This window comes from Saccharothrix luteola (assembly GCF_020859565.1).
Lineage (GTDB): Bacteria > Actinomycetota > Actinomycetes > Mycobacteriales > Pseudonocardiaceae > Actinosynnema > Actinosynnema luteola.
Genome location: NZ_JAJHUO010000027.1, coordinates 1 through 57,671, shown reverse-complemented (window position 1 = coordinate 57,671; position 57,671 = coordinate 1). Strand labels below are relative to the sequence as shown.

Below are 57,671 nucleotides of genomic sequence, written 5' to 3'. Positions count from 1 at the left end.
TCCGGCGGTAGCCCCAGCCGGTGTTCTCCCGCGCCATGCGCTCGATCAGCGCCACGATGGTGTCGTCGACCGGCGGGTGGCCGGTGCGACTGGGATAGGTCCACTTCCTCGCGACCAGGCGCCGGTGCCATCGCAGGATGGTTCCCGGTGTCACCAACCGGTGCTCACGCAACAGCCAGGGGAGTCGGTGAACCAGCGCGGCGAGTACCGCACGGTCGGCCCACTCCAGACGCGGACCTGGGTTGGTTCGTCGCAGCACGGCGACCTCATGCCGCAGTACCAGCAGTTCGACGTCCTTGGCCGCGGAGGACCGGCCGAGCAGAACCAGCCAGTTACCGAGTCGGACGAAGATCAGGTAGAGCAGTCGTAACGCCACACCTCACGATCATGCCTTGGAGGTCCAGCGTGCGCGATCGCCGCAGCTCAACATGCCAGTGCAGCGTTCTGGCACCCCACACCGTAACCATCGAAGGTGCGTCGGAGCCGATCTTGAAACGGTCCCGAAACCGGTCACCGCCGCATCGGAGAGGTGGTTGGTCGCATACCACCGGTCGATCCGACGCGGCGGATGCCTGTCCGTGGAAAACTTGCCGCCTGGGCGAGCGCGACGATGTGGTGGAACAGGTCGGGACGGGCCGCTGCGCGCAGGGCCGCGAGCAAGTTCTCGCGCTCGGTCTTCAGCCAGGTGGCCGCGTCGATGTCCGTGGCGATTGGCGTCGGGTGCTGCGGTTGTGCAGAGCGGTGTGGCAGCCGAACGTATCCTGGGTATAGCAGCATGTCGCATGTGTCGGCGGTGTGGGCGTACCAGCTCAAAAGACGGTCCAGTGCCCGGTCGCGCTCGTCGGGAGCGTCTTGCAGCAGGGCGAGTCCGGCGGCATAGGCGCGGAGCAGGTCGTGAAACCGGAAGCGCCGTACGTCGACGGCGCTGAGCATGTGCGCATCGGCCAGTTCGCCGAGCAACTGTCGAGCACGGCGGGGCTCGAGGTCGGCCACTGCCGCCGCGGCCGGGACGCTGATCTCCGGGCCGGGGTGCAGCCCAAGTCGTCGGAACAGATGGCTCTGGTCCGGGGTGAGTCGGTGGTATGAGTAGTCGAACACCCCCCGTAAGGCAGTGCGTTCGTCATCGCCCCGACTGAGCTCGTCGATCCGGGTGTGCTCGTCGGCCAGGTCTGCGGCGACATCGGCGACCGTGATGTGCGGGGAGGCGGCGATGCGGGTGGCGGCGATCCGCAGCGCCAGTGGCAGCCGAGCGCACAACCGCACCAGGTCGGCGACCGCGGCCGGTTCGGCGGTGGCCCTGTCGGCACCGAGAATGCCGACGACCAGATTGTGCGCCTCAGTCTCTGCGAGCAGGTCGAGGGCGATCCGTTGCGCGCCGTCGGTGATGACCAGGCCGGTGAGCCTGTCGCGGCTGGTCACCACGACGACACAGCCCGGTGTGCCGGGTAGCAGGGGCCGGATCTGGTCGGGATGGTTGGCGTTGTCCAACACGATCAGCACACGTCGGCCGGCCAACCGGGATCGGTACATCGAGGCCCTGGCGTCCGGCTCGGCCGGGACGGCATCGGCGGGGGCTCCGAGCGCCTGAAGAAACCCGTCAAGGGCTTGCTTGGGGGTGACCGGATCACCGGGTCCGTAGCCGCGGAGGTTGACGTGGAGGGTGCCGTCTGGGAAGTGGTGCTGCACACGGTGTGCCCAGTACACGGCCAGGGTGCTCTTCCCGATCCCGCCGATGCCGTCGATCACGGAGATCACCACTGCGTTCGGCGCTCCCGTCGGCTCGGAGTTGACGGGGATCAGGGCGTCGAGGGCAGCCAGCTGCTCGGTCCGGCCAGCGAAGTCCCGTACCGCTCCAGGCAACTGGCGTGGCAACTCCACCTCACTCGCTCGAGTCGAACCGGTCAGGATGACCTGCTGAATGCTCCCCGCCTGTACCACCGGACCGCGTGCACCTGCTGTCTTGTTGCGCACTTCCATGTTCCCCATGCCGACCAGCATGTCCTGTGGTGCTCGAAAGTCATCGCTGATGGTCAGGCGGGAGCGTTGATGGTGCTCTCTGAAATGGGCTCTGGCGCACATTTGATGACGCTGCCGGGTCGGGTCACGTCCGGGCCTGGGGGGTGCCAGAAGTCGGCCCTATGGTCTGGCCTGCGGTTATGCTGCTGTGGGTTCGTACTCGTTGATCAGGCCGCCGAGGACTGGTCGGCGGCGTATCGAGGTGTAGCTGGCTCTGCGGTTGGGTGGTCTGGTCGTGGTGGTGTGAGTTGTAGGGCTTGGTGTGGTCTGCGGTGGTTGTAGTGGGTCGTGTAGCGGTTCAGCACGGTCCGCAGGTGGTGTTGGTTGATGGTGAGCAGTCGGTCGGTCGGTGTCGCGCTGGGGTGCGGGTGGGACTCGCAGGCGCTGGAGCACGCGGCGAACCGTTGAGGCGGCTACCCGGTAGCCGAGCTTGAGCAGCTCACCCTGGATCCGGCGGTAAACCCACGCGGCGTTCTCCCGCGCCATCCGCTCGATCAGCGCCACGGTGGTGTCGCCGATCGGCCGTCGCCCGGTGCGGTTCGGGTAGGTCTACTTCTCCGCGACCAGGCGCCGGTGCCATCGCAGGATGGTTCCCGGTGTCACCAACCGGTGCTCACCCAGCCGACGGGGGAGTCGGCGAACCAGCGCGGCGAGCACAGCTCGATCGGCCCACTCCAACCGTGGGCGGGGGTTGGTCAGGCGCAGCACGGCGACGTCGTGCCGTAGTACCAGCAACTCCACGTCCTTGGCCGCGGAGGCCCGGCCGAGCAGAACCAGCCAGTCACCGAGTCGGACGAAGATCAGGTACACCAGTCGTAGCGCCACGCGTCACGATCATGCTCCTACAGCACATCGTGCGCGATCGCCGCAGCTCAGCGCCTCAGTGCAGAGTTCTGAAACCCCACAGGGCACCCGATTGCGTGACCGGCCGCAGTGGTCTCTGCGGAGGCGCTCGGACAATTGCGCTTGCCGGGTTCAGCGAGAGATGAGTGGTCAGTCAGGACCGTCCCCGCGAGCCGCGCCGTCCGGCGCAACAGGTCCGCCTTGCGTGGTCGCGGCGCGGTCAGTGGTGATCATGGTGTGTCCACCTTCCGAGGGTGCGTCGATCGGTGGTGGTGATGTGGGAGTGGCAGCACGCACAGAGGCTTCGGCCTCTGCTGAGGGCGCCGTGGCCGCTTCACCTCGCCGGGGGCACGGTTGGGGAGCCGTGTGGTGGGCGAGGCTGTTGATTCGGCGGTGGTGGACTGTCCAGCGACCGCCGTTCAGGTGGCCTTCCTGATTGCTCAAGGGTCACTGTAGGTGTGTCCACTGTGCTGTTCGGGTGGTGGACGGTTCAGTCGTTGGGATTGCGCCGTTCGGTCCTATGTGGGCAGTTTGGTGTTGGTTAGCGTCCCTGTTCGCGTACGTGGGGTAGCGAATCGATCACCGGGGGGTGACAGCGCTCGGCGGCGAATCAGGGGGGTTCGTGCGGTCTCCGCGTGGCTTCAGCCTGCTCTCACGATTGTTGATCTTGTCTGTGGTGACCGCGTTGGCGGTCGTCGGTCTGCCTGCCGGCCCGCCGGTGAGCGGGCCGGGTCAGTTGCCTGACCTGGGTCTTTCGGGTTTGTGGAGATCGGTGGCGGGGTGGTTCGCGCCGGGTGCTGCGCAGGCCGCGCCTGCCGATCCGCCGCCGAATGGCACGGCGGTGAAGTCGCCGAAGCGGGTGCGGGAGTTGGTGGATCGGCGGACGTCGTCGATGCAGGTGTTCCAGCTGTCGAACGGTGACGTGGAGGCGGTGGTGTCGGCGCGGCCGGAGTACTTCCGGGACGCGCAGGGCCGTTGGCAGCGGATCGACCTGGCGGTGCGTGAGGTGGCGCGTGACGGATACCGGTTCGGCAATGACAGCAACGTGTTCGGCACGTCGTTCGGTGATCGCACGGACAAGTTGATGCGGTTCCAGGCCGGTGATCGGCACTTGGCGTTGGGTGTGGACGCCGAGGCGCGGACTGTGGAGCCGAGGGTCGAGGGCAGCCGGGTGACCTATCCCGGTGTGTTCGACGGTGCCGATCTGCGTTATGTGGTGACGGGGGAGGCGCTGAAGGAGGAGATCGTCCTCCACAAGGCACCGGCGGACGCGACGTACCGGTTCACGTTGCAGGTCGGCGGTGTGACGGCGAAGGCCTTGGACGACGGAGCGATCGGGTTCTTCCCGGTTGGTGAGGGTGTGGCGGATGGGCCGCCGTTGTTCACGATGCCGAAGCCGTTCATGTTCGACGGTGCGGAGGACCGCAAGTCGCCGCACGGGCGGGCGTGGAGTGACAAGGTCACGCAGACCGTCGAGCAGCAGGGTTCGAAGATCACGGTCACGGTGAAGGCCGACCAGGCGTGGTTGGCCGAGGCCGGCCGGAAGTTCCCGGTGACGATCGACCCGACGGTGAAGTTGCAGCCGACGCCGACGACGGGTCAGGACGTGCAGATCTGGTCGGACACGCCGGATCGCAACGACGGGTCGAGCTACCAGTTGTCGGTGGGCACGGACCCGTGGGGCAGGGCGCGCAGCCTGGTGAAGTTCGACACCTCGGTGGTGCCGGCGGGTACGAGTCTGACCTCGGCGAAGCTGCGCCTGTACTACGACTCCGAGTTGGAGACCGGCGCGAACAACAACGTGCACGAGGTGCGTCGGGTCACGGCGGGGTGGTCGGAGGACACGGCGACGTGGAACCGGATCAACGCGGCGTTCGCCGAGGCGGGGTTGTCCACGGCGACCAAGCAGGCAGGCGTGTCCAGCGTCTGGCACGAGTGGGACGTGCGCAACATCGCGCAGGCGTGGGTGTCGGGTTCGGCGGTCAACCACGGGTTGATGGTGAAGTCGACGGACGAGACGTTGAACCGTGGTGGGGCGATCTACCAGGCGGCGGAGTTCGCCTACAACGGTGAGATCGAGAACAACCCGAAGCTGGTGTTGACCTATGGTCGGCCGAGTGCGGACCTGAAGTACCCGACGAAGATCTACGCGACCGGTGCGGAGTTGAACTGGGGTCCGTACGTGGATCCGGATCCGGGCAACCCTGCGGACGACGTGGTGGAGTACCAGGTGCACCGCACGGTGTTCCAGGCGTTCACGCCGTCGTCCTCGACGTTGATCGCGCCGCTGGCACCGACCACGACGTCGTTCACCGACACCACCGCGCGGCCGACGCCGGCGGACTCGGCGGATCCTTTCGGCAACGCCTACTACTACATGGTCGCGGTGAAGACCCGTGACGGGCAGGTGATCCCCGGGCCGACGCAGGTGGCGCGGTTGCCGAAGGCCGGGTTCATCACGCAGGTGTTGCACGGTGGGGCGAGTGACACGACGTTGTCGTCGAACCGGCCGGACACCAACCTGGACTCCATCGGTGGCCAGCCGTGGTTGATGGTGGGCAACAACTCCTCCACCTACGGCCGCACGCGTGCGGTGGTGAAGTGGAACGACCTGTCGTCGATCCCGGCCGGTGCGCGGATCGTGGACGCGGACCTGATGCTGTGGGGGTTCTTCAGCGACGGCACGGGTGCGACGTTCGACGGGCATCCGCTGACCAAGGGGTTCACCGAGAACCAGGCGACGTGGAACCGGGCGTCGACGGCGACCGCGTGGGCCACTCCCGGTGGTGACCTCGGCGCCTACGCCGATCACGTGCTGGGGATCCCGAACGACCCGAACTGGCATATCTGGGAGAACGCCGGTCTGGTGCAGGGCTGGGTGGACAACCCGGCCTCCAACCACGGGTTCGAGGTGAAGCTGCGCGACGAGGCGGGTCCGCAGCAGCGGGTGTTGTTCCTGTCCGACGAGGCACAGGAGCCACAGCTGCGCCCGAACCTGGTCGTCACCTACACGCAGCCGACCGCGGAGATGACCTATTACGCGCCGGACACGCCGTCGCTGCGGATGATCCCCGGTGACGAGTACACGGTCCCGGTCAGCGTCACGAACTCGACCACGTCGACGTGGCGTGCGGCGGATCAGGTGCTGTCCTACCGGTGGAACCTGCCCGACGGCACCGACGCCACCACGGGCGGCAACCGGTTGGAGACGGCGCTGCCCGCGGATGTCCCGCCTGGCGGGACGGTGACGGTGCAGGCGCGGGTGAAGACGCCGATCCAGAGCGACGCGGGCAACAAGCGCGAGCAGTTCGTCCTGAACTGGGACCTGCGCAACAAGACCACGGGCACCTGGTTGTCCGCGACCGGTGGTGTTCCGGCGCTGGCGCAGAACGTCACGGTCGAGGACCCGACGTCGGACCAGCTCGGTCTGGAGAAGTTCTACTCCTACGCGGGCAAGGCCACCGGCAGCGGTTCGAACGTGCTGGTCAACCAGTTCGCGGGCAACGCGGTGTGGTCCTACGACGCGTTCACCAACCCGGGTCGGGGTCTGAACTCGTTCGTGCGGATGACGTACAACAGCATGGACACCTCGGCCACGTCACTGGGTCAGGGCTGGTCACTCGCTGCGAGCGGGCTCACCCGGCTGGGCACTTACCTGGAGTTGCACCCCAAGGGTCAGGACTACCCGAGCAGGATCACGTTGCCGGACGGCGACGGCACCTCCCACACGTTCGAGCTGAACAAGAACGGCAGCACCGACCCAGCGCGGTGGACCTACGACAAGCCCGCCGGTGTGCACTACTTCGTCCAGCGTGATGGCGGCACGGACGCGTCACGTCGGTGGAAGCTGATCCGCCCGGACCGCAGCGAGTTCGTGTTCGACACCGAGGGTTGGCTGACTGCGGTCAAGGACCGAAACGGCAACGAGCAGCGGTTTACCTACACCGAGCGCAAGTCGAACAACCAACCGCGCAAGTTCTTGGCCTACGTCAACGATCCGCACGGCCGCGAAGTGCTGACCCTGGACTACTGGGTGAAGGGTGAGACGAGCAACCCGAAGATCATCGACAACGTCCAGTCGATCAAGGACATCTCGGGTCGCACGATCACCTTCACCTACGACGACAAGGGCTTGCTGACGCAGTTCGTCGACGGCGCGGGCACCCCGCAGGCCAAGACGTTCGGGTTCACCTACGACGCCACGCAGGGGAACAAGAACGTCAAGCTGGTCAAGATCACCGACCCGCGCCAGAACGCCACCAACCTCGCGTACTACACCGCGCCGGTGGACCCGAAGGACAAGTGGAAGCTCCAGACCATCACCGACCGGCTCGGCTTCGCCACCGGGTTCGCCTACAGCGACCCCGACGGCAGCGCCGGGTCGGAGGTGGAGTCGAAGGTCACCGACGCGGAGAACCGCACTATTACCTTCCGCACGGATGGCTACGGCCGTCCGATCCGCACCACGAACGCGAAGAACCAGAGCACCACGCTGGACTGGGACGCCGACAACAACGTCGTCACGCTGACTGAGGACAACGGCGCCGTCGCGACTTGGACCTACGACCCGAAGACCGGCTACCCGACCTCGATCCGTGACGCCGAGGCGGTGGCGAACAACTGGCCCGCCACCCAGCTGGGCTACCAGACCGGCCTGGACGGCTACACGGCTGAACTGACGTCCAAGATCAGCCCCGAAGGCAGGCGCTGGGAATTCGCCTATGACGCCAAGGGAAACCTGACGTCCGTCACGGATCCCAAGGGCACCGCGACGTCGACGCCGGACGACTACAGGTCGACCTATACCTATGACGAGTTCGGGCAGCTCAAGACCGCAACCGATGCCAACGAGAACACCACGTCGTTCGGGGAGTACGACCCCACGGGCTTCCCGAAGAAGACCACCGATCCGTACAACCACAGCACCACTGCGTTGTACGACGTGCGTGGCAACACGACATCGGTCACCGACGCGCTGAACAAGACCACGTCGGTGACCTACGACGTGTTCAATCGGCCGCTGGAGAGCAGAACTCCCAAGAACGAGGCGGCGGGGGAGTTCATCGTTACGCCACCGCCGGTGTACGACACGAATGACAACGTGACGAAGGCGATCGCTCCCAATGGAGCCGAGGCCACCGCGGTGTACGACAGGGCTGACCAAGTGGTCGAGACGTTCTCGCCGAAGGACACGCCGACCGGGCCCGAGCGCAGGACGACGTTCAGCTACGACAAGGTCGGCAACCTGCTGACCGAGACCCAGCCACTGGGCAACCTCACGCCCACGAACCCGAACGACTACGTCACGCGGTACGGCTACGACGAGATCTACCAGCTCGCCACGATCACCAACGCCGACAACAAGACCATCACCTACACCTACGACCGCGTCGGCAACCTGGTCACGGTGGTCGACCCGCGCAAGAACGCCACGGCCGACACGGCCGACTTCACCACGAAGATCACCTACGACCGCAACCACCGCCAGGTCACCACGACCGACGCCGAGGGCAAGGTCACGCGGGTCGGCTACGACAAGGACGGCAACACCACCACCAGCACCGACCAGCTCAACACCACCACGACCTACCGCTACGACGAACGCTCCGCGCTGATCCAGGTGACGACCCCGCACAAGGCGGGCGTCGACCGGGTCACGAAGTTCGAGTACGACGAGGCCGGCAACCAGACCCGCGTCATCACGCCGCGCGGCGTGGAGACGACGAACGACCCGGACGACTTCGTCGCGCAGACCGTCTACGACAAGCTCAACCGGCCGATCGAGAAGCTCGCACCGTTCGACCGCGACGACGTGCGTTACACGACGCCGGACAAGACCACCTACACCTATGACCGGGTGGGTCGGATCAGTGAGGTCAGCGCACCGCCGTCGGCCGGGCAGACCGTCCGCAACACCACCAGGTACACCTACTTCGACAACACCTGGGTGCGTACCTCGACCGACCCGTGGGACATCGTCACCGCCTACGACTACACCGAACTCGGCCAGCAGAAGACCCGCACCGTCGCCGGCGCCGGCGGCTCGTCCGACCGCACGATGACGTGGGACTACTACCCGGACGGCAAGCTCAAGTCCCGCTCCGACAACGGCGTCCCGGTCGGCGCCTACGTCGCCCTGGTCGACAACTCCGACATCGGCAACATCGAACTCGCCGGGAACTGGACCACCACGCAGGGTGGTTCGCAGGGTTACGACTACCGCAGTACCGCCCGCGGCACCGGCGGCACGACGTTCACCTGGCGCCCGGTCATCGGCCAGGACGGCGACTACGAGGTCTTCACCAAGTACCCGTCCGGAGTCACCGGTGCGGCGACGAACACGCCGTTCAAGGTCGACACCGGCACCACCTCCACCACCGTGGCGGTCAACCAGACGCAGCGCGGGGGCGAGTGGGTCAGCCTGGGCAGCTTCGCACTCAAGGCCGGAAACACGGCCAAGGTCACCGTCTCGGACAACGCCGACGGCACCGTGCTGGCCGACGCGGTGAAGCTGGTCCGCAAGCCGACCGAGGTCGACAACGAGAAGAAGACCTTCTCGCACTCCTACGACGCCAACGGCAACCTCACCTCGCTGACCGACAGCTCGCCCGGGACCAAGGTCGACGCCTACGCGATGGCCTACAACGGCCTCAACCAGCTGACCAAGGTCGAGGAGAAGCTGGCCGCCGTGGTCAAGGGCACCACAACGTTCACCTACAACGAGAACGGCGCCCCGCTCACCCGCGGCCACGACAAGCAGTCGTCGGTGTTCCGCTACAACCCGCGTGACCTGGTCGACCAGGTCACCAACACCGAGACCGGCGGCCAGCCCAAGATCACCGCCTACAGCTACACCGACCGCGGCCAAGTCGCGCAGGAGACCAAGCCCAACGGCAACAAGGTCGTCTACGGCTACCACCTCGACGGCGCACTCGCCTCCCAGGTCGAACGCAAATCCAACAACATCCTGGTCGCCGAGCACCAGATCGACTACAACGCCAACGGCCACCGGATCCGTGACGCGTCCAAGATCCAGAACGCGGACAACACGACCGCCTACCTGGACGAGGTGCGGGAGTACGACTTCGACCCGCTGGACCGGATCCGGAAGCTGACCAAGAAGTCCGCGGCAGGGGCGGTGCTTGAGACCGAGGACTACGTCCACGACGCCAACAGCAACGTGGTGACACAAACCCTCGAAGGCAAGACCACCACCTTCAACTACGACCGCAACCGCCTGCTCACCGCCTCCACCGCAGGTGTCACCGCCGCCTACAACTACGACCCCTTCGGCCGCCTCGACACCGTCACCAGCGGCGGGCGCATCACCGAGTCGTACAAGTACGACGGCTTCGACCGCACCACCCAACACGGCAAACTCGACGACGCCGGTGCGCTGAAGACCACCGCCTACACCTACGACCCCCTGGACCGCACCACGTCGAAAACCGCGGACGGCAAGACCACGGATTTCGGTTACCTGGGCCTGACTGACCAGGTCGTGGCCGAGGAGGTAGCGGGCCAACTCCAGCGCAGCTACCAGTACGACGCCTTCGGCCGTCGGCTGGCGCAGGTCAAGAAGGACACCGACGGCGCCGGACCTGAGGTGACCGAAGATTCCTACTACAGCTACAACCCTCACACCGACGTCGAGACCCTGACCAAGGAGAACGGCGACACCCGTGCCACGTACGGCTACACCGCTTACGGCAAGGACGACACCGAGTCCTTCACCGGTATCGACAAGCCTGACGCGCAACAGCCGGGCAAGGAGCCGTACAACTTCTACCGCTACAACGGCAAGCGCTGGGACCCCAACTCCGGCAGCTACGACATGGGCTTCCGCGACTACAACCCCGGCCTCAACCGGTTCCTGACCCGTGACAACTACAACGGGGCGCTCGCCGACCTCAACCTCGGCACGGACCCGTTCACCGGCAATCGCTACGCGTTCACCGGCGGAAACCCCATCAGCCGGATCGAGCTTGACGGCCACGTCAACTGCGGGCCGGACAACGTGGGCTGCGGTGGGATCACCGGTGATCCAGAGCCGACCGCCGAGCAGAAGAGGGCCTGGTGGGACGGCCAGTGGCAGGCGGCTGCGCAGGAGAGGGCCAGGGACGAAGAGAAGCGGGCCGTTGTCGGCGAGTGGCTGTTCGGCCAGTGTGGTTCGTCGTCGCCGGTCTGCCCGACCGGCGACAACGGTCAGGTCAACCCCAACGCGTTGGCGATCCAAGTGGCACAGGCCTGCCAGGAGGTGCAGACCTGCCGTACGCGCGAGGACCTGGACGCGGCACTCGAGATCCTGTTCGACCAGCACCTGAACAAGGCGCGCGAGGGCTTCGACAGCATCCTGGAGATCGCGAGCGTCCTCGGTGCGCTCACCGGCGGTCTGGCGGCGCGGGCTGCTGTAGGCGGGGTCGCGGGGGTTGGCGGCACCACCGCGTCGGCCACCTCGGGTATGCGAGCAGGCGCTGCCGACGCACTGCGGCAGCTGATCGCCAAGAAGGCCGGCTTCTCCGGGAAGGGGCAGAGGCTGATTGTGGACGAGAACATGTCTCCCTCAATCGCCGGATTCCTCCGGGACCGCGGCTATGATGCGCGCAGCGTGTCCGAAATGGGACTCAAGGGCACCAAGGACGACAAGTTGATGCAGCTGGCCGAGCAATTGGGCGCCAAGGTGGTGACCCGGGACAGGGGAAGGCAGATGGATGGCGGTTTTGGCTCGCTTGCGATCCAGATCGATCGACGGGTGAGCTCTCCCGAAGAGATCCTGCGGATCATCACCTCGGCCAAGTGATGGATGAATTCGACCACGTGACCCGCAGTGAAGCGGAACTCGACTCCATTCATGACCGGTGGATCCGTGACCGCAACCGAGGGCGGGACGACCAGGAGGACCAGGAGTCCTGGGTTGAGGAACAGTGCGGCGGTTGTCGGTTCTGGATCCCGCTGGCGGGCCGGGTGGGCAACGACTACGGCGCTTGCTCGAACGCCCGGTCACCGTTCGACGGGCGTGTGCGGTTCGAACACGACGGCTGTGACGTATTCGTCGATGCGGGTCAATGGGTGACTCCCGAAGACATCGCCTGAACCGGCTCGACTGGAGTCAGCTGAGGGGCTGTGCCGTCAGGCACGGCCCCTCAGCGCGTGCCAACACAAGATCATGGCCGCAGCAGAGTTCTGGAACCCCACAGCTGATCGCCGCCGGGGTCGGCGTGGTCGCGGCGATCCTGCCCGCGATCCGCGCCGCCCGGCTGAACGTGCTGGGGGCGATCTCCCACGAGTGAGCCGGACGCGCCCGGTCGGTCCGCTCAGGACCGGCCGGGCGTCGCGCGCACCGCCGCGGGCAGGGTGAACCGGATCGTCTCCCGCGCCGTCTCGCGCACCTGGACGTCCCACGCGCCCAGCGCCTCGACGACCTCGTCCACCAGCCTCGGCGGCGCGGACGCGCCCGCGCTCACCCCGACCACCCGCGTGCCGTCCAGCCAGTCCTCCCGGATGCCGGAGACGTCGTCGATCAGGTGCGCGGGCGTGCCCATCCGGCGGGCGGTCTCCACCAGCCGCACCGAGTTCGACGAGTTCGGCGAACCCACCACGAGCACCACGTCGGCCTCCCGCGCGATCTCGCGCACCGCGTCCTGCCGGTTGGTGCTGGCGTAGCAGATGTCCACCGACGACGGACCGCGCAGCGCCGGGAACTTCTCCCGCAGCGCGGCCAGCACCTCGGCCGTGTCGTCCATCGCCAGCGTCGTCTGGGTCAGGTAGGAGACCCTGGTCGGGTCCGCCACCTCCAGCTCTTCCACGTCCGCGACCGTCTCCACCAGCACGGTCCGCGAGGGTGCCTCGCCGAGCGTGCCCTCGACCTCCTCGTGCCCGGCGTGCCCGATCAGCACCACCGTGTCGCCGCGCGCGGCATACCGCTTCGCCTCCGCGTGCACCTTGGTCACCAGCGGGCACGTCGCGTCGATCACGTCCAACCCGCGGCGCGCGGCCTCCTCGCGCACCGCGGGCGACACCCCGTGCGCGGAGAACACCACAGTCGCGCCGTCGGGCACCGCGTCCAGCTCGTCGACGAACACCGCGCCACGCGCCTCCAGGTCGGTCACCACGTGGGAGTTGTGCACGATCTGCTTCCGCACGTGGATGGGCCCACCGCGTTGGTCCAGGAGCCGGTCGACGATGTCGATCGCCCGTTCCACCCCCGCGCAGAACGACCGTGGCGACGCCAGCAGCACGACGGGGAAAGCCATGAGCGCTCCTCGGTAGGCGGGGTGTCAGCGGTCGCGTCGGGTGGCGAGGCGGGCCACCGCGTCCAGCTCGCGCGCGGCGCGCTCGGACGGTCCGGCGGCGCGCAGGTGCTCCCGCGCCCGGGCCAGCAGGTCGTCCGCCCGGCCCTGGCTCCACGCCCGCGCGCCCGAGGTCTCGATCAGCTCCGCCGCACGCGCGAGCTGGACCTGGTCGAGCGGCTGCTCGGAGTGGTACAGCGCGTCCAGCTCGCGGGCGGCGGGCGTGCCCGACGTCAGCGCCGCCACCACCGGCAGCGACTTCTTGCGGTTGCGCAGGTCCGAGTACACCGGCTTGCCGGTCACCGCCGGGTCGCCCCAGATGCCGAGCAGGTCGTCCACGAACTGGAACGCGAGCCCCACCTTCTCGCCGAACGACCGCAGGTGCTCGAGCTGGTCCGCCCGCCCGCCGCCGAACAGCGCGCCCAGCGCGCAGGCCGCGCCGAGCAGCGCGCCGGTCTTGCACTCGGCCATCCGCACGCACTCCGCCAACCGCACGTCGTCGCGTTCCTCGAAGGCCAGGTCGGCGCTCTGCCCGTCCAGCAGCCGCTGCACCGCGGCCGACAGCACCCGGATCGCCTGCTGCGCCTTCGGGTGACCGCTGCCCGCCAGCACGTCCAGCGCCAGCGTCAGCAACGCGTCACCGGCCAGGATCGCTGGGTTCACGCCGAACACGTGCCACGCCGTCGGCCGGTGCCGCCGGGTCTTGTCGCCGTCCATCACGTCGTCGTGCAGCAACGAGAAGTTGTGCGTCAACTCCACCGCCACCGCGGCCGGCAGCGCCGCGTGCGCCGCGCCGCCCACCGCCTGCGCGCCCAGCAGCACGAGCGCGGGCCGGATCGCCTTGCCCGCGTCCGCGCCCGTCGGCCTGCCGTGCTCGTCCCACCAGCCGAAGTGGTACCCCGCGATCGCCCGCATCGAGTCCGGCAACCGGTCGACCGCCGTGCGCATCGCGGGGTCGAGCCCGGCACGGCTCCACTCCAGCACCTCGCGCGCGGTCCGGTGATCGCGGCTCACGTCCAGGTCGGTCATCGCCACAACTCCTGTTCGGGGGGATGCGCCCGGCTGGCGGAGCAGGCTCGGGCGGGGAGGAGGGCAGCCGGGCCTGGCGGCCCGGCTGCCGTGCACGACGCTGTGGTCAGGACCGGCCGAGCTCCACGTGCTCCAGCACCCCAAGCGCGTCGGGCACCAGCACGGCCACCGAGTAGTAGGCGCTGACGAGGTAGGACACGATCGCCTTCTCGTTGATGCCCATGAACCGCGCGTTCAGGCTGGGCTGCACCTCGTCGGGGATGCCCGGCTGGTGCAGCCCGATCACGCCGTTGTCCTTCTCGCCGATCCGCATGGCGAGGATCGAGGTCGTGCCCTGCGGCGTGATCGGGATCTTGTTCGACGGCAGCAGCGGGATGCCGCGCCAGGTGACGACCTGCGTGCCGTCCACGTTGGCGGTGCCGGGGTACAGGCCGCGCTTGCTGGCCTCGCGGCCGAACGCGGCGATCGCGCGCGGGTGGGCCAGCATGAACGCCGTCTTGCGCCGCCGGGACACCAGCTCGTCGAGGTCGTCCGGGGTGGGCGGGCCGGAGCGGGTGTGGATGCGCTGCCTGAGGTCGGCGTTGTGCAGCAGCCCGATCCGGCGGTTGTTGAGCATCTCGTGCTCCTGGCGCTCGCGCAGGGCCTCGATGGTCAACCGCAACTGCTGCTCGGTCTGGTTCATCGGGTGGTTGTAGAGGTCGGCGACGCGGCTGTGCACCCGCAGCACGGTCTGCGCCACTTCCAGCTCGTACTCGCGCGGCGTCAGCTCGTAGTCCACGTAGGTCGCCGGCAGGTCCGGCTCGCCCTCGTGGCCGGAGGCGATCTCGATCGCCGCCTCGCCGTGCTTGTTCTGCGGCTTGCCCGCGTTGGCGGCGAACGCGTCGATGTGCGCCCGCAGGGCGTCGGCCTGCCCGTTGAGCTCCTGCACCGCCCGCCACGGCAGCGCCAGCACGATCACCGGGGTGACCGCCTTGATGGTGAAGTCCCACTCCACCTCGCCGCCGTACATCACCTCGTCGCCGAAGTGGTCGCCGTCGGCCAGGGTGTCGAGCACGGTCGCGTCGCCGTACTTGCCCTGCCCGATCTTGTTCACCTTGCCGTGCGCGATGAGGTAGACCTCGTCGGCCCGGTCGCCCGACGACACCAGCACGTCGCCCGGCTGGAACTCCCGCTGCCGGAACCGGTCGGCCAACGCGACCAGCACGTCGTCGTCCGGGAAGTCGCGCAGCACGGGCAGCTCCCGCAGCTCCTGCGGGATGACGCGGATGTCGGCGCCGGTGCTGCTGAAGCTCACCCGCCCGTCGCCGAGCGCGTAGGTGAGGCGGCGGTTGACCCGGTACGTGCCTGCCTGGGTGGTCACCCACGGCAGCTTGCGCAGCAGCCACCGCGGTGAGATGCCCTGCATCTGGGGGGTGGACTTGGTGGTGCTCGCCAGGTTCCGCGCGCTCGCGGTGCTCAGGCTCTGCCGCTGCTGCTCGGCCTCTTCCGGTACGAGGCCGGGGTCTGTCACGGTCACTTGGGCTGCCCAATCTGGTCGGGGGGACTGGCTCAGTCTTCGCGGCCGAGTTCCACGTGCTCCAGCACACCGATCGCGTCCGGCACGAGGATCGCGGTGGAGTAGTAGGCGCTGACGAGGTAGGAGATGATCGCCTTCTCGTTGATGCCCATGAACCGCACCGAGAGGCCGGGCTGGTACTCGTCGGGCAGGCCCGTCTGGTGCAGGCCGATGACGCCCTGGTTGTGCTCGCCGGCGCGCAGCAGCATCACCGAGCTGGTGCGGGTCTTGGTGATCGGGATCTTGTTGCACGGCAGCACGGGCACGCCGCGCCACGCGGGCACGTGGTGGCCGTTGAGGTCGACGGTCGACGGGTAGATGCCGCGCTTGCTGCACTCGCGGCCGAACGCGGCGATCACCTTCGGGTGCGCCAGGAACGCCGTCGGCTCCTTCCACACGGTGGCCAGCAGGTCGTCCATGTCGTCGGGGGTCGGCGGTCCGGTGCGGGTGTGGATGCGCTGCTTGAGGTCGGCGCTGTTGAGCAGGCCGAAGTCGCGGTTGTTGACCATCTCGTGCTCCTGGCGCTCGCGCAGCGCCTCGATGGTCAACCGCAACTGCTGCTCGACCTGGTCCATCGGCTGGTTGTAGAGGTCCGCGACGCGGCTGTGCACGCGCAGCACGGTCTGCGCGACGCTCAGCTCGAGCTCGCGCGGGGCGACCTCGTAGTCGACGAACGTGCCGGGCAGGTCGGGCTCGCCCTCGTGGCCGGACGCGATGTCGATCTCGGCCTCGCCGTAGGCGTTGGCCCGGCCACCGGCCGCGGACATCCGCTGGATGTGCGCGCGCAGGCCGCCCGCTTCGCCGTTGAGCTGCTCGAACACCTCCCACGGCAGCACCAGGATGATCACCGGCGTGACCGCCTTGATGGTGAACTCCCACTCGCCCTGCGGCCCGGCGAGGACCTCGCCGCCGAAGTACTCGCCGTCGGCCATCGAGCCGAGCACCGTCTGGTCGCCGTACTCGCCGCGGCCGATCTTGTTCACCTTGCCGTGCGCGATCAGGTGCACCGCGTCCCGCGGCCGGCCCTCCTCGACGATCACCGAGCCGGGCTCGTACTCGTGCTGGGTGAACCGGTCGGCCAGCGCGCTCAGCGCCTCGACGTCCTCGTAGCCGCGCAGCAGTGCCAGCTCGGTCAACTCCTGCGGGATGACCCGCACGTCCGCACCGATGTTGGTGAACGTCAGCCGCCCGTCGCCGATCTCGTAGCTGAGCCTGCGGTTGACCCGGAAGGCACCGCCCTTCGCCTCCACCCAGGGCAGGACTTTCAGCAGCCACCGCGAGGTGATGCCCTGCATTTGGGGAACGGACTTGGTCGTGGTCGCCAGGTTCCGCGCTGCCGCCGTGCCGAGGCTCAAGCGTGGTCGCTCGGTCTCCAAGTCCGAATCGGTCACAGTCACCGCTCACACCGCCAATCGGGTTCACTCGATGGTCCGGATCGACCGTAGTGAGCCTGAATGCCTTACGGGAAGCGGCCGATGTGACGACATCCCTGAGGGTCAATCGGGCCTGTTGTGCGTACTCACTGTGGATCTCGTCCACCTCGCAAGTAATTAACGGGTGATCTTGGCGCGCATTGGTGAACTTTCGTGGTGGAACGGAATAACTACATCGTTTGTCGTAATAATGTTCACCGGAAAGTGTCGTTGACGATGGCTCGTGCGACGTGCGGTCGTCAGTCCGCGGATGTGCGGGCACGAAGTTCAGTCGTCAGTGGGACACGAAAAACGCGGTGCCGACGTGATGTCGACACCGCGTGGTCGATCTGTGGAACGGACGTGGGGGGGGGGGGGGGGGCCCGCGCCCCCCCCCCCCCCCCCCCCCCCCCCCCCCCCCACGCCCGGGCCTGCGACCGGTCGGTCAGACCGAGTGCGGACAGGTGTCCCGGTAGTCCGAGATGAGCGAGCTGTTGGCCGGGGACGGGCACAGGAACTGCTCGTAGCGGGTGTCGTTGTCGATGAACCGCTTGAGCCACGCGATGCTGTACTTCGCGATCGTCGTGTTCGAGCTGTTGGGCGCGAAGTGGCTGGCGCCGTTGAGCTCCAGGTACGCCTTGTCCAGGGTGGACGGCAGCGAGGTGTAGAACGGGATCGAGTGCGACGACACCGGCGCGACCGAGTCGTCCTCGGCGCCGACCACCAGGGTCGGCACCCGGTTGTTGCCCCACGACTTGTCGGTGTGCCACCCGGTCAGCGGGATCGCCGCCTGCAGGGACGGCCGCTGCTCGGCGGCGCGCATCGTGCCGCCACCGCCCATCGAGTGGCCCATCAGGCCCAGCCGGGACGCGTCGATCCGGGTGCGCACCGTGCTGCGCTGGGTCAGGTAGTCCAGCGCGGCCAGCAGCTGGCTCGCCCGGCTGTCGGGCTGGTCCAGGGTGCTGTTGGTGTCGATGGTGAACACCACGAAGCCCTGCGACGCGATGCGCGGGCCCAGCCACGAGATCGTCGACTGCGTCCCGGTGAAGCCGGGCGAGATGGCGATCGCGCCGAAGGTGCCCTCGGCGGTGCTCGTCGGGTAGTAGATCGTGCCGCCGCCGAAGCCGGAGACGGACAAGGAGGACACCGTGGTGGACGCCGTGGCGAACGGGCCGCGGGACGCCTCGATGCTGGAGTTGGTCGGCGCGGGACCGCGCCGGAACTCCTCCTCGACGGCGTTGGCCGGCGTCACGCCGACCAAGGACAGGGCCAGCGCGGGGATCAGCGCGGGGATCAGTTTGCGGAGTTGCACGTCGGTGTACACCTCGCTTGGCAGGGAACTACGGACAGCGATGACCTTGCGCCACTACGTGAGCGCTCCGCATCGGTGCAACCACCGGTCCCGGCGCGAAAACTAACACTGGTAGATAATTTCTGCCGCACCTCTTCCGCCGGACGTCGACCTCCCGCCAAACTGGCCACATGCTGCGCGGACGTGACCGGCAGCGCGTCGCCGTCGACGCGTTGCTCGCCCGCGCCCGTGCCGGTCACGGCGGGGCGCTGGTCCTGCGCGGCGGTCCGGGCGCGGGCAAGACGGCGATGCTGGCCGCCGTGCGGGAGTCGGCCGTGACGACCGACCGCCAGGTGCTGCTCTGCGTGGACGACGCCCACCTCCTGGAGGACACCGACTGGCTCGTGGAGCTGGCCGCCGAGGCCGCCGACGAGCCGGTGGCCGTGCTGATCGCCACGGAGGGCGAGCCGCTCGGGCTGCCGTGGGTGCGGCTGGACCCGCTCGACCACGCCGACAGCCTGCGCGTGCTGCGCGACCTGCGGCCCGGCCTCGCGCCCGGGCTCGCCGACGACGTCGCCGACCTGGCCAGGGGCAACCCGCTCGCGCTCACCGAACTGGCCCGCGCGCTGACCTCCGAGCAGCTCGGCGGCACCGCGCCCGCGCCCGACGAGCTGCCCGAGGACAGCTCGCTGCGGGCCCGGTTCAGCGCCCGCTTCCACGCGCTCTCGCCGCAGGCGCGGCTGGCGGCGGCGTTGAGCGTGGTGGACGACGAGGTGGACGCCGACGCGCTGGCCCGGATGCCCGACCTCGACCTGGCCGCGGTGGAGGAGGCGAACTCCCTGCTCGACGGCGGCCCGCTGGTCCGCTCCACGCTGCGCACCGCGATACCGCTGGCCCTGCGCTACGCCGCGCACGCCGCGCTGGCCGAGAACCTGCCGCCCGGACCGCGCCGAACCTGGCACGAGGCGGCCCGCGTGCCCGGCGTGCGCGACGCGTTCGCCGAACGGCTGGAAGCCTCCGCGAGCCGCGCCCGCCGCTGCGGCGACTACCCGGCCGCCGCCCGCGACCACGACCGCGCCGCCGCGCTCGCCGCCGACCCGGACGCCAGGGCACGCCACCTGATCGCCGCCGCCACCGACCACTGGGCGTCCGGCGCGCCCCGCCGGGCCCGCGTCGCGCTGCGCACCGCGGCCCGGCTGACCGACAGCGGCGAGCTGCGGGCGCGCACCGAGCTGCTGCGCGGTGGCATCGACCTGGGCAACGGCCTGCCGGACGTCGCGGTGCGCCGGCTGCTGCACGCGGCGGGCGAGCTCGTCGGCACGCACCGCACGCTGGCCATCACCGCGCTGGGCTTCGCGGGCGAGGCGGCCAGCATCGCGGGCGACCACGCCCGGTACGCCGAGACCGCCGCGTTCGCCGCGAGCCTGCGCCGTCCCGACGAGCCCGACGAGACCCGGATCACCCTGGACCACCTCGCGGGCATGGCCGCCACGTTCGCCGCCCGGCACGAGGAGGCCCTGCCCGTGCTGCGCTCGGTGGTCGAGCTCGCCGAACGGGTGCCGCACCCGCAGGCCAAGATCTGGGGCGGCCAGGCGGCCTACACCCTCGGCGACGCGTCCAGGGCGCACGAGCTGGCGACCAGCGCGGTCACCGCGGCGCACGAGCACGGCCTGACCGCGCTGGTGCCGTGGGCACTGGTCTACCGCGCGTTGTCGGCGCTGCTGCTGGACCAGCACTCGGTGGCGTTGTCGGCCGCGTTCGAGGGCGTGCACGCGGCCACCTCCGTCGGCCAGCACAACGCCGTGGTCGACCACCTCACGATCCTCGCGCTGGTCGCCGCCCTGCGCGGGGACACCGACACCGCGGTGCACCGCATCGACGCCGCCGCCGAGCAGATCGCCGAACGCGGGCTCGGCCGCTCCGGCACGTTCGGCGCGTGGGCGTTCGCCTGCGTGGACCTCGCGCTGGACCGGCCGGCCGACGCGCTGGACCGGCTGCGGCTGATGGCCGCCGGGTCGGGCGGCGTGCACACCGGCATCAAGGTGATGGCCGCGCCGCACGTGGTGGAGGCCGCCGTCGGCTGCGGCCGGCCGTCCACCGCGGACCGGGCGCTGCGCCGGTACGAGAAGTGGGCGGGCACCACGGGCAGCGCGGCCCGGCTCGCGCTGTCGCACCGCTGCCGCGGCCTGCTCGCCGACGGCCTGCGGGCCGAGGACCACTTCCGCGAGGCGATCCGGCTGCACCGGGCCAGCGGCACCGCCATGGAACTGGCCAAGACCGAGCTGTTCTACGGCCACCGGCTGCGGCGCGACCGCAAACCGCGCGCCGCGCGCGACCTGCTGCGCGACGCGGTGAAGATCTTCCAGCGCTACGACGCCGACCGCTGGGTCGCCCGCGCCCGCGCCGAGCTGCGCGCGGCGGGTGAGGCGGTCGGGCCGACCCAGGCCGACCGGACCGCCGACCGCGCCGCCAACCGGGCCGCGGGCCGCTCCGACGTCGACCCGACCGCGGGCCTGACCCCGCAACAGGCGCAGATCGCCCGCCTGGTCGCCGAGGGCGCGACCAACCGCGAGGTCGCCGCGCGGCTGTTCCTGAGCCACCGCACCGTCGAGCACCACCTGCGCAACATCTTCGCCAGGCTCGAGGTGCGGTCCCGGGTCGAGCTGACCCGGATGCTCGACTGACTCAGGAGGAGGTTAGGTGCGCGAGCAGTACCGGCACTGGCAGCGGATACCGACCAGGTGGCACGACAACGACGTGTACGGGCACGTGAACAACGTCGTGCACTACGCCTTCATGGACACCGTGATCAACACGTGGCTGATCGCGGAGGGCGGGTTGGACATCCACCACGGGCAGGCGATCGGGTTGTGCGTGGAATCCCACTGCAACTACCGCGCGTCGATCGCGTTCCCGGAGGCCGTGGACGCGGGTCTGCGGATCGGGCACCTCGGGCGCTCCAGCGTCCGCTACGAGGTCGGCTTCTACCCGGAGGGCAAGGACGACGTGGTCGCCGAAGGGCACTTCGTGCACGTGTTCACCGACCGCGGCACCCGCAAGCCGGTGGCGATCCCGGACGGCCTGCGCGCCGCGATGGAAGGGCTGGTGGTCGCGTGAAGACCAGGGGCGCGGTGCTGACCGGGGTCGGCGGACCGCTTCAGGTGCTCGACCTCGACCTCGACCCGCCGGGCGCGGGCGAGCTGCTGGTCAAGGTGGGCGCCACCGGGCTGTGCCACTCCGACCTGTCGGTGATCGACGGCTCCCGCGTCCGGCCGCTGCCGATGCTGCTGGGACACGAGGCCGCGGGCGAGGTGGTCGAGACCGGGCCCGGCGCGTCCGACTTCGCCGTCGGCGACCGGGTGGTGCTGTCGTTCGTGCCGGCCTGCGGTTCGTGCCGCCGGTGCGTGTCCGGGCGGCAGGCGCTGTGCGAACCGGGCGCGGCGGCCAACCGCGAGGGCACGCTGCTGAGCGGCGAACGGCGGCTGCGGCTGCCCGACGGCACGCGCCCGCACCACCACCTCGGCGTGTCCGGGTTCGCCGAGTACGCCGTGGTGTCGGAGAAGTCGGCCACGCTGGTGCCCGCCGACCTGCCGTTCGAGATCGCCGCCCTGTTCGGCTGCGCGGTGCTCACCGGCGCGGGCGCGGCGTTCTACAGCGCGGCCGTCACGCCGGGGGACCGGGTCGCGGTGTTCGGGCTCGGCGGCGTCGGGCTGGCCGCGCTGCTCGCCGCACGGGCGGCCGGCGCGTCGCAGATCATCGCGGTGGACGTGGTGGCGCACAAGCGAGAGCTGGCGCGCGGGCTCGGCGCGACGCACGACGTGGCCGGTGGTCCCGACGCGGTGGAGGAGGTGCGCTCGCTGACCGGCGGCGGCGCGGACAAGGTCATCGACACCACCGGCGTCGCGGCCGTGCTGGAGCAGGCGTACCTGGCCACCGGCGCGGGCGGCACCACGGTGACCGTCGGCCTGCCGCACCCCGACCGCACGATCACGCTGCCGGCGTTGAGCCTGGTCGCCGAGGAGCGGACGTTGAAGGGCAGCTACCTCGGGTCGTGCGTGCCGCGACGGGACGTGCCCCGGTTCGTCGACCTCTACCGGGCCGGGCAGCTGCCCGTGCACGAACTGCTGTCGGGACGCCTCGCGCTGGACGACATCAACACCGGGTTCACCCGTTTGGCCTCCGGAGAAGCCGTCCGCCAGGTCATCCTCCTGTGATCACCCAGCCGGTACCGTTACCCGGATCGGGTGACGGCTAGGCAGAGGAGTGGTCGGCGGTGCGGAGACGCTCGATGCTCGCGGGTGTGGCGACAGCGGTGGGCGGCATGTTCGCGGGCGGTGGTGCGGCGGGCGCTTCGGGTCGTTCGGGCCGACTCGGCCTGGCCGACTACCGGTTGGTCAACCTGGCCCACGTCAACGACCCGGACCGGACCAACGTCTACCCCGGCGACCCGGCGTTCACCCTCACCACCGTGACCACGGTGCCGGAGCACGGGTTCTACCTGCAGTACGTGCAGCAGGGCGAGCACACCGGCACCCACTGGGGCGCGCCCTCGCACTTCAACGACGACCAGCCGCACGCCGACGAGCTCGACGCCGAGGACCTGTTCCTGCCCGCGGTCAAGATCGACGTGCGGGAACAGGCCGCGCGCGACGCCGATTTCGAGGTGAGCGTCGCCGACCTGCTGCGGTGGGAGAAGCGGCACGGCCGAATCCCGAACGAGGCCGCGGTCGTGCTGTGGACCGGGTGGGAGGAGCGCTGGGGCACCCCGGCGTTCTTCAACTTCGACGCCGACGGGCTGATGCACCAGCCGGGGTTCTCGCTGGAGGCCGTGCGGTGGCTGGTGGACACCGGTCGCCTCGGCCGGCGCGGCGCGCTGGGCACGGACACGTTCAGCCCCGAGTCCGCGCTCGACTCCGAGTACCGGGTCTCCAAGCTGCTCTACCGCGAGCACCGGATCAGCCTGGAGGTCCTGGCGAACCTGGCCGAGCTGCCCGAGCAGGGCGCGCACGTCCTGGTCGGCGGCACGGTCAACCGCCGCGGTTCCGGCTCGCCCGCCAGCATCTACGCCTTCGTGCCCAAGCGGTAGCGGGCTAACCGCCGGACGGGTGGTCGCCGGGCGTCAGCCGCAGCCGGCCGGCGAGCAGACCGGCTGTGGCACTCGGAGTTCCTCGCGCCGGCCAAGCACGCCGGGCTGCTGGTCACCGATTCCGGCGCGGTGCAGGAGGAGGCGACAGCCCTGAAGCGGCCGGTGCTCCTCGTGCGGCGGTCGACCGAACAGCCGGAGGTGCTGCGGGACTTCGGCCGGCTCGTCGGGCCGCACGACGACCCCACCGCGCTCGCCCTGGACTGGCTGGTGGACGGGGACGCCCGCCGTGCCGCGCCGGCGGAGGTCCGGTCGCCGTTCGGTGACGCGCGCAGCGGCGAGCGCATCGCGGCGGCGGTCCGCGAGGTGGTCGCTCAGGTGCCGCAGAACGTCTGGTACGCGGCGGCGAAGTGCTCCGGCGCCGGTTCGGCGTAGCGGTCCAGGCCGGGGCGCTCGTCGAACGGGGACGTCACCGCGTCGAGCAGCCGTTCCAGCGGGACCCGGTCGCCCTCCGTCGCGGCGGCGAGCGCCTCCTCCACCAGGTGGTTGCGGGGGACGTAGACCGGGTTGACCCGGCGCATGGCGTCGGCGTCGGGTCCGAGGGCGCGCCAGCGGGCCAGCCAGGCGTCGATCCCGGCGAGGTCGAGGAACAGCTCGCGCACGGGCTCGGTGTCGCCGCCGGCCGCCGCGCCCAGGCGGCGGTGGAACGAGGTGTGGTCGACGTGGTTGTCCCGCAGCAGGGTGAGCAGGTCGTCCACCAGCGGCGCGGGCGCGGTGCCGGCGAGGCCGAGCTTCGCGGCCATGCCGGCCGACCAGGCGTCGTCGTACTGCCCGCGGAACGCGCCGAGCGACTCGACGGCCACCTCGACCGCCCGCTCCTCGTCCTCGGCGAACAGCGGCAGCAGGGCTTCGGCGAGCCGGGCCAGGTTCCACTCGGCCACGCGCGGCTGGTTGCCGTAGGCGTACCGCCCGGCGTGGTCGATCGAGCTGTACACGGTGGCCGGGTCGAACGCGTCCATGAACGCGCAGGGCCCGTAGTCGATGGTCTCGCCGGAGATCGTCATGTTGTCGGTGTTCATGACACCGTGGATGAAACCGACGAGCATCCACCGCGCCACCAGCGACGCCTGCGCCGAGACCACCGCCTCGAACAGGGCGAGGTGGCGGTTGTCGGCCTCCGCGGCCCCGGGGTGGTGACGGGCGATCGCGTGGTCGGCCAGCCGGCGCAGCAGGTCGACGTCCCCGGTGGCGCGGGCGTACTGGAAGCTGCCGACGCGCAGGTGGCTGCTCGCCACGCGGGCGAGCACCGCTCCCGGCAGCACGGTCTCGCGGCGCACCGCCCGCCCGGTCGCCACCACGGCCAGCGAACGGGTCGTCGGGATCCCGAGGGCGTGCATCGCCTCGCTCACGACGTGCTCGCGCAGCATCGGGCCCACCACGGCCAGGCCGTCGCCGCCACGGGCGAACGGCGTGCGCCCGGAGCCCTTGAGGTGCAGGTCGCGCGTGCCGCCGTCGGGGTGGACGACTTCGCCGAGGAGCAGCGCGCGACCGTCGCCGAGCCGCGGTGCGTAGTGCCCGAACTGGTGCCCGGCGTAGGCCTGCGCCACGGGCGTGACGCCGTCGGGGACGTGCTCGCCGACGAGCAGTCGCAGGCCCTCCGGGCTGCGCAGCCAGTCGGCGTCCAGGCCCAGCTCGGCGGCCAGCCGCTCGTTGAGCACGAGCAGGTTCGGCGAGGGGGCGTGCTCGGCCCGCCACGCGAGGGCCAGCTCCGGGAGCGTGCGGGCGAACTGGTCGCTCAGGGTGACGGTTGCCGGTGCGATGCTCACCCGGTCCACGGTACGTCGTCCGCGTCACGGGTCCTGATCGGTCACGAGTCCTGGTCGAAGGGCTCGAATCCCTGGTCCTTGGCCGCCAGGTCCCAGCCGAGGACGTTGCGCTCGCTCCGGCTGGTCGCCAGTTCGAGCGTCACCGCGGCCATCGACCGCTTCGTCCTCGGTCAGTGGTTGCTCCGGCTCAGGCGCACCACGTGCCACCGGTCGGGGGTCGGAGGTCCACGGCAGCCGGCACAGCGACCCGCCCGCGACGTCACCGGCGAACGGGATCACACCGCGTGGCTCCCGGAACGGCGCGCAGGTGTCGTCGTACTCCCGCAACTCCTCCACCACGGTCAACGTCCGGTCGAGGTCCTGGGGAACCGGGTCATGAACTCCCGGTAGTCGGTGGGAAAGCGGAAGCCCACACGGCTCTCGACCGCGTCCCGGTCGAGCTCGGGGGGAACCCGGCCCCACCACTCGAGCGCCGCCGGCCCGGCCGGGGTCCGCGATCGCGCGACCCCGGCCGGGGCAACCTCAGCGGTACAGGCGGACGTCGGCGACGCTCCACCAGTTGCCGGCCGACGCGGTGGTGCCGACGCGCAGGTAACGGGCCCGCGTGCGCGGCACGTCGACCGTGGTCAACTGGCCGACGCCCGCGCCGGACGCCAGGGTCCGCCAGTCGGTGCCGTCGTCGCTGACCGACAACCGCCAGCCGCGGGCGTAGTCGCCGAGGTTGCCGCCGCTGTCGATCGCCACCCGCCGGAACTTCGTCTCGCGGCCGAGGTCGACCTGGAGGTACTGGCCCGGCTCTTGCCCCTGGCCGCTGCTCCACCGGGTCGACGCGTCACCGTCCACGGCCGCGGCCGCGTTCTCCCCGTTCGGCGCGGTGGTGGCGGTGGCGCCGGCCAGGGAGACCGGCTCGAGCCCGCCGTCCAACGCCCTGGCCCGCGGCCAGGTGAACGTGGCCAGCGCGCCGCCGGGCAGCGTGTACTCGAAGATCCGCTCGCCGACCTGGACCGCGAACGGGCGCGGGTCGTCGTTCTGGTTGTGCACGACCAACGCCGTGGAACCGTCCGGGTTGCGGAACGCGACGTCCATGATCTGGCCGTTCCAGCCCGTCGTGCCGAACGACGTGCTGGCGACGCGCTTCGCGCCGGGCTTCACGAACTTCGCCAGGTGACCGATCGTGTAGTACTCGGCGTCGGTGGACACGGTCCCGTCCGGGTGGGCCGTGACGAGGCCGGTGCACGTGCCGCAGCCGCCGTTGTGCGGCCCGCCCTCGCTGTCCAGCGCGATGTTCCAGTTCACCGCGGACTTCGCCCAGTTGCGGGTGGTGCCGATGACGACGTTGCGGGCGTGCCACTTGAGCGTGTCGCGGAAGACCTGCGCCGGCGGGTCCTGCGGGCCGTGCGAGCCGGAGCACTCGGTGAACCAGATGCCCTTGTCCGGGAACGCGTCGTGCAGCGCGGTCTGCGCCGCCGGGTCGCCGGAGTAGCAGTGGTACGCGGTGCCCGCGACCCACCGCGCGGCCGGGCTCGCCAGGATGCGGTGCGGGTAGTCGGTCTCCGGGTCCTCGCCGGGCGGCGTGGCGGCGACGTCGTTCGGGTGGGTGCTCCAGTTGTGGTCGTAGGCGAGGATCTTCGTGCGCGGGCTCGCCTTGCGCAGCAGCGGTCCCAGCGCCTCGATGACCTTGATCTGCTGCGCCACCGGCATGTCGGTGCCCGGGTAGGCGTCGGGCGTCCGGTTCTGCGGCTCGTTCTGCAACGACAGGAAGTCCACCGGCACGCCGGAGGCGGCGTACGCCTGGACGAACTTCACCAGGTAGCGCGCGTAGGCGTCGTAGATCGCCGGGTCGTCCTTCAACCGACCGCCGACCAGCGAGTCCGTGGTCTTCATCCACGCCGGCGGGCTCCACGGCGTGCCCATGACCTGCAACGCCGGGTTGAGCTGCTTCGCCCGGCGCAGCAGGGGCAGGATCTCGGCCTGGTCGTGGGCGATGCTGAAGTGGTGCAGCCCGAAGTCGGTCCGGCCGGGCGGGACGTCGTCGTAGGTGTAGTGCTCGGCCTCGGCGGTGAAGTCCGACGAGCCGATCGGCTGCCGCAGGAAGCTCACGCCGATGCCGCGCACCGGGTCGAACAGCTTGCGCATCGTCTCCTCGCGCGCCGCCGGCGTGAGCCGGTGCAGCACGGCGGCCGACGAGTCGGTGATCGACGCGCCGAAGCCGTCGACCTCCTGGTAGGTCACGTCGGGGTCGACCACGATGGTCTGGTGCGGCGACGCGCCGGTCCGGAACGCCACGGCGGGGCGTTCGGCGAGCAACTCGCCGCGGTCCACCGTCGTGACCCACACCCGGGCCGAGGTCGTGCCGCGGTCGGCCGCCTGCACCGCGCCGCCGGTCAGGCCGACCGAGAGCGCCGCGGCGGCGGTCAGGGCGATCGTCCGGGATCTCTTCATCGCTCTCCTTCGAGCAATGTAACAAGCTCGGAAAATGTGTTTCGTGATGGAACACGTGACGTGCCGGGCAAGTCAAGGCGCAAGACGCGGTTAAGCTGCCGAGGTGACCAGGCGTGCGCGGGTGCGCGACATCGCCGCGGAGGCGGGCGTCTCGATCGCCACCGTCTCCCGGGTGCTCAACGACCACGTCAACGTGGCGCCGCGCACGCGCGAACTCGTGCTCCAGGCGATGGCGCGCAGCCGGACCGACGCGCCCCGGGGCCGCCGCACCGTGCACGTCCGGTGCCCGTACGTGCTGACCGACTACTTCGGCCTGATCGTGTCCTCGATCGCCGAGACGCTGCGCCTGCACAACGTGCGGATGGTCCTCGACGCCGGTGTCTCCTCGCAGCGGTCCGACGTGCTGACCACGCTGCCCGACGAGCCCGACGTGGACGCCGCGATCCTGATCCTGCCGCCGGAGGACGGCGACCGGCTCGTCGCGCTGGCCCGTCGCGGCTTCCCGTTCGTCGTGGTCGACCCGCGCACCGCGCCGCCGCCGGACGTCGCCTCGGTGTCGGCGGCCCACCTCGCGGGCGCCCGCGCGCTCACCGCGCACCTGGTGGAGCTGGGCCACCGCGACATCGGCGTCATCGCCGGACCCCTGGACTGGCTGGCGGGCGACGCGCGCACGGCGGGCCACCACGCCGCGCTGGCCCAGGCGGGCGTCCTGCCCGCCCCCCACCGCGTCCACCACGTGGAGCCCACCGCGGCCGAGGGGGTGCGCGCCGCCGCCGACCTGCTGGACGAGCCGGACCGGCCGACCGCGATCGTCTGCTTCAACGACAAGCTCGCGGTCGGCGCGCTCCGAGCCGCCCACGACCGCGGGCTGCGGGTGCCCGAGGACCTCTCCGTCGCCGGTTTCGACGACATCGACCTCAGCCGCGCGACCCGCCCCGCGTTGACCACGGTCCGCCAGCCCTTGCAGGAGATGGGGCGCATCGCGGTCACCCAGCTCATGCGCGTCCTCGACGGGCACCGGCCCGAAGCCCTGCACCTGGAGCTGTCCACGACGCTGGTCGTGCGCGACTCCACCGGTCCCGCGCCGGCCTGAGCGTCCGCGTTACAGATCCTGTTTCATTTGTTCCACGAGCAGGGCGGCCACTTCGGCGTGCCCCGGGCTGTCGCCCTCCGAGAGCCGGCACCACTCCAGCGGCGTGCGGAGGTGCCGGGGGTCGCGCAGCGCCGGGTCCGCGCCGTGGTCGAGCATCCGCCGGACGCCGGCGGGCTTGCCGTTGGCCGCCGCGACGTGCAGCGGCATCCGCTGCCACTCGGCGTCGGCCTCGTCGACGGGGGTGCCGGCGGCGACGAGCCGGTCGATGACCTCCAGCCGCTGGTGGTCGGCGGCGAACACCAGGCACCGCAGTCGGCACTGGAGGCTCAGCCGTCGCGGCGGCCAGGCGGTCAGGTCTCCCGCGGCGGCGGCCATCTCCGGGCTGTCGACCCGGGCTCCGGCGGCGACCAGGAGGTCGAGGACGTCGGTCATCCCGAACACCGCCGCGTGCTCGACCGCCGTGCCGCCGGGCACGCCGCCGGAGTCCGGCGCGGCCACCGCGTCGAGGTCGGCGCCGGCCTCGATCAGCACCTTCGCGACGTCGACGTCACCACAGCTCGCGGCGGTGATCAGCGGCGTCTCCTGGTCGCCGGGGTGGCCGTCGACCGGCGCGCCGGCGTCGATCAGCGCCCTGGCCGCCACGTCCGAGCCGGGCAGGTCGCGCGGCAGGCCGAGGCGCCGGTGGTCGAGCCGCAGCATCGCCAGGTAGCCGAGCACGTCGGCGCCCTTGCGGTGGTCGGACCAGCCTTCCATCCGGGTGGTGGCCGTTTCGGGGTGCCGGGCCAGCAGGTCCGCCAGCCGGGAGACGTCCCGCTGGTTGAGGACGTCGCGGCGCTCGACCTCCAGCTTGAGCTTGGCCCAGCTCGCGAACCCGTGCTCCCGGGCGATCGCGAGCTGCGCCGAGGCGAGGACGAGCCGATCGGACACCGCCCTGATGCGGGCGAGGGCGTCGACGCCGCCGCGGCGGGCGTCACGCAGCAGGTCCCGGGCCTGGTGCCGCAACTGGTCGAGGTTCGGCCGCGCGGGGAGGTCGGGCATGACGTCTCCTTCGTCACCCGTGGTCCGCGTCCGGGTCGAAAGAGATCGTCACGAGAGGCGACTCGCTCCGGTGGTGGAGGTGGACTCAGTCCTGCCCGCGGACCCGGCGGCGCCCTCCGACGCCGAGCCGAGGATACCGATCAACGCCGGCAGGTCGCGCACGCCGACCGCGCTCGACACGTCGGGGCCGCGGTAAACGGGAGCGGAGGGGGCGTGCGGGATGCGAGGATTGGGCGTGGCTTTCGGCATGGGCGTGGACCGGGCAGTCCCGTTCGGCTACAAGTGCTGGTGGCTCGCCGTCACCGCGCCCGACGCGACGACCGCGGCCGACGTGCTCGGTCTGATCCGGCGCAAGCGGGTGACCTGGGCGCACGGCGTCGACCTGGCCTACGACGGCGCGGTGTTCGTCGCCCCGCCGATCGGTCCCTGGGTGCTGGTGCCGGGTCGCGGCCTGCCCGACGCGTCCAGCCCGGGTTTCCTGGACTGGGTCGCCGGGTTGAGCGAGCGGCTCGGGCACGTGCAGTTCTTCCAGACCTACCGCGTCACCGGCACGTGCGCCTGGGCGCTGGCCGCGGGCGGGAAGGTGCGCCGGGCCTACTACTTCGACGGCGGCGGCGTGCCGCTGTCCGAGGGCGAGGTGACCGTGGACGAGACCGCGCTCGGCATCGGCACCCGGCCCGAGTCGCCGGACGACGACACCTGGTGGGAGAGGATCCCGGGCGAGCACGACGTCATGGCGCTGGCCCACCGGTGGAGCGTCGACCCGACCAGGATCGAGGGCGTGGCGACCGACGGCCGCGGCATCACGGGCCGGCTGCGCCACTGACGGCTGTCCCGCGCGTTCGGGTCGCCGCGCCCACCGGTCACCGCCGCATCCTCGGATCGTGCGAGGGGTCGGCGTACAGGGGCGGGCAGCCGTTGGCGACGGCTTCCGGGCGCAGTTCGTAGTGCCAGGGTTCGTTGCGGTAGACCTGGCACAACCCGTAGGCGGCGCCGTGCCGGGACAGCCACGCCCTGGCCGCGGCCGGTCCGATGTCGACCGCGTCCCCCGACACGTGGGCGGAGGTGTCGGCGGTGGCCACCCAGCGGGCCGCGGCCATTTCCGAGCCGTGCTCGGAGACCGCCTCGTCGAATAGCCGCTCCTGGTATTCCGGGGAACGCCAACCGCCATTCACCGAGAACTCGATCCCGTCGGCCGCGGCATCGGTCGCGGCGCGGCGCAGCGCGTCGAGCAGATCGGGATCGAGGTTGGCCACCGCCGGAATCCCCTCGTCGAAGACCGTCACGGGGTCGGGGACGGCGCCGTGTGCGCGCAGGTCGGCCGGGGACGCGGGCATTCGGTTCGTGGTGCTTGCCGATTCGCGGGAGCGCATGCCTCCAATGAAGGCGACGCGGTGTTGCGAGCACGTTCGAGTTTTTCGATATGCCCGCGATATGGGCCGGACCGTAGCATCGGGGCATGCGCGTATTGGTCGTCGAGGACGAGCCCTATCTGGCCGAGGCCATCCGCGACGGGCTTCGGCTGGAAGCGATCGCCGCCGACATCGCCGGTGACGGCGACACCGCGCTGGAGCTGTTGGGCGTCAACTCCTACGACATCGCCGTGCTCGACCGCGACATCCCCGGGCCGTCCGGTGACGAGGTCGCGGAGAGCATCGTCGCCTCCGGCAGCGGCATGCCGATCCTGATGCTCACCGCCGCCGACCGGCTCGACGACAAGGCCTCCGGGTTCGAGCTCGGCGCGGACGACTACCTCACCAAGCCGTTCGAGCTGAAGGAGCTCGTGCTCAGGCTCCGGGCACTCGACCGACGGCGCGCGCACAGCAGGCCGCCCGTGCGGGAGATCGCGGGCCTGCGGCTGGACCCGTTCCGCCGCGAGGTCTACCGGGACGGCCGGTACGTCGCGCTGACCAGGAAGCAGTTCGCCGTGCTCGAAGTCCTCGTCGGCGCCGAAGGCGGTGTCGTCAGCGCCGAAGCGCTGCTGGAACGGGCGTGGGACGAGAACGCCGACCCCTTCACCAACGCCGTGCGCATCACGGTCTCCGCCCTGCGCAAGCGCCTCGGCGAGCCGTGGGTCATCGCCACCGTGCCCGGCGTCGGCTACCGCATCGACGCGGCGTCCGACGCCGGGCGCGAGGGGCGGGACCGTGGATAGGCAACCCGGGATGAGCGTCCGCCTCAAGCTCACCCTCAGCTACGCCGGGTTCCTCGTGCTCGCGGGTGCCTCGCTGCTCGCGGTCGTCTGGGTGTTCCTGCTGCGCTACGTGCCCGAGGTCATCGACTACCCCGATCCGCCGGGGAGTTGGCGCCCGGGCCCGTCGGTGCCCGACCGCGCCGCCCTGGAGGAGGCCTTCGTGCCGAAGGCGGGCCTGGTGATGGCGTTCCTGCTGGTGTTCGGCCTACTGGGAGGGTGGCTGCTGGCCGGCAGCATGCTCGCGCCCCTGACCCGCATCACCCACGCCACCCGCCGGGCCGCGGCGGGATCGCTCTCCCACCGGATCGCGCTGGAGGGCCGCCAGGACGAGTTCCGCGAACTCGCCGACGCCTTCGACACCATGCTCGCGCGGCTCGAAGCGCACGACGACGAGCAGCGGAGGTTCACCGCCAACGCCTCCCACGAACTGCGCACCCCGCTGGCGATCACCCAGACGCTCCTCGACGTCGCCCGCAACGACCCGGACCGCGATGCCGGCGAACTCGTCGAACGCCTCCGCTTCGTCAACACCCGGGCGATCGACCTCACCGAGGCGCTGCTCCTGCTCAGCCGCGCCAACCAGCGGACCTTCAGCCGAGAGCACGTCGACCTGTCGCTCGTCGCGGAGGAAGCCGCCGAAACGCTCCTCCCGCTCGCGGAGAAGCGTGGCCTCGCCATCGAGACCTCCGGCGACCTGACGCCCACCACCGGCTCGCACGCGCTGCTGCTGCAGCTGACGACAAACCTCGTGCACAACGCGATCGTCCACAACCTGCCCGATCAGGGCACGGTGTGGGTCACGACCGGCGTCGAGGCCAAGAAGGCGGTGCTCACGGTCGAGAACACCGGCGAGGAGCTCGCCCCGCAGCTGGTCTCGACCTTCACCGAACCGTTCCAGCGCGGCACCCAACGCGTGCGCGGGGACCACGCCGGGGTCGGACTCGGCCTGGCGATCGTCAAGAGCATCGCCCAAGCCCACGACGGCACCCTCACCCTCACCCCGCGGGCCGGCGGCGGGCTCCGCATCAGCGTGCGGCTACCCGTCGCGCCACCGGGGCCCGGTGGCTGAGCGGCGTCGACCACGTGATGGGGAAGTCGAAGTAGCTGTCCGGGTAAGGCTCGTCGTTCAGCGTGTAGTGCCACCACTCGTAGTCGTAGGAGCGGAAACCGCAGTCCTCCATGAGCGAGCGGAGCTGACTGCGGTTCCTCGCTTCGACCTGCGTGATCCCCGGTGCGCCGTGATGGGAGATCGGGTCCATCAGGTCGTGGTCACCGCCCATGGGCGCGAGTTCGCCGGTGGCCGAGTGGTAGAGCGTCAGGTCGACCGTGCTGCCGCGGCTGTGGCCCGACCTGGCGGCCACGTAGCCCTGCTCGAACATCTCGGCGCGATCGATGTTGGGGTAGTGCCGTGACTTCGTCCGGCCGTCTTCCGGCTGTCGCGACCAGCGCAGGAAGCAGTCCACGGCGCGTTGCGGGCGGTAGCCGTCCCAGACGAGCAGGCCGAAGCCGAGGGTCGCGGCCTTCCTCTGCACGCGCTCCAGGGCCGCGCACAAGGCCCTCGTGCCGACGATGCGGTTCGCCAGGTAGCCGTCCACGGGTTTGCCGGTGAAGTTGTCCCAGGTGGCGTACTTGGCGTCCCAGCGGATGCCGGGCGCGAACTCGTCCAGGAAGACGAAGTCGTCGTTCATCGGACCGGTCCGGCCAACGCCGAGGACACGACGCGGTCGACCACGTCGCCGAGCGACAACCCGGCGGCGGCCATCATCCTCGGGTACCGGCTGTACGAGGTCAGGCCGGGCAGGGTGTTGACCTCGTTGAGGACCACCGTGCCGTCCTCCTTCAGGAACATGTCCACGCGCGAGAGCCCCCGGCAGCCCAGCGCGCGGTACACCGCCTTCGCGGTCTCCTGGACGAGCGCGCGCGACTCGGCCGGGATGTCGGCCGGGACGATGGTGGTCGAGTTCTCGGACCCGCTCTCCGGCTCGCTCTCCTGGTGGATCCGGAAGAAGCCGTGGGACAGCGCGATCCGGTCCAGCTCGCCGGCGATCAGCTCCGCGCCGTGGCCCAGGATGGCGCAGCCGACCTCGCTGCCGACGACCGCCTCCTCGATCAGCACCTTGGAGTCGTACTGCCTCGCGGCGGCCACCGCGCTCGGCAGGTCTTCCGCCCGGGTCACCTTGCCGACCCCGAAGGACGATCCCGAACGGGCCGGTTTCACGAACACGGGATAGGTCAGCCGGTCCGGATCGACCTGCTCGCCCGCCGGGACGGTCCGGAAGTCCGGCGTGGCGATCCCCGCGCCGCGCGCGACGAGGTAGGTCAGGGACTTGTCCATGCACAGGGCGGAACTCTGGACGTCGCAGCCGGCGTAGGGGATGCCGGAGAGCTCCAACAACCCCTGCACCGCGCCGTCCTCGCCGAGCTTGCCGTGCAGGACGGGCAGCACCACGTCCAGCCCGATCGTCTCGTACCGCCCGTCCTCCAGCACGAGCAACCCGCGCACGCCGTTGTCCGGCGACAGCACGACCGGACGGCACACGCCGTCCTCCCACTCCGCGTCGGGCCCGTCGCAGAGCAGCCAGGAGCCGCTCTTCGTGATCCCGATGTAGTACGGCTCGTACTTCCCGGGGTCGAGGTGCTTCGCCACCTCCCGCGCGGATTTGACGGAGACGTCGTGCTCTTCGGAGCGGCCGCCGAAGACAATTCCGATCTTCATATCCAGTGCTGCTTTCTGCGGTCGAAGTCGCGACAGTTGGCGAGGGAGTTCTCCACCGTGTCGCTCAACGCGTGGTCGGTGTAGTAGGCGGTGTGCGGGCTGATCAGCACGTTCGGCAGTTCCTGCAGCCGCGACAGCTGCGTGCTCGTGATGGGCCGGTGCCGGCGATCGGCGTAGAAGATCCCTTCCTCTCCTTCGAGGACGTCCAGCGCGGCGCCGCCCAACCTGCCGCTCGCCAACGCCGGAACGAGGGCCTCGGTGTCGATGAGCCCACCTCGTCCGGTGTTGACGACGAACGCGCCGTGCTTCATCTGCTCGATGCGCCGGCGGTTCAACAGGTGGTGCGTGTCGGCGGTGAGCGGCGTGTGGAGCGTGACGATGTCGCTCTGCTGCAGCAGCTCGTCGAGGGGCACGTAGTCGGCGGAGGTCCGGGGACGGATGTCGTGGGCCAGCTTCTGGCAGCCGAAACCCCACAGCCGATCGATGACCGCGGCGCCGATGCGGCCGGTGCCGACCACCCCGACGGTCAGGTCGCGCAACTCCTTCCCGCGCACGTCGGGCAACCGGTAGTCATGGGCGTCGGCACGCCTGATGACGGACTTCGCGTTCCGCAGCACCATCAGCATCAGCATCACCGTGTAGTCGGCGACGCTGTCGGGCGAATAGGCGACGTTCTCCACGGAGATCCCGACGCGTGCCGCGTAGTCCACGTCGACGTGGTCGTACCCGATGCTCCTCGTGGAGATGTACTTCACGCCGGCCCGGCTGAGCGCGAGCACCGTGGAGTTCGTGATCCGGGTCTTGTGCCCGACGCTGATGCAGCGGTTCCCCGAGGTCAGGTCGACGTTGGCTGCGGACACCGGGGCCTCGGTGATGATCGGCACGACGCCGAAGCGTGGCGCCATCTCCCGGAACAGGGCGGCCTCGTCCGGCTCGCAGCCGTACACCGTGATCCCCGTCGGCGGACCGGACGACGAGGACCAGGACACCGGCGACCGGGTGTGACGGGCCGACGTTCGTGCCGGTTCGCTGTCGGTCATGCCGCCAGTCAAGACGGCGCGGCGTTGCCGGCGCGTATGCGGTTCTCGATACGCCGACGATATGTTACTGGTCGGTAGTATGCGTCGGGTGCTTCGCGGTCCACAGAGGACGGTCAATGGGCGCGTGCGCCGGCTCGCGGGCAACACCGTCCTAAGTGGACATCCCAGTACCCGACCTTCGGAGGGCTGACACCTCACGTTCAGAGGAGCAGCATCGAGGTGTCACCCATCCCTGCTCCAGATGTGAGGTGAACCAGTGCGGAGAACCCTGCAACTCCTCGCTGCCGCCCTCCTCGTGGTACCGCTCTTGGGCGGAACCGCGACCGCGGCACCGGCGCCGGACCACGTCGAACAGCTCCAGAAGGTCGGCGAGGACGAGGTCGTCTCGACCGTCCTCGGCGGCAAGAACCAGACCACGACCCTCGAACGCCCGGGCTCGTGGTACCTGAAGACCCACTTCACCGGCCTGCGCCTGGTCGCGGGCGACGTGCTCACGGTGTCCGACCCGGCAGGCGCCGAGTCCTACCGCTACACCTCCGACGTCACCGCGTCGGGCACCGCGACCGTGGACGGCACCGGCTTCTGGGCCATGTCGGTCACCGGCGACCGGGCCGTGGTCAGCCTGCGCGGCCGGGACGGCGGACCGGCGCACCCGGCCAGCCGGGTGGTACTCGACAAGATCACCCGCGGGTACACCGACGCCGAGCTGGCCGCGGCGGCGGAACTGGCGCCGAAGAGCATCTGCGGCACGAACGACTACCGCGACGTCGTCTGCTACCAGTCGAGCAACCCCACCGAGTTCGGCAGGACCAAGGCGGTGGCGAAGCTGCTGCGCAACGGCGGCTCGCTGTGCACGGCCTGGCGGGTCGGCGCGAACAACCGGATGCTGACCAACAACCACTGCTTCACCAGCGGCACCGGCATCGAGGTGTGGTTCAACTACCAGTGCCCGACCTGCGGCGGCACGGCCAGTGCCGCGGTCACCAAGGTGCTGGTGTCGTCGGTGCTCAAGACCAGCGCGGCGTTGGACTACACGCTGTTCAGCGTCACGAACTTCGCGTCGCTGGCGTCGTTCGGCTACCTGGAGCTGGACGCGCGGGTCCCGGCGGTCGGCGAGGAGATGTACGTCGTCGGCCACCCGGCGGGCAAGCTCAAGAAGCTCTCCCTGCGTGACGACCAGAACGGCGGCGGCTACTGCGCCGTGTCTGCCGTCCGGGTGAACGGCAGCTCGTCGCAGTCCGACATCGCCTACCGGTGCGACACCGAGGGCGGCTCGTCGGGCTCGCCGGTGCTGTCCCGGCGCACGCACAAGGTGATCGGGCTGCACCACTACGGCGGCTGCCCGAACCAGGGCGTCCGGATCGACCTGGTCGCCGCTCAGATCAGCACGCTGCTGTGACGCCTCACGCGGGTCGCGCTCCCGGAGTGCGACCCGCGTGACCGGAAGGTTTCGTCGAACCCCGGCCGGGTACGTCGAACCGGTGGACAGCGTGCTCGACCTCGGCGACTACTTCCCCGGCCTGCGCGTGGACGACCTCGTGGTGGACTACGAGGACGGGGACGACCCGGTGCTGCGGCGCCCCGACGGCACGGAGATCGACACCTGGCGGGAGAACTACCCGTACCCGACGCGGCTGACGCGCGAGGAGTACGAGCTGTCCAAGCGGCTGCTCCAGATCGAGCTGCTGAAGCTGCAGTACTGGATCAAGGACACCGGCGGGCGGATGGTCGTCGTGTTCGAGGGGCGTGACGCGGCGGGCAAGGGCGGCACCATCAAGCGGTTCACCGAGCACCTCAACCCGCGCGGGGCACGGGTGGTGGCGTTGAGCAAGCCGACCGAGCGCGAGCAGGGCGAGTGGTACTTCCAGCGGTACGTCTCCCAGCTGCCGACGGCGGGCGAGATCGTGCTGTTCGACCGGTCCTGGTACAACCGAGCGGGCGTCGAGCGGGTCATGGGCTACTGCACCGACGAGCAGTACGAGCGCTTCATGAGGCAGGCGCCGACGTTCGAGCGGATGCTGGTGGACGACGGGATCGCGCTGGTCAAGCTGTGGTTCTCGGTGTCACGGGCGGAGCAGCGGACGCGGTTCTTGATCCGCCAGGTCGACCCGGTCCGCCAGTGGAAGCTCAGCCCGAACGACATCAGGTCGCTCGACCGGTGGGACGCCTACACCGCGGCGAAGGTGGCCATGTTCCGGGCCACCGACACGCACGCCGCGCCGTGGACCGTGGTGAAGAGCAACGACAAGAAGCGGGCCCGGATCGAGGCGATGCGCAGCGTGCTGGCCCGCGTGGACTACACCGACAAGGACCCCGACGTGGTCGGGGAGCCGGACCCGCGGGTGGTCGGTCCGGCCGCCACGCTCCTGGAGGAGGGCGAAGACGAGACCACGCTCAGCCCCACCCCTCTCGCGCACGCCGACGACAAGCACCCGCCGGAGGCCGACCACGGGCCGGGCGTGCACCCGTGAGACCGCGCCGTCAGTGGCGGGGGATCCGCACGCACTGCTCGTCGTCCCGGTAGTGCAGGATCCGCTTGATCAGGTGGACGTCGCCGGGCGGCGCCCCGGCGAAGAAGTCGCCGCCGACCAGGTCCCAGCGGTCGTCCGCGCCGCCCGGTGGTGTCAGGTCCCGTCCTCGGTCGGCTGGACCGACGGTTCCGGCTCGGGTTCCGGGCTCACGGACGTGGTGGTCGGCGGGGCCGTGGTCGGCGGGTCGGTGGTGGTGACGACGGGCTGCGTCGTGCCACCGTCCGGCCCGGCCGCCGGTTCCACCGTGTCCTCGGCCGGCGGGTGGTCGGCCTGGGACGTCGGCTGCGGGGGAGTGGTCGACGGCGGAGCGGTGCCCGTGGCTTGCGGCGTGACGACGAACTGGGGCTCGGCCTGGTCCCGCGGCGCGTCCGACGACCCCACCGTGCCGGGTGACGCCTGCTGCGTGGTGGACGCGGGCGGTGCGGGGGTCGTCGGTCGGTCGGCCGAGATCGCGGCCATCGTGATCCCGAACGCGCCGACCAGCGCGCCCGCCGAGGCCACGAGCACCTGCCACGAAGGGCGGGTCGCCGCACGCGGCAGCTCCTCGGTGTCCGCCTCGGCCCCGTCGTCGGGCGGCAGGGCCGCGCCCGCCAGGACCCGCGCGCAGTCGTGCGCGGTGGGCCGGTCCTCCGGTGCCGCGGAGGTCATCCGCGCCACCAGGTCGCGGAGGTCGGCGGGCAGGTGGTCGGGGATCACCGGCGGGCGGTGCAGCCGGGCGACCGCCGCCTCCACGTCACCGCCCTCGTACTCGCGCCGTCCGGTCAGGCACTCCAGGAGCACCAGTCCCAGGGCGTAGACGTCGGTCGGGTGGCCGATCTCCTGGCCGAGCACCTGTTCCGGGGCGAGGTAACCGGCGGTCCCGACGAGCTGGTCGGTGCGGGTCAGCCGGGTGGCGCCGGTCAGGTGGGCCAGGCCGAAGTCCGCCAGGTAGGCGTCGTCCTCGTGGTCGAGCAGGATGTTCGCCGGCTTCACATCGCGGTGCACGAGGCCGTGCGCGTGCACGTGCGCCAGCGCGTCGGCCAGCCGGGCGCCGAGTCGGCGCACTTCGTGCAGCGGCAGCGGTCCGAGGACCAGGCGGTCGTGCAGGGTCCGGCCCTCCACCAGCCGCAGCACGACGAACGGTATCGCCGCCGTGGTGTCGGCGTCGTAGACCGACACGAGCGCGGGGTGCGTGAGCCCGGCCAGGAGGTGGACCTCGTTGTCGAACCGCCGGGCGGCCTCGGGGTCGAAACCGGGCTGCACCAGCTTGACCGCGACGTGCCGCCGCAGCACGGTGTCCCAGGCCCGGTGGACTTCGGCCATGCCGCCGATCCCGATCGGCTCGATCAGCTGGTAGCGGTCGGCCAGCACGTTCTCGCCTGCCGAGGGTGACACCTCGTACCTCCGGTCGCGTGAGCGGGGACAGTTCCGAATGCCCTGATCACGCCGGCGGCAAACAGGTGAGCGCGCCTCGGTTCGGCGGTCGTGGCGGTGATGACCCCGTCGGCCGTGGTGCCGCGGCGGTCGACGGACGTGGTCCGAACCGCGTGGCGCTCGGGTGAAGTCGTGTCGTGCGCGGATGATCGTCGCCTACCCTTCCGTCATGGCGAGAGCGCTTGGCGTCGTCCTGTTATCGGCACTGCTCGTCGGGTGCAGCGCCACCGTGCCCGGGATCGCCGTGCCGGTGCCGAACCCGACGTTCCCGGAACCTCCCCCGCGCACCGCCGAGGTGCTGCTCGGCGACCTGGCGTCGGTCGACCCGTGCGGCCAGGTGGAGCCGGCGGACGTGGCGGCGTTCGGCGAGGCGTCGGTGGCGCCGGTCGAGTCCTTCGACCACTGCCTGCTCAAGGTGTCCACGGGCGGTGCGGTGCTCGACGTGGTGGCGGGCGGGCTCGACCGGGTGCTGCACGAGGCCGTGTTCGACGGGCCGTTGGTGCCGTACAAGGAACTGCGGATCGTCGAGATCCGGGGCGGCAGCGTGCAGTGCCAGCGCGGCCTGGTGTTCGCCGACCTCGTGGCGCTGAACGTGACCGTCGACAACTACTCGGACGTGGACGTGGCCGCGACGCGGCTGTGCGAGGTCGCCGACGTCGTGGTGCGCGCCGTCGCCGACCGCGTGCTCGCGGGTGACGTGGAGCACCGGCGGTTCGCGGCGAAGTCCCTCGGGCCGGTGCACGCGTGCCGCGGGCTGTCGGACGCGACGGTCGCGCGGCTGCCCGGGCTGGCGGGTTCGCGTGCGTGGCCCTACCCGGCGGGCCACCAGTGCCGGTGGAGCCCGGACGGCACGACGACGCCGCCGAGGGTGCGGGTCACGTACTCGGTGGGCACGCCGACCGAACCCAACGGCGGGAACAGCAAGGTCGAGGACGTCGCCGGACGCCCCACCGTGATGTCCGGGTTGACCACGTCGTCGCTCGTGCTGTGCGGCGCGGAGACCACCCACATCCCGTTCGAGGACGGGTTGAGCGAGCTCGCGCTCGTCACCGTCGCCCTGCCGACCGGCGCGGCGGTCGAGGACGCCTGTGCCGCGGCGAGGGTCGTCGCGGCGGAGGTGTGGGCCGGCCTGCCGAAGTGACGACCGGGCCGCCGCGCGCCGCGACGTCGGCCCGAACGGAGCCGGGAGGCGGCGGTCTGGGGGCCGCCGGGCCTCGACCGGCTCCGTCCCCGGTCGAACGCTCCCCTGACGTCCTCCCGGCGACGTCGAGCATGCCCGTCGGCGCTTGCAGGAAACTGGGGTGGCGTTGAACTGCCTGGTCACAGGCCCGCCGTGGGGGTTGCGCGCCGTCAGGCACAACCCCGGCCCGACCTCGTGCCCGACCTTGCCCAACCGAGCGGACCGGCCCGGTGAGCCGCGGGCGAACCCGGTGTCGGGCCGGACGGCGCCCCTCCAACGGTCGTCGTCAGGCCTTCGGGCGTCACCCGCGGGCGGGTTCGCCTACGGAGTTGCGTCGCGCGTTGCGTCACCCGTGCCCGGACGGCGCGTCGGCCAGGCGACCGCCCAGTTCCCGTAACCGCTCGGCGAGGTCCGCGGTGGTCTCGATCAGGTCGGACAGGGACATCTCGGGCTCCACCGGGGTCCAGCCGCGGGCGAGGAAGCGGATGACCTCGGCGTTGTCCCGGAGTTCGGCGGCGAGCGCCTCCACCTGACCGGGCAGCGCCACCGCCGACCGCTCGGAGACCCGCCTGGCCCGGAACGCGCGCTGCCGGCACGCCGACGAGCAGTACCGACGGGGCCGGCCGGTGCTCCGCTCGGCGAACTCCTTCCGACACTGCTGGCAATTCAATTCGCGCGACTTTCGTTACGGGTCGCCTGCCGTTTTCACGTTGCGCAAAGGCGTGCCCGGCGCTTCCGGAGGCCAAGTCAGGTGAATGCGACGTCGACGTATCGGGTGAAGGCCGGTCGCTTGACGCCCTGCGATCGCCGGCGTGTACTGGTTTAGGCGGACGGACCGACAAAGCGAAAATGAGAAATACCGAATGCGTTGACCGGCCGGCCGTTCCGAGCACGGAGGAACGCGGTGGGATCGACCGGCCCGCGACCGGTCGCACTGCGCCCGACCATTCCGCGCCCTCGTTCGAATTTATCCGAATCGTCTCCTCTTGAAGGAGTTGTGCTGCCATGCCAACCCAGTACTCACTGACGGTCCGCAATGAATCTACCCAGTTCCAAGACCTGTGCGTCTATCAGCAGCCCGTGGACCTCGGCGTGCGCAACGCCATGTCGCTGGCCTGGCTGACCGCGCCGGCGTGGCCGGGCACCACCGTGACCTTCGAGTGGACCCTCGACTACAGCTTCGTGTGGTCGTACACGGGTTCGCTCAAGCCGGGCACGCGGTTCCGCGCGCAGGAGATCCGGCGGGCCAACCCGCAGGACCTGACCACGAACCAGATCCTGTTCGACTACACCGACGGCGCGCACCGCTTCGTGCCCGGCAAGGCGTTCGGCGTGCCGGAGCTCGGCAGCCTCTACATCCGGGAACTGCCGACGGTGCCCGCCGACGGCGCCTCGGTCGGCATCGGCATGTCGAACTCCGGCGTGTTCGCGGTGCAGGCGCAGCCCAACGAGAACCTCGTCTTCACGCCGCACCCCAGCTACTGGCTCACCGCGGGCACTTACGTCCACGGCGAGGTGCTCGACGTCGAGCAGATCAGCAACACCGTGGAACTGGACTACAACGCGGGCTTCGAGATGACCGCGGTGCTGCACCCGGACAACACGTGGTCGATCAGCACCGGCACGCAGTCGGTCGCGGCCTGAGCACACCCCTGACCGGATCTCTCCCCGGTCTGCCGTAGGACCCGTGCGCCGGAAGGCCCCTCCGGCGCACCGCGAAGGACGACGGGGTCGAGCTCCGGAGGCGTCCACGACCCGCCCAGCTCGACAGCCCGGGTGCCCCCACCACACCGGCCCGTCGTCCCGGGCGCAGAGCGCGACTCCCCCGGCGCGCTCTGCGCCCCCTCTCTCCCCTCTCCCCCCAGGAGTGAAGTCATGGCTTACAACACCATCGGCCCGGTCGACGTGATCAAGGCCCTCATCGAGTGGATCCAGGTCGAACAACCGACGATCGAAGCCCTCTCCCTGTTCGCGGGCGGCTGGGAAGGCTGGGCCCGCAACCAGTTCGCGCTGTGGCTGCAGGGCCAGCTCAAGCTGCGGCTGCGCAACAATAACCCGCTCGACGTGCTCACCGAGGCCAACCACATCCCGACCGGCGAGGGCTCGATCGCGGTCTTCGACAGCCCTCAGCAGCGCGCGGACATCGTGTTCAACGCGCTCAGCCCGACCGTGGAGGCCGAGCCGCCGGTGATCATCACGGAGCTGAAGTGCCAGTCGCCCAAACAGCCGTGGCCCGCGTTCCGCGCCGGGCTGAGCCGTGACGTCACCAAGCTCTACGGCGTCAACCCGGACGTCGACGACGCGTTCGGCCCGGAGAACGTGATGGTGCTGTCGCTGGGCATCTGCTTCAACGAGCCCGGCCTCCGCCCCGCCGCGGGCTACCGGGTCGAGAGCGCCGGACGCCAGTACGCCGTGCAGTGGTGGGCCGACCCCGGCCTGGTCGGCTGACCCGCTTTCCACCCCACCTGCGAGGAGCACACGGATGTCGAAACTCACGCTCGACCCCCACGAGGCCGTCGACAAGGTCGCTCAGTGGGTTGACGAGGAGCAGCCGCTGATCAACGAGGTCATCCGGTTCGCCGGGGATTGGGACGGGTGGGCGCACAACCAGTTCGCCAAGTGGTTGCAGCGGAACCTGCGCGACACCACCGGCAGGCTCGACCCGCTAGACGTCATGACCGAGGTCGGCCAGGTCTGGACCGGGCAGGCCGCCGTGCCGGTCTTCCGACGGCGGCCCGGCGAGCGCGTCGAGCGGGCGGACCTGGTCTTCAACGTGGACGAGAACGTCGACGAGCAGGCTCCGCCACTCATCGTGATGCAGCTCAGGTGCGAGTCCTCCACCACGGCTTGGACCGACTACCACGCCGCGCTGAGCACGGACGTCGCCCTGCTCCACCGGGTCGACCCGGCCCTGCTCCCCGATCCCGCGAGCCGCGGGAGGGTCGTCATCGCGCTGGGCATCGGCCCCTACTACGCCGACCACGACCGGGCCCCGGGCTTCACCGTCAGGTTCGCCGGCGGGAATCCCCTGGTCGCCGTCCAGTGGTGGAGCGACCTCGAGATCCACTGAGTCGGAGGTGGGGCCGGGCCGTCCGGCGGCCCGGCCCTACGAGTGGATGACCAGACCCCGGCCGCCGTCGCGCTTCGCCTCGTACATGGCCTTGTCCGCACGGCTGAGCACGGACGCGGCGGTGGCCTCGGGGTCGTGGTCGGCGCAGATCACCACGCCGACCGACGCGCTGATCTCCTCGCCGAGCGCGTCGAGGATGCGGAACGCCACCTTCTCCGGCTCCTCCAGCCCTTCGACCAGCACGCCGAACTCGTCGCCGCCGAGCCGGGCCACCACGTCGGTGTCGCGGACGCACTGCCGCAGCCGCTGCGCCACCCGTTCGAGCATCGCGTCGCCGTGCGCGTGGCCGGAGACGTCGTTGACCGCCTTGAAGTCGTCGAGGTCCACGAACAGCAGCCCGAACGGCGTGCCCTCGCCGTGGTGCCCGGCCATCGCCTCGTCCAGCCTGCGCTCGAACAGCGCCCGGTTGGCCAGCCCGGTCAACGGGTCGTGGTGCGCCTGGTGCGTCAGGGTGCGCTCGGACTCGCGCAGCAGCAGCACGAGCTTCGTGTTGTCCACAAGGGTCACCAGCTGCCGCAGGATCACCGCGACGAACACCGTGAAGCCGCAGCCGATCTCCACCGCGTCCAACGGCCCGAGGTCGCCGATGATCGTGCGCCGGAGCACCAGCACGGTGCTGATCAGTAAGGGCACGTACGGCATCAGCAGGTAGGCCCACTGCCACGGCCGCCGGTTGCGGCTCGGGCCGGTCGACGGCGACGGCACGGGCGCCAGCGCCGCCAGCGCGATCAGCGCCGGTCCCACCACGAACCCGGCGTTGGCCAGCGGCGGCACCTCCGGCGCCTGGACGCTGACCAGGTAGGCGAACGCGAAGTCGGACGCGGCCAGGCCCACCAGCCCGAGGCCCAACAACCGCAGCTGCGGTCGCAGCACGACCTTGCGGTCCGCGCTCAGCGCCACCACGATCACCAGCAGCACCAGGTCCGTCACCGGGTAGGCGATGGCCACCAGGAACGCCGCCGAACCCGGGTTCCCGGCCGCGACCAGCCCGCCGAGCGACGTGGTCCACGTCAGCACGAACAGCGACCCGACCACGATCAGGCCGTCCAGCAGCAGCACCAGCCGGGCGCTGCGGGAGCGGCGGTCGAGCAGCGCGTCGGGGGAGTCCGACCGGCGGAAGTTGCCGATGACGAGCAGCGCGACGAACGCGAACGGCACGATGCTGAGGTACCCGGCGTCCGCCGGCGACGGTGACGGCACCGCGCGCCGCTCGATCAACTGGTACCACGTCCACAACGCCTGGCCGGTGGACCAGCCCGCCATGCCGAACCCCATCGCCAGCCGCCAACGGCGGTCCGGCCCGGTCGCGCGGCGGGCCGTCCACCAGCAGCAACCGGTGGCGAACAGGCCGGTGGCGAGCTGGGCGAGGTCGTCGAGGACCACCGCGCCCTCGCCCTTGACGACGTCGAAGCTCGCGGCCACGGACGCGGCGGTGGCGATCGCCACCACGACCGCGGCCGTGATGGCGAACCGCCTCGTCCCGATCACGTCGGTCAGTGTGCCGCATTCCGGTGCCTTCGGCCGGGTCGCCCTGGGAGGATCGGCGGGTGGCAGAGCAGGAGGTTCCCGTCGCGGCCGACGTGGCGACGGAGCAGGAGTACGAGCGGTTCGCCCGGCACCGGATCGGCGAGTTGGGAGGCGACGCGGACGCGTTCGGCCTCTCGTACAACGTGCTGCACCTGGCGTACATGATGATCACCGACTACGAGGCGCTGGTGCACCGCGAGCAGGGGTGGACCATGCCCGGGTTCCGGTTGATGTTCAAGCTGTGGATCCTGGGCCCGACCCAGCCCGCGCGGCTGGCCGACCTGTCCGGCACGACCAGGTCGGCGATGTCCAACCTGATCAACACGCTGGAGCGGGCCGGGCTGGTCGAGCGGACCAGGGACGGCCAGGACCGGCGCGTGGTGTTCGTCGCGCTCACCGAGGAGGGCCGCACAGCGGTGTCGGGCGTCTTCCCGCACCAGAACGCGCGCGAGGCGCGCTGGTTCGAGGTGCTGGACTCCGACGAGCGCGCGCAGATGGTGCAATTGATCCGACGAGTGGCCGCCGCCCGTCCGAGGTAGTCCGGTCGAGACGCGGTTTTTCGCAATGTCGTCGCAATTTCAACGAACGGCGTGCGGATTGCCTGCGATCACCGTCGAATTCACGGGCGGGGTATGCCCGGTGGACTGGAAAGGGCGTCGGCATTTCTTCGGGGAAACATTCTTCCCAATATCTGGGAGCGGTTCCACTCGAATGGGGGAGCAAGGCTCTCGTCGCATTGCGCTACGGTCCTGTAACCGCCGTCACACCGCACTCGACCCCGTACGAGAAAGGCCGTTCATGCTGACCTCAGTGGCCGCGGCTGCATTGACCCTGTCCGCGCTCGTCCCATCCGGTGGAACAATGGTCGAGACCGCGCCCGAATACGTCACGGTCCAGGTCAGGACCGTGAACGGATCCGGTTGCCCGGCCGGCACCGCGGCGGTCGCCGCCTCGCCCGACCGCACCGCCTTCACCGTCACCTACAGCCAGTTCCTCGCGCAGGCCGGCGCCGACTCCGAGCCGACGGACTTCCGGAAGAACTGCCAGCTCACGCTGGATTTGAACTACCCCCAGGGCTTCACCTACGGCATCGCCAAGGCCGACTACCGCGGGTTCGCGCACCTCCAGCGCGGCGCGGTGGGCATGGAGCAGGGCAGCTACTACTTCCAGGGCATGTCGCCGACGGCCCGGAAGAGCCATTCCTACGCCGGGCCCTACAGCGACAACTGGCAGGCGACGGACGCCACGGAATGGGACGCCATCGTGTACGCGCCGTGCGGCGAACAGCGGATGTTCAACATCAACACCGAACTCCGGGTCACCGCCGGCACGTCGACCGGAACCAGTTTCATGGTGATGGACTCGACCGACAGCAACGTGAGCACCACGTACCACTTCTCGTGGAAGCGGTGCTAGGGCGGCCCGATTGGTGACCGGGCCAGGGACTTGCGTCAATTCGCCGCCGATACCGTGCTCATCGACGAGTCGGAAGGTGCTGCATGTTCAATTTCGTGGCGGCCGTCACCATGGCGGCGGCGGTGATCGTCATTCCTCCCGGCGGGGCGCCGAACACCACCCCGCCGCCGGATCACATGACCATCGACGTGGTGACCGTCAACGGCTCCGGATGCCCGGCCGGTACCGCGGCCGTGGCGGTCTCACCGGACAACAAGGCGTTCACCGTCACCTACAGCCAGTTCATGGCGCAGGTGGGCGTAGGCGCACTGCCCACCGACTTCCGGAAGAACTGCCAGCTCAACCTGAGGCTGAACATCCCACAGGGGTTCACCTACGGCATCGCGCAAACCGACTACCGCGGCTTCGCCCACCTCGAGCGGGGCGCGACCGGTCTGGAACGGGCCAACTACTACTTCCAGGGCATGTCGCCGACGGCGTACCGGAGCCACAGCTACGCGGGACCGTTCAGCGACGACTGGCAGGCCACCGACACCACCGAACTCGCCGCGATCGTCTACCACCCGTGCGGCGAGCAACGGCTGTTCAACATCAACACGGAGTTGCGGGTGGGCGCCGGGTCGTCCGACACCACGACGACCACCAGCTTCATGTCCATGGACTCCACGGACGGCAGCGTCGAGACGACGTACCACTTCGCCTGGAAGACCTGCCCGTGAGCGAACCGGCCCGGTGAGTGGTGGGCCCCACCCACCGGACCGGCCCGCGTGAGCGCGTGCGCGAAAGGCTCGACCGGTTGGCGCACGCGCCGATCCGACTTCCCGCGCGGCCGGACCACGCTGTCCGGCCGGGCGGGAAGGCCGTCCCCGGCCGCACGTCGTTGTGCGACCGGGGACGAGTCACACGAGCGGCCGGTCGGTCGGCTCGATCGGCCTGGGCAGCACGGCCCGGCCCGTCAGGTAGGCGTCCACGCCGGCGGCGGCCGAGCGGCCCTCGGCGATGGCCCACACGATCAGCGACTGGCCGCGGCCCATGTCGCCGGCCACGAACACGCCGTCGACCGAGGTGGCGAACTGCTCGTCGCGGGCCACGTTGCCGCGCGCGTCGAGGTCGACGCCCAGCTCGGTGAGCAGGCCGTCCTTCTCCGGACCGACGAAGCCCATCGCCAGCGTCACCAGCTGCGCCGGGATCTCCCGCTCGCTGCCGGGCACCGGCTCGAACCGCCCGCCGGACGCCTCGACCTCGACCAGCTTCAATGCCCGCACCGCGCCCTCGTCGTCGCCGAGGAACTCCACGGTGGACACCGAGTACAGCCGCTCGCCGCCCTCCTCGTGCGCCGACGAGACCCGGTAGAGCATCGGGTAGGTCGGCCACGGGTGCGCCTCGGCGCGCTTCTCCGGCGGCCGGGGCATGATCTCCAGCTGCGTCACCGACAACGCGCCCTGGCGGTGGGCCGTGCCGACGCAGTCCGCGCCGGTGTCGCCGCCGCCGATGACGACGACGTGCTTGCCCTCAGCGGTGATCGGCGGCGCGTCCAGCTCGCCGCGCGCGACCTTGTTGGCCCCCGGCAGGTACTCCATCGCCTGGTGCACGCCCGTCAGCGCCCGGCCGGGCACCGGCAGGTCCCGCCACGCCGTCGCGCCGCCGGCCAGCACCACCGCGTCGTAGGACTCCCGCAGCTGCTCGACGGTGACGTCGACGCCGACGTTCACGTTCGTCCGGAACTCGGTGCCCTCGGCCCGCATCTGGTCCAACCGGCGGTCCAGCCGCCACTTCTCCATCTTGAACTCGGGGATGCCGTAGCGCAGCAGCCCGCCGATCGCGTCGGCCCGCTCCAGCACCACGACCGAGTGACCGGCCCGGGTCAGCTGTTGCGCGGCGGCCAGGCCCGCCGGCCCGGAACCCACCACGGCCACCGAACGGCCGGTGCGCGTGGCGGGCAGCTGGGGCGTGACCCAACCCTCGTCCCACGCCCGGTCGATGATGGAGATCTCGACCCGCTTGATGGTGACGGGATCGCCGTTGATCCCCACCACGCACGCGGCCTCGCACGGCGCCGGGCACAACGTCCCGGTGAACTCCGGGAAGTTGTTGGTCGCGTGCAGCCGGTCCGACGCCTTGCGCCAGTCGTCGCTGAACACCAGGTTGTTCCACTCGGGGATCAGGTTCCCCAGCGGACAGCCCTGGTGGCAGAACGGGATGCCGCAGTCCATGCACCGGCCGGCCTGCTTCTCCAGCTTGGGCCGCTCGAACTCCTCGTACACCTCGCGCCAGTCGCGCAGGCGCAGGAAAACGGGACGGCTGCGCGGAGTCTCACGCTCGGTGGTGAGGAACCCACGAGGGTCAGCCATGAGACGCCTCCATGATCGCTTCGTTGACGTCCCGGCCTTCGAGCTCGGCCCGGGCCTGTGCCGCCAGCACCCGCTTGTAGTCCTTCGGCATGACCTTCGTGAACCGGTCCGCGGCCAGGTCCCAGTCGGCCAGCAGCGCGTGCGCCACCGCCGAGTCCGTTTCCAGGTAGTGCTTCTCCACCGCGCGCCGCAGGAACTCGCGGTCCGACTCGTCCACCGGGTCCAGGTCCACCATCTCGGGGTTGACCCGCTGCACGGCCGCGTCCAGCACGTAGGCGATGCCGCCGGACATGCCCGCCGCGAAGTTGCGCCCGGTCGCGCCGAGCACGACCACCCGGCCGCCGGTCATGTACTCGCACCCGTGGTCGCCCACGCCCTCGACGACGGCCAGCGCGCCCGAGTTGCGCACGCAGAACCGCTCGCCGACCTTGCCGCGCAGGAAGATCTCGCCGCCGGTCGCGCCGTAGCCGATCACGTTGCCCGCGATGATGTGCTGCTCGGCGGCGAACTGGGCGTCGGGCACCGGCCGGACGACGATCCGCCCGCCCGACAGGCCCTTGGCCACGTAGTCGTTCGCGTCGCCGATGAGCCGCAACGTGATGCCGCGCGGCAGGAACGCGCCGAACGACTGCCCGGCCGTGCCGGTGAACGTGATGTCGATCGTGTCGTCGGGCAGGCCCTCGCCGCCCCACCGCTTTGTCACCTCGGAGCCGAGCATGGTGCCGACGGTGCGGTTGACGTTGCGCACCGGCAGTTCCAGCCGCACCCGGTCACCGGAGGCGATCGCGCCCTCCGCGAGCTGGATCAGCGTGTTGTCCAGCGCCTTGTCCAGGCCGTGGTCCTGGGAGGTGGTGCGGTGCCGCGCCGCGCCCTCGGGCAACGGCGGCACGTGGAAGATCGGCGACAGGTCGAGCCCGGCCGCCTTCCAGTGGTCGACCGCGGCCCGCGTGTCGAGCAGGTCCGCGTGCCCGACGGCCTCGGCCAGGGTGTGGAAACCCAGCTGCGCCAACAGCTCCCGGACCTCCTGCGCGACGAACTCGAAGAAGTTCACCACGTGCTCGGCCTGGCCCGCGAACTTCGCCCGCAGCACCGGGTTCTGCGTGGCCACGCCCACCGGGCAGGTGTCCAGGTGGCAGACCCGCATCATGACGCAGCCCGAGACGACCAGGGGAGCGGTGGCGAAGCCGAACTCCTCCGCGCCGAGCAGCGCCGCGATCACCACGTCGCGCCCGGTCTTGAGCTGGCCGTCGGTCTGCACCACGATCCGGTCGCGCAACCGGTTGGCGAGCAACGTCTGCTGCGTCTCGGCCAGGCCGAGCTCCCACGGCCCGCCCGCGTGCTTGATGGACGACAGGGGGGACGCGCCGGTGCCGCCGTCGTGGCCGGAGATCAGCACGACGTCCGCGTGCGCCTTGGAGACGCCCGCCGCGACCGTGCCGACGCCGACCTCGGAGACGAGCTTCACGTGGATGCGCGCCGCCGGGTTGGCGTTCTTCAGGTCGTGGATGAGCTGCGCCAGGTCCTCGATCGAGTAGATGTCGTGGTGCGGCGGCGGCGAGATCAGGCCGACGCCGGGCGTGGAGTGCCGGGTCTTGGCGATCCACGGGTACACCTTCGCGCCGGGCAGTTGGCCGCCCTCGCCGGGCTTCGCGCCCTGCGCCATCTTGATCTGGATGTCGTCGGCGTTGACCAGGTACTCGCTCGTGACGCCGAACCGGCCGGACGCCACCTGCTTGATGGCGCTGCGCCGGGAGTCCCCGTTGGCGTCGGGGGTGAACCGCTCGGCGTCCTCACCGCCCTCACCGGTGTTGGACTTCGCTCCCAGCCGGTTCATCGCGATGGCCAGCACCTCGTGCATCTCCTTCGAGATGGACCCGTAGGAGATGGCGCCGGTGGCGAACCGCTTCACGATGGACGAGACCGGCTCGACCTCGTCGATCGGCACCGGCTCGCGCACGCCCTCCTTGAACGCGAACAGCCCGCGCAGCGTCATCAGCCGCTTGGCCTGCTCGTCCACGCCCCGGGTGTACTCCTTGAAGATGTCGTAACGCCCGGTGCGCGTGGAGTGCTGGAGCTTGAACACGGTCTGCGGGTTGAACAGGTGCGCCTCGCCCTCGCGGCGCCACTGGTAGTCGCCGCCGACCTCCAGCTCGCGGTGGTGCGCCCGGACGCCGTCGGCCGGGAACGCCATCCGGTGCCGCCGCGCGACTTCCTCGGCGATGACGTCGAAGCCGACGCCGCCCAGCCGCGAGGTGGTGCCGGTGAAGCACGTGTCCACGACCTCGTCGCCGAGGCCGATCGCCTCGAAGATCTGCGCGCCGGTGTAGGACGCCACGGTCGAGACGCCCATCTTGGACATCGTCTTGCGCACGCCCTTGCCCAGCGCCTTGATCAGGTTGCGGGTGGCCACCTCCGGCTCGACGTCCGGCAGCTCCTCGACCGACGCCATCGCCAGGTACGGGTTCACCGCCTTCGCGCCGTAGCCGACGAGCAGCGCGATGTGGTGCACCTCGCGGGCGTCGCCCGACTCCACGATCAGGTCGACCTGGGTGCGGGTCTTCTCCCGCACCAGGTGGTGGTGCACCGCGCCGGTCAGCAGCAGCGACGGGATCGGCGCGTGCTCCTGGTCGACGCCCCGGTCCGACAGCACGACCAGCCGCGCGCCGTCCCGGATCGCCTGCGACACCTCGGCCCGGATCTCGTCCAGCCGCCGCACGAGCGCCTCGCCGCCGCCCGCGACCTCGTAGAGGCCGCGCACGGTGAACGTGCGGAACTCCGGCAGCGTGCCGTCGTCGTCCACGTGCACGAGCTTGGCCAGCTCGTCGTTGTCCAGCACGGGGAACGGCAACGAGATCCGGCGGCACGACGTGGCGTCGACGGCGAGCAGGTTCGGCTCGGCGCCGAGCGTGGCGTGCAGCGAGGTCACCAGCTCCTCGCGGATCGCGTCCAGCGGCGGGTTGGTCACCTGCGCGAAGAGCTGCGTGAAGTAGTCGAACAGCTGCCGCGGCCGGTCCGACAGCGGCGCGAAGGGCGCGTCGTTGCCCATCGAGCCGATCGGTTCCGCGCCGGAGCGCGCCATCGGGCGCAGCAGCAGCGCCATTTCCTCTTCCGTGTAGCCGAACGCCTGCTGACGGCGCACCAGGGACGAGTGCGTCGGCACCTCGCGCTCACGCGCCGGGAGGTCGGCCAGGTGCAGGATGCCGTCGGCGACCCACTCCTGGTACGGGTGCTCGGCCGCGAGCTGCCCCTTGATCTCCTCGTCGTCGATGATCCGCCCCTGGGCGGTGTCGACCAGGAACATCCGGCCCGGCTCGAGCCTGCCCTTGCGCACGATCGTGGCCGGGTCGAGCTCGAGCACGCCCGCCTCGCTGCCGAGCACGACCAGGCCGTCCTCGGTGACCCAGTACCGGGCCGGGCGCAGGCCGTTGCGGTCGAGCACCGCGCCGATCAGCGTGCCGTCGGTGAAGGCCACGAGCGCCGGGCCGTCCCACGGCTCCATGAGAGTGGAGTGGAACTCGTAGAACGCGCGCCGTTGCGCGTCCATCTCGGCGTGGTTCTCCCACGCCTCGGGGATCATCATCAGCACCGCGTGCGGCAGGCTGCGCCCGCCCAGGTGCAGCAGCTCCAGCACTTCGTCGAACGTCGCCGAGTCGCTGGCGCCGCGCGTGATGACCGGGAACACCCGGGACAGGTCACCGGGGATCAGGTCGGTGGCGAGCATCGACTCGCGCGCGTCCATCCAGTTCCGGTTGCCGCGCAACGTGTTGATCTCGCCGTTGTGCGCCACGTACCGGTACGGGTGGGCCAGCGGCCACGACGGGAACGTGTTGGTGGAGAACCGCGAGTGCACCAGGCCGATCGAGCTGGTGACCCGCTCGTCGGTCAGGTCGGGGAAGAACTTCTCCACCTGCGGCTCGGTGAGCATGCCCTTGTAGACGATCGTCCGCCCGGACAGGCTCGGGAAGTACACGTCGGTCGCGTGCTCGACGCGCTTGCGCACCACGAACGCCAGGCGTTCCAGTTCCAGGCCTTCCGCGCCGCTGAGGAAGAGCTGGCTGAACGCGGGCATGGTGGTCTTCGCCGTGGGGCCGACGTGGTCGGCGTCCACCGGCAGTTCGCGCCACCCGAGGACCGTCGCGCCCTCCTCGGCGGCGATGCGCTCGATCTGCCCCTTGACCTCGTCCTGACCCTCCTGGGGGAGGAACGCGGTGCCGACCGCGTAGCCGCCGGGCTCGGGCAAGGGGAAGCCGACGACCTCGCGGTAGAACTCGTCGGGCACCTGGATCAGGATGCCCGCGCCGTCGCCGGTCTCCGGTTCGGCGCCACGCGCTCCCCGGTGTTCGAGGTTGCGCAGCGCCACCAGGGCCTGGTTGACGATCGCGTGGTTTCTGCGACCGGCCAGGTCGGCGACGAACGCGACACCGCAGGCGTCGTGCTCGTACTGCGGGTCGTAAAGGCCTTGCGGCTGGTGGTGGGTCACAACGGGCCCTCCCGTGGCGTCGTCCGGGCATACGGAGACGGCCGAACGCCCGCGCGCGGCTTGACGCGGACAACTCGGCCTGCAGGTACTGGCTGTGGACCCACGCCCGAGAGATCGTCGGCGTGGGTTCCGCACTCCGTTGTGCGGGAGAACTGCACTTGCTCGTGCGCGCCTCGCGACCGGATGGGGCCGTTCGGGAGCGCTTGGCGGTGCACCGGGATTGCCGGGGTCTTGTGACGATAGTGTGAATTCGCGGTTATGGCTCTAGTCCGACAGGGCGTCGTGGTGAATCACACCACTACTTGACGCCGTTCCGACCAACCGGGTACACCCGGTCGGACCAGAGTTTCGCTCAGTTTCGCAACTTCAGTGCCAGGTGAAATCAGCTGGCTGCTCTTCTGGACTCCCGTCCGCAGCCCACCGCGACGACGAGGCACAGCGCCGCGAGCGCGCCCTGCCACCACGCGGCCTCGCTTACGGCCAAGATCACGTTGACGCCCGAGACCAGCGCGAACAGCGCCGCGAGCAGCGCCCAGAGCCGGCGTTCGGCCTTCACGCCGCGCAGGAGGGGCAACGATGTCGGTGGGTGGGTCACGGCGCGCACCTCCAGTCCGGGCCTGCCGCGCTCGACGGCGACAAGTCGGCTGCGGGTACCCGCACTTTGCGTACCTCACACCTTCAGGTGACGACTTTTTTCGACGGGCTCGCGAGGCCGTGCGCGCAGCGTGATCGGGGTCAGCCGACCGTTACTCCGAACAGGAGGCCGACGTAGTACGTGACGATCATCGTGAGCGACCCGACGACCACGTTGCGGCGCACCGCGCGGCCGACCCGGCTCGCCCCGAGGCGGGCGCTGACCACACCGGTGAGCACCAGCCCGCCCAGCACGGCCAGCGCGCACGCCCACACCCGCCACGCGGTCGGCGGCAGCACGATCGCGACCAGCGGGATCAGCGCGCCGACCGCGAACGCCGCCAGCGACGCCCACGCGGCCTGCCACGGGCTGGTCAGGTTGTCCGGGTCGATCTGCAGCTCGGCCTCGGCGTGCGCGCGCAGGGCGTCCTGCTCGGTCAGCTCGCGGGCGACCTGCGCGGCGAGGTCCTCCGACAGCCCCTTGTCCTGGTAGATCCCGGCGAGCTCGCGTTCCTCCTCCTCGGGCATCTCGCGCAGCTCACGCGCCTCGAGCCGGAGCGCGGCCCGCTCGGTGTCCCGCTGGGTGCTGACCGACACGTACTCGCCGCCCGCCATGGACAGCGAGCCCGCGACGAGCCCGGCCACGCCCGCCGCGAAGATCGTGGTGCGGTCCGCGGTGGCGCCCGCGACGCCGACCACGAGCCCCGCCGTCGACACGATGCCGTCGTTGGCGCCCAGGACGCCGGCGCGCAGCCAGTTGAGCCGGCCGGGGAGGTCGTGGTGGGGTTCGTCGGCGTGCGTCATGACCGTGATCGAACCACCACTCGGCTAACGGGTGGAGTCTGTCCCGCGAACGGGTGAAAGCATGGACAGCGGGAGCGGTGCGCCCGCCGGGGCCGGGCTGATCGGCTCCCGGCTGACGAATCAGGGGAGCGGTGGTCAGCAGGCGTGCGGTGCTGCTCGGGTTCGGCGCGGTGGTCGGGTCGGTCGCGGCCACGCTGCCGCCCCGTGCCGCCCCGTGCCGCCCGACGGCGCATCGAGCGGTGCGCCGAGTGGGGTGCGCGAACGCCGGTTGAACAGCCGGTGCCGTTGGGTCGTGGGCCTGCACGGTGGTCTGCCGGCAGTACTCGATCCCGCCGGCGGAGATCCACGGCCACCGGGACTTCTGGGACGGCACCGCGTGCCGGGGCGACGCCTCCCACGCGTTGCTGCCGAGGCTGCGCGCCGAGGTCGCGCCGGCGGTCCAGGACCGGGTGCTTGGTGCGGGGCGGTCAGCCGGCTTCCACGATCCGCCACTGCGGTCCGCCGACCCAGGTGGCCTCGAGCCGGGACCGGTGGCCGCCGCCGGTGAACTCGACCACGACGGCGTCCGCGGGCTGTTCGACGGTGGCGGCGAAGCCCTGGCGCGGGGTGGCCGAGATGGGCTCCATGTCCTTGGCGGAGAAGCTGATCGCGGCGACCCCGCCGTGCAGGGTGAAGCTGCGGAGGTAGACCGGTTCACCGTTCCGCTCGGTCCACGTGCCGTTCTCCGACGGCAGGGGTGGCGTGGTCGTGGTGGTGGTCGGGACGACCGTCGTCGTCGTGGTCGGCGCGATCGTGGCGATCACCGCGACGGTGGTCGTCGTCGTGGCGATCGTGGTGGTGGTGGTCGTCGTGATCGCCGACGACTGCGTGGGTCCGGCGACGACGCGCGGCCGTTCGGGCGCGCCCGCGTCCAGCACGAACCGGATGCCCAGCCAGGACAGCACCACCGCGACCGCCGTCGACGCCGACCACGCGGCGAAGTACTGCAGGCCCCTGGTCACGCGGACATCCTGCCGGCGGGACCGGCGTCGTGGCCCCCTCGGCTCAGCACTTGGCGCCGGGGGTGGTGACGTGGTTGCCGACGTCGTCCCGGTCGGCGGCGGCGAGCACGGTGTCGAGCAGGTGCGGGAAGCGGGCGTCGATGTCGTCGCGGCGGAGTCGGAGGTAGCAGCGGGTGCCCTCCTCGCGCCGCCAGGTCAGGCCCGCGGCGTTGAGCACCTTGAGGTGGTGGCTGAGCGTGGACTTGGCGACGGGCGCGTCGAACTCGCCGAAGTTGACCTCCTCGCCGTCGGCGAGCAGGCGGACCAGGCCGACGCGGAGGGGGTCGCTGAGCGCCGCGAGGACGTCGGTCAGGGTGAGCTGATCGACGTCCGGGTTGATGTCGGCGTGGCGCACGTCTCCCAGTCTAGATGTTCGATGGTTTGCGAACATCGAACTGGCGGGCGTAGGTTGTTCGATGTTCACCGAACATCGAACGAGGTGGGGACCATGGAGTTTGACGGGCAGCTCGCGCTGGTCACGGGCAGCACGGCGGGCATCGGGCGGGAGACCGCGCGGTTGCTGGCGGCCGGTGGCGCGACGGTGATCGTCACGGGGCGGGACGAGGCGCGCGGTGCCCGGACCGTGGCGTCGATCGAGGCGGACGGCGGGCGGGCGAAGTTCCTCGCCGCCGACATGGCGGACCTGGCGTCCGTGCGTGCGTTGGCGGAGGCCGTCGGGGAGGTGGACGTGCTGGTCAACAACGCGGGCATCTTCCCGTTCGCGGCGACCGTCGACCAGGACGAGGAGGGCTTCCAGCGGCTGTTCGACGTGAACGTGCGGGCGCCGTTCTTCCTGACCGCCGCGCTGCTGCCGGGCATGGCGGCCCGGGGTCGGGGCAGCGTGGTCAACGTGTCGACGTCCGCGACCTCGTTCGCCGTGCCGGGCGCGGCGGCGTACTCGGCGACCAAGGCGGCGCTGGAATCCCTGACCCGGACGTGGGCCGTGGAGTTCCGCGGCACCGGGGTCCGCGTGAACGCCATCGCGCCGGGCGCCACCGTGACCGAGGGGACGCAGGCCCTCGCCCCCGACGCCGTCGACGAGACCGGCCGCAAGTCCCCGCTCGGCCGCACGGCTTCGGCGCGCGAGATCGCCGAGGCCGTCGTCTTCCTCGCCTCTCCTCGCGCCGCCTACGTCCACGGCGAACTGCTCCAAGCCGACGGCGGCCGCACCATCGGCTAACCCCCGCGCGTGTCGAACACTCAGGTCCCGCGTGTCGAACCTCCAGCGCCCCCGTGTCCTACGTTCCGGTACCCCGAGTTCAACGCTCAGGACGGCGGGACGTGTCCTGAGCGTTGAAC

General features: G+C 70.6%; 45 protein-coding genes (1 of these 45 running past the window's edge). 21 read left to right on the top strand and 24 right to left on the bottom strand.

Features of this window, described 5'->3' with window-relative positions:
- The 3 genes from LNK82_RS33430 to LNK82_RS33415 all read right to left on the bottom strand — a co-directional run.
- On the bottom strand, positions 1-376 hold the 5' portion of the coding sequence (locus LNK82_RS33430; protein ID WP_230570906.1) for a helix-turn-helix domain-containing protein. 212 nt of this gene lie to the left of the window's left edge; only the first 376 of its 588 coding nucleotides appear in the window; the start codon lies at positions 374-376; the stop codon falls past the left edge of the window.
- 134 nt (positions 377-510) lie between these two features.
- Positions 511-1,998 carry an ATP-binding protein gene (locus LNK82_RS33425; protein WP_230570905.1) on the bottom strand — a complete coding sequence of 496 codons (1,488 nt, stop codon included), beginning with the start codon at positions 1,996-1,998 and terminating at the stop codon, positions 511-513.
- 567 nt (positions 1,999-2,565) lie between these two features.
- Complete coding sequence (locus LNK82_RS33415; protein WP_230570903.1) at positions 2,566-2,841, bottom strand: integrase; 276 nt, start codon at positions 2,839-2,841, stop codon at positions 2,566-2,568.
- A gap of 790 nt (positions 2,842-3,631) precedes the next feature.
- On the opposite strand from LNK82_RS33415, the gene LNK82_RS33410 reads away from it, so the two are divergent.
- Positions 3,632-11,659 carry a DUF5615 family PIN-like protein gene (locus LNK82_RS33410; RefSeq protein ID WP_230570902.1) on the top strand — a complete coding sequence of 2,676 codons (8,028 nt, stop codon included), beginning with the start codon at positions 3,632-3,634 and terminating at the stop codon, positions 11,657-11,659.
- On the top strand, positions 11,659-11,952 hold the full coding sequence (locus tag LNK82_RS33405; RefSeq protein ID WP_230570901.1) for a DUF3027 domain-containing protein: 294 nt from the start codon (positions 11,659-11,661) through the stop codon (positions 11,950-11,952). Before LNK82_RS33410 ends, LNK82_RS33405 begins: the two co-directional genes overlap by 1 nt.
- 221 nt (positions 11,953-12,173) lie before the next feature.
- Here the strand turns inward: LNK82_RS33405 and ispH are convergent, their stop codons facing one another.
- The 5 genes from ispH to bdeA form a co-directional block, all read right to left on the bottom strand.
- Positions 12,174-13,112: a 4-hydroxy-3-methylbut-2-enyl diphosphate reductase gene (gene ispH / locus LNK82_RS33400; RefSeq protein ID WP_230570900.1), complete on the bottom strand. Its 939-nt coding sequence runs from the start codon at positions 13,110-13,112 to the stop codon at positions 12,174-12,176.
- Between the two features lie 24 nt (positions 13,113-13,136).
- Positions 13,137-14,177: a family 2 encapsulin nanocompartment cargo protein polyprenyl transferase gene (locus tag LNK82_RS33395; protein WP_230570899.1), complete on the bottom strand. Its 1,041-nt coding sequence runs from the start codon at positions 14,175-14,177 to the stop codon at positions 13,137-13,139.
- 106 nt (positions 14,178-14,283) lie between these two features.
- Positions 14,284-15,693, bottom strand: a complete 1,410-nt coding sequence (locus LNK82_RS33390) for a family 2B encapsulin nanocompartment shell protein (protein WP_230570898.1) — start codon at positions 15,691-15,693, stop codon at positions 14,284-14,286.
- Between the two features lie 32 nt (positions 15,694-15,725).
- Positions 15,726-17,129, bottom strand: a complete 1,404-nt coding sequence (locus LNK82_RS33385; protein WP_230570897.1) for a family 2B encapsulin nanocompartment shell protein — start codon at positions 17,127-17,129, stop codon at positions 15,726-15,728.
- A gap of 460 nt (positions 17,130-17,589) precedes the next feature.
- Positions 17,590-18,456: a bis(hydroxyethyl) terephthalate hydrolase gene (gene bdeA, locus LNK82_RS33380; RefSeq protein ID WP_372470711.1), complete on the bottom strand. Its 867-nt coding sequence runs from the start codon at positions 18,454-18,456 to the stop codon at positions 17,590-17,592.
- Between the two features lie 170 nt (positions 18,457-18,626).
- Between bdeA and LNK82_RS33375 the strand changes: the two genes are divergently transcribed.
- From LNK82_RS33375 to LNK82_RS33355, 5 genes are all read left to right on the top strand, one after another.
- Positions 18,627-21,119 (top strand): helix-turn-helix transcriptional regulator, encoded by a 2,493-nt coding sequence (locus LNK82_RS33375; RefSeq protein ID WP_230570896.1) that lies wholly within the window; start codon positions 18,627-18,629, stop codon positions 21,117-21,119.
- Between the two features lie 16 nt (positions 21,120-21,135).
- A complete protein-coding gene (locus LNK82_RS33370) occupies positions 21,136-21,552 on the top strand; it encodes an acyl-CoA thioesterase (RefSeq protein ID WP_230570895.1) in 417 nt (138 codons plus the stop codon).
- Positions 21,549-22,649, top strand: a complete 1,101-nt coding sequence (locus LNK82_RS33365; protein ID WP_230570894.1) for a zinc-binding dehydrogenase — start codon at positions 21,549-21,551, stop codon at positions 22,647-22,649. The genes LNK82_RS33370 and LNK82_RS33365 overlap by 4 nt, the downstream gene beginning before the upstream one ends.
- A gap of 59 nt (positions 22,650-22,708) precedes the next feature.
- Positions 22,709-23,521 carry a cyclase family protein gene (locus LNK82_RS33360; RefSeq protein WP_230570893.1) on the top strand — a complete coding sequence of 271 codons (813 nt, stop codon included), beginning with the start codon at positions 22,709-22,711 and terminating at the stop codon, positions 23,519-23,521.
- 63 nt (positions 23,522-23,584) lie between these two features.
- Positions 23,585-23,953, top strand: coding sequence for a UDP-N-acetylglucosamine 2-epimerase (locus LNK82_RS33355; RefSeq protein WP_268997493.1), 369 nt, complete (start codon positions 23,585-23,587; stop codon positions 23,951-23,953).
- Here LNK82_RS33355 and LNK82_RS33350 read toward each other — a convergent pair.
- Together LNK82_RS33350 and LNK82_RS33345 are read right to left on the bottom strand one after the other, a co-directional pair.
- On the bottom strand, positions 23,893-25,344 hold the full coding sequence (locus LNK82_RS33350; RefSeq protein ID WP_230570892.1) for a protein adenylyltransferase SelO: 1,452 nt from the start codon (positions 25,342-25,344) through the stop codon (positions 23,893-23,895). The genes LNK82_RS33355 and LNK82_RS33350 overlap by 61 nt on opposite strands.
- A 522-nt stretch (positions 25,345-25,866) precedes the next feature.
- Positions 25,867-27,786 (bottom strand): discoidin domain-containing protein, encoded by a 1,920-nt coding sequence (locus LNK82_RS33345; protein WP_230570891.1) that lies wholly within the window; start codon positions 27,784-27,786, stop codon positions 25,867-25,869.
- 103 nt (positions 27,787-27,889) lie between these two features.
- Between LNK82_RS33345 and LNK82_RS33340 the strand changes: the two genes are divergently transcribed.
- Positions 27,890-28,879: a LacI family DNA-binding transcriptional regulator gene (locus LNK82_RS33340; RefSeq protein WP_230570890.1), complete on the top strand. Its 990-nt coding sequence runs from the start codon at positions 27,890-27,892 to the stop codon at positions 28,877-28,879.
- Between the two features lie 9 nt (positions 28,880-28,888).
- Here the strand turns inward: LNK82_RS33340 and LNK82_RS33335 are convergent, their stop codons facing one another.
- Positions 28,889-29,917 carry an ankyrin repeat domain-containing protein gene (locus tag LNK82_RS33335; RefSeq protein ID WP_230570889.1) on the bottom strand — a complete coding sequence of 343 codons (1,029 nt, stop codon included), beginning with the start codon at positions 29,915-29,917 and terminating at the stop codon, positions 28,889-28,891.
- Between the two features lie 235 nt (positions 29,918-30,152).
- Here LNK82_RS33335 and LNK82_RS33330 point away from each other — a divergent pair, with 235 nt between their 5' ends.
- Positions 30,153-30,743: a hypothetical protein gene (locus LNK82_RS33330; protein WP_230570888.1), complete on the top strand. Its 591-nt coding sequence runs from the start codon at positions 30,153-30,155 to the stop codon at positions 30,741-30,743.
- 37 nt (positions 30,744-30,780) lie between these two features.
- Here the strand turns inward: LNK82_RS33330 and LNK82_RS33325 are convergent, their stop codons facing one another.
- Complete coding sequence (locus LNK82_RS33325; RefSeq protein WP_372470719.1) at positions 30,781-31,254, bottom strand: M15 family metallopeptidase; 474 nt, start codon at positions 31,252-31,254, stop codon at positions 30,781-30,783.
- Positions 31,255-31,376: 122 nt separating this feature from the next.
- Between LNK82_RS33325 and LNK82_RS33320 the strand changes: the two genes are divergently transcribed.
- Positions 31,377-32,072, top strand: coding sequence for a response regulator transcription factor (locus LNK82_RS33320; protein ID WP_230570886.1), 696 nt, complete (start codon positions 31,377-31,379; stop codon positions 32,070-32,072).
- Between the two features lie 10 nt (positions 32,073-32,082).
- Positions 32,083-33,180, top strand: a complete 1,098-nt coding sequence (locus LNK82_RS33315) for a sensor histidine kinase (RefSeq protein ID WP_268997482.1) — start codon at positions 32,083-32,085, stop codon at positions 33,178-33,180.
- Here LNK82_RS33315 and vanX read toward each other — a convergent pair.
- From vanX to LNK82_RS33300, 3 genes are read right to left on the bottom strand one after another with little or no spacing between them, the layout of a single operon-like run.
- A complete protein-coding gene (gene vanX, locus LNK82_RS33310; RefSeq protein WP_230570884.1) occupies positions 33,137-33,799 on the bottom strand; it encodes a D-Ala-D-Ala dipeptidase VanX in 663 nt (220 codons plus the stop codon). The two genes, LNK82_RS33315 and vanX, sit on opposite strands and share 44 nt — an antisense overlap.
- Positions 33,796-34,827 carry a D-alanine--(R)-lactate ligase gene (gene vanA / locus LNK82_RS33305; protein ID WP_230570883.1) on the bottom strand — a complete coding sequence of 344 codons (1,032 nt, stop codon included), beginning with the start codon at positions 34,825-34,827 and terminating at the stop codon, positions 33,796-33,798. Before vanA ends, vanX begins: the two co-directional genes overlap by 4 nt.
- Positions 34,824-35,867: a D-isomer specific 2-hydroxyacid dehydrogenase family protein gene (locus tag LNK82_RS33300; RefSeq protein ID WP_372470710.1), complete on the bottom strand. Its 1,044-nt coding sequence runs from the start codon at positions 35,865-35,867 to the stop codon at positions 34,824-34,826. Before LNK82_RS33300 ends, vanA begins: the two co-directional genes overlap by 4 nt.
- A gap of 256 nt (positions 35,868-36,123) precedes the next feature.
- On the opposite strand from LNK82_RS33300, the gene LNK82_RS33295 reads away from it, so the two are divergent.
- Together LNK82_RS33295 and ppk2 are read left to right on the top strand one after the other, a co-directional pair.
- Positions 36,124-37,266, top strand: coding sequence for a trypsin-like serine peptidase (locus LNK82_RS33295; RefSeq protein ID WP_230570882.1), 1,143 nt, complete (start codon positions 36,124-36,126; stop codon positions 37,264-37,266).
- A gap of 82 nt (positions 37,267-37,348) precedes the next feature.
- Positions 37,349-38,338, top strand: a complete 990-nt coding sequence (gene ppk2 / locus LNK82_RS33290) for a polyphosphate kinase 2 (RefSeq protein WP_230570881.1) — start codon at positions 37,349-37,351, stop codon at positions 38,336-38,338.
- 153 nt (positions 38,339-38,491) lie between these two features.
- Here the strand turns inward: ppk2 and LNK82_RS33285 are convergent, their stop codons facing one another.
- Positions 38,492-39,772: a serine/threonine-protein kinase gene (locus LNK82_RS33285; protein ID WP_230570880.1), complete on the bottom strand. Its 1,281-nt coding sequence runs from the start codon at positions 39,770-39,772 to the stop codon at positions 38,492-38,494.
- A gap of 208 nt (positions 39,773-39,980) precedes the next feature.
- Here LNK82_RS33285 and LNK82_RS33280 point away from each other — a divergent pair, with 208 nt between their 5' ends.
- Complete coding sequence (locus LNK82_RS33280; RefSeq protein WP_230570879.1) at positions 39,981-40,952, top strand: hypothetical protein; 972 nt, start codon at positions 39,981-39,983, stop codon at positions 40,950-40,952.
- Between the two features lie 385 nt (positions 40,953-41,337).
- Here LNK82_RS33280 and LNK82_RS33275 read toward each other — a convergent pair whose 3' ends face one another.
- A complete protein-coding gene (locus tag LNK82_RS33275; protein ID WP_230570878.1) occupies positions 41,338-41,661 on the bottom strand; it encodes a hypothetical protein in 324 nt (107 codons plus the stop codon).
- Positions 41,662-41,996: 335 nt separating this feature from the next.
- Here LNK82_RS33275 and LNK82_RS33270 point away from each other — a divergent pair, with 335 nt between their 5' ends.
- From LNK82_RS33270 to LNK82_RS33260, 3 genes are all read left to right on the top strand, one after another.
- Positions 41,997-42,635 carry a RhiA family protein gene (locus LNK82_RS33270; protein WP_230570877.1) on the top strand — a complete coding sequence of 213 codons (639 nt, stop codon included), beginning with the start codon at positions 41,997-41,999 and terminating at the stop codon, positions 42,633-42,635.
- 231 nt (positions 42,636-42,866) lie between these two features.
- Positions 42,867-43,439, top strand: coding sequence for a hypothetical protein (locus LNK82_RS33265; protein ID WP_230570876.1), 573 nt, complete (start codon positions 42,867-42,869; stop codon positions 43,437-43,439).
- Positions 43,440-43,473: 34 nt separating this feature from the next.
- A complete protein-coding gene (locus LNK82_RS33260; protein WP_230570875.1) occupies positions 43,474-44,061 on the top strand; it encodes a hypothetical protein in 588 nt (195 codons plus the stop codon).
- 36 nt (positions 44,062-44,097) lie between these two features.
- Here LNK82_RS33260 and LNK82_RS48415 read toward each other — a convergent pair whose 3' ends face one another.
- Positions 44,098-44,763 (bottom strand): diguanylate cyclase domain-containing protein, encoded by a 666-nt coding sequence (locus LNK82_RS48415; protein ID WP_372470718.1) that lies wholly within the window; start codon positions 44,761-44,763, stop codon positions 44,098-44,100.
- 905 nt (positions 44,764-45,668) lie between these two features.
- Here LNK82_RS48415 and LNK82_RS47955 point away from each other — a divergent pair.
- The 3 genes from LNK82_RS47955 to LNK82_RS33240 all read left to right on the top strand — a co-directional run bounded on the left by LNK82_RS47955 (position 45,669) and on the right by LNK82_RS33240 (position 47,783).
- Positions 45,669-46,187, top strand: a complete 519-nt coding sequence (locus LNK82_RS47955; RefSeq protein WP_230570873.1) for a MarR family winged helix-turn-helix transcriptional regulator — start codon at positions 45,669-45,671, stop codon at positions 46,185-46,187.
- Between the two features lie 259 nt (positions 46,188-46,446).
- The gene (locus LNK82_RS33245; RefSeq protein ID WP_230570872.1) at positions 46,447-47,064 is read left to right on the top strand and encodes a DUF4360 domain-containing protein; all 618 of its coding nucleotides are present in this window, start codon (positions 46,447-46,449) and stop codon (positions 47,062-47,064) included.
- 110 nt (positions 47,065-47,174) lie between these two features.
- The gene (locus LNK82_RS33240; RefSeq protein WP_372470717.1) at positions 47,175-47,783 is read left to right on the top strand and encodes a DUF4360 domain-containing protein; all 609 of its coding nucleotides are present in this window, start codon (positions 47,175-47,177) and stop codon (positions 47,781-47,783) included.
- A gap of 180 nt (positions 47,784-47,963) precedes the next feature.
- On the opposite strand, the gene LNK82_RS33235 is transcribed toward LNK82_RS33240, so the two are convergent.
- The 6 genes from LNK82_RS33235 to LNK82_RS33210 form a co-directional block, all read right to left on the bottom strand.
- Positions 47,964-49,415 (bottom strand): glutamate synthase subunit beta, encoded by a 1,452-nt coding sequence (locus LNK82_RS33235; RefSeq protein WP_230570870.1) that lies wholly within the window; start codon positions 49,413-49,415, stop codon positions 47,964-47,966.
- Positions 49,408-53,895, bottom strand: a complete 4,488-nt coding sequence (gene gltB / locus LNK82_RS33230) for a glutamate synthase large subunit (protein WP_230570869.1) — start codon at positions 53,893-53,895, stop codon at positions 49,408-49,410. The genes LNK82_RS33235 and gltB overlap by 8 nt, the downstream gene beginning before the upstream one ends.
- 382 nt (positions 53,896-54,277) lie before the next feature.
- Positions 54,278-54,490 carry a hypothetical protein gene (locus LNK82_RS33225; RefSeq protein ID WP_230570868.1) on the bottom strand — a complete coding sequence of 71 codons (213 nt, stop codon included), beginning with the start codon at positions 54,488-54,490 and terminating at the stop codon, positions 54,278-54,280.
- A 140-nt stretch (positions 54,491-54,630) separates the two neighbouring features.
- Positions 54,631-55,332, bottom strand: a complete 702-nt coding sequence (locus tag LNK82_RS33220) for a VIT1/CCC1 transporter family protein (protein WP_230570867.1) — start codon at positions 55,330-55,332, stop codon at positions 54,631-54,633.
- Positions 55,333-55,799: 467 nt separating this feature from the next.
- Complete coding sequence (locus tag LNK82_RS33215) at positions 55,800-56,333, bottom strand: hypothetical protein (protein WP_230570866.1); 534 nt, start codon at positions 56,331-56,333, stop codon at positions 55,800-55,802.
- A gap of 43 nt (positions 56,334-56,376) precedes the next feature.
- Positions 56,377-56,727: an ArsR/SmtB family transcription factor gene (locus LNK82_RS33210; protein WP_308257371.1), complete on the bottom strand. Its 351-nt coding sequence runs from the start codon at positions 56,725-56,727 to the stop codon at positions 56,377-56,379.
- 93 nt (positions 56,728-56,820) lie between these two features.
- On the opposite strand from LNK82_RS33210, the gene LNK82_RS33205 reads away from it, so the two are divergent.
- Complete coding sequence (locus LNK82_RS33205) at positions 56,821-57,552, top strand: SDR family NAD(P)-dependent oxidoreductase (protein WP_230570865.1); 732 nt, start codon at positions 56,821-56,823, stop codon at positions 57,550-57,552.
- Positions 57,553-57,671 lie beyond the last annotated feature (119 nt).

Coding starts and splice junctions, on each gene's coding strand:
- LNK82_RS33300 (WP_372470710.1), bottom strand. CDS start 35,867: ATGACCGACAGCGAACCGGCACGAACGTCGGCCCGTCACACCCGGTCG.
- vanX (WP_230570884.1), bottom strand. CDS start 33,799: ATGAACGACGACTTCGTCTTCCTGGACGAGTTCGCGCCCGGCATCCGC.
- vanA (WP_230570883.1), bottom strand. CDS start 34,827: ATGAAGATCGGAATTGTCTTCGGCGGCCGCTCCGAAGAGCACGACGTC.
- LNK82_RS33245 (WP_230570872.1), top strand. CDS start 46,447: ATGCTGACCTCAGTGGCCGCGGCTGCATTGACCCTGTCCGCGCTCGTC.
- LNK82_RS33335 (WP_230570889.1), bottom strand. CDS start 29,917: ATGCCCGACCTCCCCGCGCGGCCGAACCTCGACCAGTTGCGGCACCAG.
- LNK82_RS33325 (WP_372470719.1), bottom strand. CDS start 31,254: ATGCCCGCGTCCCCGGCCGACCTGCGCGCACACGGCGCCGTCCCCGAC.
- LNK82_RS48415 (WP_372470718.1), bottom strand. CDS start 44,763: ATGCCGTACGTGCCCTTACTGATCAGCACCGTGCTGGTGCTCCGGCGC.
- LNK82_RS33345 (WP_230570891.1), bottom strand. CDS start 27,786: ATGAAGAGATCCCGGACGATCGCCCTGACCGCCGCCGCGGCGCTCTCG.
- LNK82_RS33425 (WP_230570905.1), bottom strand. CDS start 1,998: ATGCTGGTCGGCATGGGGAACATGGAAGTGCGCAACAAGACAGCAGGT.
- LNK82_RS33260 (WP_230570875.1), top strand. CDS start 43,474: ATGTCGAAACTCACGCTCGACCCCCACGAGGCCGTCGACAAGGTCGCT.
- LNK82_RS33375 (WP_230570896.1), top strand. CDS start 18,627: ATGCTGCGCGGACGTGACCGGCAGCGCGTCGCCGTCGACGCGTTGCTC.
- LNK82_RS33220 (WP_230570867.1), bottom strand. CDS start 55,332: ATGACGCACGCCGACGAACCCCACCACGACCTCCCCGGCCGGCTCAAC.
- LNK82_RS33240 (WP_372470717.1), top strand. CDS start 47,175: ATGGCGGCGGCGGTGATCGTCATTCCTCCCGGCGGGGCGCCGAACACC.
- LNK82_RS33320 (WP_230570886.1), top strand. CDS start 31,377: ATGCGCGTATTGGTCGTCGAGGACGAGCCCTATCTGGCCGAGGCCATC.
- ispH (WP_230570900.1), bottom strand. CDS start 13,112: ATGGCTTTCCCCGTCGTGCTGCTGGCGTCGCCACGGTCGTTCTGCGCG.
- LNK82_RS33235 (WP_230570870.1), bottom strand. CDS start 49,415: ATGGCTGACCCTCGTGGGTTCCTCACCACCGAGCGTGAGACTCCGCGC.
- LNK82_RS33265 (WP_230570876.1), top strand. CDS start 42,867: ATGGCTTACAACACCATCGGCCCGGTCGACGTGATCAAGGCCCTCATC.
- LNK82_RS33270 (WP_230570877.1), top strand. CDS start 41,997: ATGCCAACCCAGTACTCACTGACGGTCCGCAATGAATCTACCCAGTTC.
- LNK82_RS33280 (WP_230570879.1), top strand. CDS start 39,981: ATGGCGAGAGCGCTTGGCGTCGTCCTGTTATCGGCACTGCTCGTCGGG.
- LNK82_RS33405 (WP_230570901.1), top strand. CDS start 11,659: ATGGATGAATTCGACCACGTGACCCGCAGTGAAGCGGAACTCGACTCC.
- LNK82_RS33395 (WP_230570899.1), bottom strand. CDS start 14,177: ATGACCGACCTGGACGTGAGCCGCGATCACCGGACCGCGCGCGAGGTG.
- LNK82_RS33315 (WP_268997482.1), top strand. CDS start 32,083: ATGAGCGTCCGCCTCAAGCTCACCCTCAGCTACGCCGGGTTCCTCGTG.
- LNK82_RS33205 (WP_230570865.1), top strand. CDS start 56,821: ATGGAGTTTGACGGGCAGCTCGCGCTGGTCACGGGCAGCACGGCGGGC.